The following is a 57671-nucleotide window of genomic DNA, read 5'->3' on the forward strand; positions in this document are numbered from 1 at the left end:
CCCCTCCCCCGCCCCGGTGCGTCAGGCTGCCTTCAGGACTCGTAGAAGCCCTTGTTGGCGCGCACCTTCTCCACCAGCAGCGGCGCGGGCGTGAAGCGCTCGCCGTACTTGTCCTGATAGTGCTCCAGCTTGCGCAGCAGGTTCGCCGGGCCCAGCGCGTCCGCGTACCGGAACGGGCCGCCCAGGAACGGCGGGAAGCCCAGGCCGAAGATGGCGCCCACGTCGCCGTCGCGCGCGCTGCGCAGGATGCCCTCGCCCAGGCAGCGGATGGCCTCGTTCACCATCTGCAGCGCCACGCGCTCGGCCATCTCCGAAGCGTCCAGGGACTTGCGGTCCTTGCCGTGCGGCAGGAGCAGGTAGACCTGCGGGTCCACCTCCTTCTTCTTCCCGTTCTCGTACAGGTAGAAGCCCTTGTTCGTCTTGCGGCCCAGGCGGCCGTCGGACACCACGCCCTCCAGCGCCTTGGGCGCCGCCATGCGCTTGCCGAACGCGGCCTCCATGATGGGCCCCACCTTCTGGGCCACGTCGATGCCCACCTCGTCCAGCAGCGTGATGGGCCCCACCGGGAAGCCGAAGTCCACCAGCGCCTTGTCCAGCTGGACGATGTCCGCGCCCTCCGCCAGCAGGTACGCCGCCTCGTTCATGTACGGCGCGAGGATGCGCGACGTGTAGAAGCCCGGCCCGTCGTTGACGACGATGACCGTCTTGCCCTGCTTCTTGCCCACGTCCACGCAGGTCGCCGTCACCCACTCCGCCGTGCCCGGGTGCGTGATGATCTCCAGCAGCGGCATTTTGTGCACCGGGCTGAAGTAGTGCATGCCAATCACCTGAGAGGGGCGCTTGCTGCCCTTCGCCAGCTCGCCAATGGGCAGGCTGGAGGTGTTGGACGCGAAGATGGTGTTCTCGCCGGTGACGGCCTCCACCTCCGCGATGACCTTGTGCTTGAGCTTGAGGTCCTCGAAGACGGCCTCGATGACCAGGTCCACCGACTTGAAGCCGCTGTAGTCCGTGCCCGCGGTGATGTTGGACAGCTTCGCGTTGGACTCCAGGCGCGTGAGCGAGCGGCGCTTCACGCGCTCGTCCATCACCGTCTGCACCTGCTTGAGCGCGCGGCCCGCGCCCGCGTCGTCCTTGTCCTTCACGCGCACGGGCACGCCCTGGAGCACGCCGGCCACGTAGGCGATGCCGCCGCCCATGAGGCCGCCGCCCAGCACGCCCACCTTCTTCACCTCGCGCGGCTTGAGGTTGGGGTTGGCGGTGCCGTTCTCCTTCTTCAGCGCCGTGGTGGCGAAGAAGATTTCGACGAGGCGCCGCGACACGTCCGTGAACACCAGCTCGCCGAAGGCCTTCGCTTCCGCCTCCAGGCCCGCCTTGCGGCCGGACTCCAGGCCCACGCGGATGACCTGCAGCGCCTTCTCCTGCGCGGGGTACTTGCCGCGCGTCTTCTTCAGCAGCTGCTTCTTCGCCTGGTCGAACATCACCTTGCGGCCGAGCGGGTTGTCCTCCAGCGCCGCCTCCGTCCACAGGTCCTTGTTGATGAGCCCCTGGAAGATGCCGGCGATGCCCTTCTTCTTGCCGCTCTGGGCCACGGCCTTGAAGCCCTGGTGCGAGCGCTCCACCTTGAGCGTGCCCGCCGCCAGCTCCGCCGCGCGCTTGAGGGCAATGTCCTTGAGCATGGGCACCGGCACCACTTCATCCACGATGCCCAGCTTCTTCGCCTTGGACGGCTTGACGTTCTTGCCGGTGAGGATGAGGTCCAGCGCGGCCTGCGCGCCAATCAGCGCGGGCAGCCGCTGCGTGCCGCCGGCGCCGGGGATGAGGCCCAGCTGCGTCTCCGGCAGGCCCACCACCGACTTGGGGCTGTCCGTGACGATGCGGTAGTGGCACGCGAGCACCCACTCCAGGCCGCCGCCCAGGCACGCGCCGTGGATGGCCGCGACCACCGGCTTGGAGAAGGACTCCAGCCGGTCGAACTGCTCGTGCGCGCCGCGGCTGATGGCCTCCACGTCCGCGGGCGACTTGAGGGTCTGGAGGAAGTCGATGTTCGCGCCAGCGACGAAGTTGTCCTTCTTGCCGGAGATGAAGACGACGGCCTTCACCTCCGGGTCCCGCTCCGCCTGGAGGAGCAGGTCGGAGAACGCGGTGCCCACTTCGGGGGACAGCGTGTTCACCGGCGCGCCCGGCTGGTCCACGGTGATGACCGCGACGCCGTCCGTGACGTCGTAGCTCAAGCCCTGCTTCGCTTCGACTGCCTCTTGCTTGGTCGCCATCACGCACGCTCCAGGATGACCGCGGCGCCCAGGCCGCCCGCGGCGCAGACGGTGCACAGCACCGTGTTCTTGTTCCGACGCTTCAGCTCGTTCAGGGCCTGCGTGATGATGCGCGCGCCCGTGGCACCGAACGGGTGGCCGATGGAGATGGAGCCGCCCGTCACGTTCAGCCGCGAGCGGTCCACCTCGCCCACCGGCGCGTTGAAGCCCGCCTTCTTCGCGAACTCCTTGGACGCCAGCGCCTGGAGGTTGCTCGCCACCTGCGCGGCGAAGGCTTCGTGCATCTCCACCAGGTCGATGTCCGCGAGCTTCATCCCCGCGCGCTTGAGCGCCACGGGGGCCGCGTACGCCGGGCCCTGGAGCAGCTGGTCGCCCGGGTCCGTGGCCGCGAACGCGTGCGAGCGCAGGAAGCCCAGCGGCTCGTAGCCCAGCGCCTTGGCCTTTTCCTCGCTCATGAGCAGCAGGGCCGCGGCGCCGTCCGTCAGCGGGGACGCGTTGCCGGCGGTGACGCTGCCATAGCGGCGGTCGAACACGGGCTTGAGCTTGGACAGCGCCTCCAGGCTGGTGTCCTCGCGCACGATGTTGTCCTTCGTGGCGGTCTGCTCGTACCTGGGCGGCACGGTGACGTGCATCACCTCGCCGTCGAACAGGCCTTCCTTCCAGGCGCGGGCCGCGTTCTGGTGCGAGTTGAACGCGATGAGGTCCTGCTCCTCGCGGGTGATGCCGTTCTCCTTGGCCATCTTCTCCGCGCTCTCGCCCATGGTCTCTCCGGTGGAGTACTCGGCGATGGCGGGCGGGACGGGGATGAGGTCCTTGGCCTTGAGCTTCTGGAAGGGCTTGAGCTTGTCCGGCAGGCTCTTGCCCTTGGACGACGCGGCCAGCGCGTGCGCCAGCGGGCGGCTGGTGAAGATGGGCGCGTCGGACAGGGACTCGGTGCCGCCGGTGATGACGACGTCCGCGTCACCCAGCGCGATGGCGTTGGCGCCGGCCACCATGGACTGGATGGACGTGGCGCAGGCGCGCGCCACCGTGAAGGCGTCAATGCGCTTGGGCAGGCCCGCCGCCAGCACCACTTCGCGCGCGATGGACGGCGCGGTCAGCGTGGGGATGACCTGTCCGAAGACGACCTGGTTGATTTCGTTGGGGTCCAGGTCGCTGCGCTGCACCAGCTCCTGGACCACCATGCGGCCCAGGTCCAGCGCCGTCAGGTTCGCGAAGACGGTGCCCGCCTTCGCGAACGGCGTCCGCAGTCCGCGAACGATGGCCACCCGCCGGTGGCCGTTGCGCTTCTCGCTTGCCATGTGTGCCTCACCCTCTGTGAAACGAGTGAGGCGCTTCTAACGGCGGGCAATGCACCGCGTCAACGTTGGATTGATTCTTGAGTCAACTGCTCGCCAGTCGGGCGGGCTGGGGATTGTTCAGTCGAGCGTGCCCTGGCGGAGGGCGGCGCCGTGCTTGTGGACCGCGTCCACGAGGAACTTCGCGGCGTCCGGGTCGGTGGGCGGGAGGATGCCGTGGCCCAGGTTGAAGATGTGCCCGGTGGGGCCGGCGCGGCGGAGGATGTCCTTCACGCGACCCTCCAGCTCCTCGCGGGGGAGGAAGAGGTGGAGCGGATCCAGGTTGCCCTGGGTGGCCACGTCCGGCCCGAGGATGCGGCGGCCCTCGTCCACGGGGCAGCGCCAGTCCAGGCCGATGACGTCCGCGCCGGTGCGCTTCAGGAGCGGCAGGTGCGGGGTCATGTTCACGCCGAAGAGGATGACGGGGACGCCGGTGGCCTTGAGCTCCGTCACCATGCGGGTGAGGTACGGGAGGCTGAAGCGTTCGAAGTCCCAGGGGGACAGCTCGCCGCCCCAGGAGTCGAAGATCTGCACAATCTTGGCGCCGGCCTCCACCTGCATCTTGAGGTACGGGATGAGGGTGTCGGTGAGCTTCTGGAAGAGGCGGTGGGCCACTTCGGGCTGCTCGAAGAGCAGGCGCTTGATCTGGATGTAGCTCTTGGAGCCGCCACCCTCGACCATGTACGCGGCCAGGGTGAAGGGCGCGCCCGCGAAGCCGATGACGGGCACGGAGTCGTTGAGGGCCTTGCGCGTGCGGCGGATGGCTTCCGCGACGAAGCCGGTGCCCTCGACGGGGTCGGGGACGCCGAGCTTGTCGATGTCCGCGGGCGTGCGCAGCGGGTTGGGGAAGTGGGGGCCCTTGTCGCCCAGCTCCAGGTGGATGCCCATGGCCTCCACGGGGATGAGGATGTCGGAGAAGATGATGGCCGCGTCCACGCCCAGGCGGGTGATGGGCTGGACGGTGACCTCGGCGGCGAGGTCCGGGTCCTTGCAGAGGTCCAGGAACGCGATGTTGCCGCGGATGGCGCGGTACTCGGGCAGGTAGCGGCCCGCCTGACGCATCAGCCACACAGGGGTGGTGTCGGTGGGCTGGCGGCGCGCCGTGCGCAGGAGTCGGTCGTTCACGTCGTCACCTTGGGGAGGCGGGTGGGAGTCACGGGCTTCACGGACCGGGGTGTACCCTATCTCCATGACCCGGTTGAACCGCTTCGTTCCAGGGCTGCTCGCGCTCGCATGCATGGCCTGTGCGGCGGGGCGGACGGCTGCTCCCGCCCGGCCTCAGTGGCCGCTGCCCCAGGAGTTGGTCCGCTGGGAGCCGGTTCCCGGCGTGAGCGTCGTGGCACCGCGCCCCCCACCTGGAAGCTCCAGGTCAACGACCGAGACCACCCGCGTCAACTGTGGGCCCCTGCCGGTCCGCGACCCCACCGAGTGGCCCATGGGCCACCACCGGTTGAATTGCTCGTGGGAGGACATGAAGTCCTCCAGACAGTTCCAACTGCATTGATACCCAGGCGCCTTCGAGGCTGGGAAGTCGCCAGAAGAAAACCTCAGGCGGCTTGAGCAGGATCTCGTCCAGCCCTTCGCACGCGACGAATACACGCGGTTGCCCGCCCCCTGGCTGGGCTGGGAATGGCGCGGCGTGGGTGAAGGAGAGCTGATCCGGGACCGATGGAGCGTCGTAGGAGACGGACTCCTCTTCCTTCAGGCGATCTCCGTCCAAGAAGATCCATACCCCGAGGCCGAAGCCTTCCTCGACTCACTGCGGGTCACTGACGTGAAGTGACGATTCAGCCGCCGTCGCGCCTACGTCACCTGAGCACCCGCGCCAGATAGGGCGCGGTGCGGCTCTCCTTCACCTTCGCCACCTGCGCCGGCGTGCCCTGTGCCACAACACGGCCGCCGGCGTTTCCAGCTCCGGGCCCCACGTCGATGACGTGGTCGCTGGCGGCGATGACGCGCAGGTCGTGCTCCACGACGATGACCGTGTTGCCCGCGTCCACCAGTCCCTCCAGCTGCGCCATCAGCTTGTCCACGTCCGCCGGGTGCAGGCCCGTGGTGGGTTCATCCAGCACGTAGAGCGTGTCGCCGTGCTGCGTGCGCTGGAGCTCCGTGGCCAGCTTGATGCGCTGGGCCTCGCCGCCGGACAGCTCCGTCGCGGGCTGTCCCAGGCGCAGGTAGCCCAGGCCCACGTCCCGCAGCACCTTGAGCGCGCGCTGGAGCGGCGGCTCCTCCGTGAAGAAGTCGAACGCGCCGTCCACCGTCATGCCCAGCACGTCCGCGATGTTCTTCTCGCGGTAGCGCACCTCCAGCGTCTTCGCGTTGTAGCGGGTGCCGTGGCACGTGGGGCACGGCGCGTACACGCTGGGCAGGAAGAGCAACTCCACGCTCACGAAGCCCTCGCCCTCGCACGTGTCGCAGCGGCCTCCCACCGTGTTGAAGGAGAAGCGCCCCGCGCCGTACTTGCGCGACTTCGACAGCGGCGTCGCCGCGAACAGCTTGCGCACGTGGTCGAAGAGGCCCGTGTACGTCGCCAGGTTGGAGCGCGGCGTGCGGCCAATGGGCTTCTGGTCCACCGTCACCAGCCGGCGGATGGACTCCATGCCCTCTTGGATGTGGCCCTCGCTCGCCACCACCGGCTCGCGGTCCAGCGGCTCGCCCTCCTCCTCTTCGGGCGCCAGCGTCTGGCCCAGCCTCGCCGCGACCAACTCCACCAGCGCCTGGCTCACCAGGCTGGACTTGCCGGAGCCGGACACGCCCGTCACCGTGGTGAAGACGCCCAGCGGGAAGTCCACTGCCAGCCCGCGCAGGTTGTTGCGCTTCACGCCCTCCAGACGCAGGCGTCCCGTGGGCTTGCGGGGCTCGCGGCGGCGCAGGGCCTCTTCCTCGAAGAGGTAGCGCCGCGTCCGGGACGCCTCCACCTTCGCCAGTCCCTCCGGCGTGCCGCTGTAGAGCACCTGCCCGCCGTGCTCACCGGCGGCGGGGCCCACGTCGACGATCCAATCCGCGTGGCGGATGACCTCCACCTCGTGCTCCACCACGAACAGCGAGTTGCCCGCCTTCTTCAGCCGGTCCAGCGCCGTGAGCAGCGACTCCGTGTCCGCGGGGTGCAGGCCGGCGGACGGTTCGTCCATCACGTACACCACGCCGAAGAGGTTGGAGCGCACCTGCGTGGCCAGCCGCAGCCGCTGCAATTCGCCCGGCGACAGCGTGGGCGTGCTGCGCTCCAGCGACAGGTAGCCCAGGCCCAGGTCCGTCAGCACCTGGATGCGCGCGAGCAGGTCCTTGGTGATGCGCTGGGCGACGATGAGCTTTTCGGGGTGCTCGCGGGCCATGACGTCCGCGTCCTTCCCCTTCCCTTCCGCCGTGGGCCGGATGAGTTCCGCGACCTGCTCCAGCGGCAGGCGGGACAGCTCGCCGATGTCGCGTCCCGCGAACGTCACCGACAGCGACTCGCGCTTGAGGCGCTTGCCCTCGCACAGCGAGCAGTCGCTGGCGACCATGTACCGGGCGACGCGCTTCTTCATCATCGCGCTCTGCGTCGTCGCGAAGGTGGTCATCACGTAGCGCTTCGCGCCCGTGAAGGTGCCCATGTAGCTGGGCGTCTCCTTGCGAGCCATGGCCCGCTTCACCTCCGCGGACGTGAAGCCCGCGTAGACCGGGACGGTGGGCTGCTCGTCCGTGAAGAGGATCCACTGGCGGTCCTTCTTCGGCAGGTCGCGCCAGGGCTTGTCGATGTCGTACCCGAGCGTCACCAGGATGTCGCGCAGGTTCTGGCCGTGCCACGCGGGCGGCCACGCGGCGACGGCGCGCTCGCGGATGCTCAGGGAGTCATCCGGCACCATGGAGCGCTCGGTGACTTCAAACACGCGGCCGATGCCGTGGCACTTGGGGCATGCGCCCGCGGGCGTGTTCGGAGAGAACGCGTCCGAGTCCAGCCGCTCCAGCTTCGGCGGGTACGTGCCCGCTCGCGAGTACAGCATGCGCACGGAGTTCGACAGCGTCGTCACGCTGCCCACCGACGAGCGCGATGTCGGCGCGCCCCGGTGCTGCTGGAGCGCCACCGCCGGAGGCAGCCCATCGATGGCGTCCACCTCCGGCACGCCGACCTGGTCAATCAGCCGCCGGGCGTACGGGGCCACGGATTCGAAGTAGCGCCGCTGCGCCTCCGCGTAGAGCGTCCCGAACGCCAGCGATGACTTGCCGGAGCCGGACACGCCGGTGAAGACCACCAGCGCGTCGCGCGGGATGTCCACGTCCACGTGCTTGAGGTTGTGCTCGCGAGCACCCCGGACGCGGACGAAGCCGGAGGGGTCGGAGGCCTTGGAGGTGCGCGGTGCTTTCGGAGGTGCCATGCCAGGGCGGACGTTGCCCACCCGACCGCGCGAGGTCATCCACGAAGCGAGGCCCCGCGTCGGAATCCCGATGCGCGCCGGCCCTCCTCCGTCTGGCAGAGGACAGGTCCGCTCAGCCGCCCGTCCCCGGCCGCTCCAGCCCGAGCGCCGCCGGCAGCACGTACTGCCCGAACAGGACCAGGGGGAACGCCGAGCCCGCATCATTATAGTGGCTGCCTGTGAAGGCCGCGGTGACGCCCAGCGAAGGCGCCACGAAGACGTACTGGCCTCCGTTGCCCCGCGCGAACGTCACCTCCGCCGGCGTGCCCTGGATGACGAAGCGGGCGCTCCACCACAAGAGGCCGTAGTTCACATCACCCAGCGGCCCCAGCGCCTTGCCGGACTCCGTGACCCACGCCTCGGAGACCTGGCGCTCGCCGTGCCATGCGCCGCCGTCGAGCATCAGCTGCCCCACCTTGAGGAAGTCGCGCGGGCGCAGGCGCAGGTGGCCGCCAGTGTCCGTGCCCGTCTTGCCCTCGGGCTGCCAGGTGACGTCCTGGACCTGCATCGGGGAGAACAGCCAATCGCGCGACAGGTCCGCGATGGAGCGGCCGCTGACGTGCTCCAGCACCGCGCCCAGCAGCACCACGCCGCCCGTGCAGTAGCGCGTCACGGTGCCGGGTTCGTCCCGCATGGGCACGTCCACGATGAAGCGGGCCCAGTCGTCCGTGCCGTACATCCGCTCTTCGTTGCCGGGCGACTCGGGGTCCCAGCCGTCCTCCACCGGGTCCGGCGGCGAGCCCGGCCCCGAGGGCAGCCGCTTGCCTCCGCAGCCCATGAGACACACCACGCACAGCAGCGCCATCCGCTGAAGCATCGCTTCACCCGTCTTCGCACCGGCCCTGGACGCGCGGCAGCGTATGTCACGGGTGGACGCCATCGCGACTAGCGGTTCTTCGCGCCCTGCTCGCGGATGCGCGCTTCCTGTGCTCGCAGCTCGGGGGTGAACTCCGCGCCGAAGTCGTCGTCCTCGAAGATCTGGCGCAGCTCCAGCTCCACGTTGCCGCCCGCGTCGATGGACGGCCAGCGCTTGAGCCACTCCAGGGCTTCTTCGCGCGACTTCACCTGGATGATCGTGAAGCCGGCGATGAGCTCCTTCGTCTCCGTGAAGGGCCCGTCAATGACCGCTGGCTTGCCGTTCGTGAACTTCAAGCGCAGGCCCCTGCTGCTGGGATGCAGGCCCTCGCCCTGGATCATCACGCCCGCCTTCACCATCTCCTCGTTGTACGCCCCCATGGCGGCCAGCAGCTTCTCGTCCGGCATCACGCCGGCCTCGGTGTCCTTGTCCGCCCTGCGGATGATCATGAATCGCACGGTCGTGTCTCCTGCCGCGCGCCCTGGGGGCCGCGGGGGGTGTTCTTCGTCCTGCTTTCAGTGAGGCAACGAATGGGCCCGGGGGAAATCGACACGGCCTTCTATTTTTCCGCCGCGTCCTCCAAGCCCTCGCAATCACGGAGCTTTCCATTTCGGGGGCTCGGGTGTGACAGTGCCCCCATGCGCGCGGGAACGACCTCCACCGGGCCCAGGCCCTTCCCGTCCAGCGGGCTGCTGCACCCCGGGGTGCTGGTGGCCGTGGTGCTGCTGGTGCTGAACGACCACGTGTTCAAGGCGCGCTGGCCGTCGTGGTGGACAGGGAAGCTCTCCGACGTGGCCGGGCTCGCGATGTTCCCGGTGCTCCTCCAGGCGCTGTGGGAGCAGGCGTTCCAGCGGCGTGCGCGGGACTTCCGTCCGTCGTTCGCGGTGATGGTGGGGGCCGTGGTGCTGACGGGGCTGTGCTTCGCCGCCACGAAGCTTTCACCCGCCGCCGGGGATGCGTGGCGCTGGGCGCTGGGTGCGCTGCAGTGGCCCTTCCTCGCGCTGCGCGCAGCGCTCTCGGGCGTGCGCATTCCCCCGGTCCGGGCCACGGCGCACACGGTGGACATCACGGATCTGCTCACGCTGCCGGCGCTGTTCATTCCCCTGTGGCTGGGATGGCGGCGCGCTCGTGAACACGTCGCGCGTATTCCCGCGCGCGAGGAGTCTTCGCTGCCTCCTTGATTGCTGCGAGCTGTGCGCGCCGCTTCGCGGCACGTGTCAGACCCCCTTTTACAGTCGGCCCCGTCACGCATTGAACCGACAGGGGTCGTCATGTCCGCGCGTTCTTCCCAATCCCATACATCCACGCCTTCGAACATCCTGGAGCAGGTGCGGCAGTGCGCCGCGTCCGTCACCCGCTATCCGCTCGACATCCTGACGGAGCACGCGCAGCTCGAGGATGACCTGGGCATCGACTCCGTGAAGCTCGCGGAGATCGCCGCGGTCATCGCTCGCGAGTTCCACCTGCCGCCGGACCGGCTGCCGCGAAACGGCAAGGCGCGCACGCTGGGCGCCATCGCCGGTGCGGTGACGGAGGCGCTGGGAACGGTGCCGGTGCCGGCGGTTCCTGTCGCCGTGCCCGCGGTCGTCGAAGCGAAGGGGGTTGTGCAGGCTCCGGACCTCCTGCCGCGTGTGCGCGCCGTGTTCGCACGCGTGACGCGCTATCCGGAGGAACTGCTCACGCCGCACGCGGACCTGGAGGACGAGCTGGGCATCGACTCCGTGAAGCAGGCGGAGGTCATGGCCGTGCTCGCGAAGGAGCTGGGGCTGGGCGAGGCGCCGAAGTTCTCGCAGCGCCTGCGCACGATGGCCGCCATCGCCGAAGCGGCGGGGGCGCTGCTGCCGGCCGCGCCGCCCGTCGTGGAGGCCCGGCCCCGTGCGCCCGTCCACGCGGCCCCCGCGCCGGTCGTGCCGCGTGCGGAGCTGCCGTTCGCGGGGAAGGTCGCGCTCGTCACCGGTTCAGGGAAGGGCATCGGCCGGGTCATCGCGACGCGGCTGGCTCGCGCGGGAGCGACGGTGGTCGTCAACTCGTTCCACTCCCGTGAGGACGGTGAGAAGACGGCGCGGGACATCGTGGACGCGGGGGGCCAGGCGGTCCACCTGTGGGGCTCCGTCGCGCAGGAGGAGCACCTGGAGCGGATGTTCACGGTGATCCGTGACGAATTGGGCGGGCTGGACCTGCTCGTGTGCAACGCGTCCAACGGGCTCATCGGTCCGTTCGACCGCATCGCGCCGCGCGATTGGGACAAGGCGTTCCGCACCTGCATCACCGGCACGTACGAGTGCGCGATGCGGGCTCGTCCGCTGATGGCCGCGCGAGGGGGCGGGAGCATCGTCACCATGTCCACGTCCATGTCGCAGCGGTACATGCACGACCTGGGTTGCCAGGGCGTGGTGAAGGCGGGGGTGGAATCCCTCACGCGCTATCTGGCCGCGGAGCTGGCGCCGGATGGCATCCGCACCAACTGCGTGTCCGCGGGCCCCGTGCACGGCGAGCTGCTGGGGATGTTCCCGGATGCGCCGGAGCGCGTCGCGCGGTGGGAGTCCGCGACGCCCGGCGGGCGGCTGTGCACCGCGGATGACGTCGCGGACGTGACCGAGTTGCTGTTGGGGCCCAAGACCCAGCGCGTGAACGGCGCCATCTGGGTGGTGGACGCCGGCCTCTCCGGGACGGTGGACGGCCTGCTGCCGGCTGCTCGCGCGTCCTGACCCTTCACCTTTCCGGGAGCCATCACCATGAACTTCTTCGCCGTCCCGTATGACATCCACTTCGACGACACGATGGCCTACGGGAGCCATCACTTCCTCACCAACTTCAAGTTCCAGTGCGCGGGCCGGGAGCACCTGCTCTTCAGCCCGCACGCCTTCGAGGAGCCCGACTTCCGGCGCGACTTCGATCAGGTGCTGCTGCTCACCTACGAGGGCTACTCGCGCAACCTCGCCCCGGCCGCGCTGGGCGACAGGCTGGTGGTGCTGACGACGCTGGAGGCGCGCGGTGAGGTGTCCCTGCGTTTCTGCTTCCGCACGTTGAAGAGCGACGGCACGCCGGTGGCGTGCGGCTATCAGACCGTGCTCTGCGCGGACCGTCAGGGAACGCTGCGGGCATTCCCGGAGTCCTTCCAGCGCAGCTTCGAAACGCTGGCGTCGATCCACGAGCCGGCGGGGGCGAAGAGCTTCCGCGACCTCGCGCTGCAGGGAGGCAATGGAGTCCAGGCCATCTTCCCGGAGGCCGTGCGCGAACTGGCGCGCAACCTGCTGGCGGACACGGCGCCGCGCGGTGTCTCGCGGACCGTGCACCTTCCGGATCCGGTGACGGTGCAGCATCCGGTGGCCGTGACGCCTCCGAGGATGACCCCGGTTTCCTCGACGGGGCGCGAAGCCACTTCCCAGACGGTGCGTCCGTCGGATCCGGTGCCGACTGGGTTCAGCTTGCCCACGGGTGCGACTGCGTTCCTCTTCGCCGGACAGGGCACGTTCGAGCCCGCGCTGTTCCTCCGGTTGAAGGCGCTCCAGCCGGAGCTGCGTGGGGAGCTGGCGGCGGTCCTGGAAGCCTGCCGTTCACAGGGCATCGACGTGGGTCCGCTGCTCGCGGCGGAGGACGTCGCGCAGGTGGGCCGGGCTCTGGACGCGGCGCCGCTGTTGGATCAGCTGGGCATCTTCCTGTGTGGCGTGCTGGGAGCCCGGTGGATGGAGCGCCAGGGGACGCGGCCGGACGTGTTCGTCGGTCACAGCTTCGGGGAGATCGCGGCGATGACCGCGGCCGGCGCGATGGACCTGCGCACGGGCGCGGAGGTGGTGTGCCGCCGCATCCGGGCGCTCCAGTCGGTGCCGGACGACCTGGGCACGCTCGCGGCGGTCGCGCTGCCGGAACCGGAGACCCTCCGGGCCGTGGCGGAGAGTGGGGCCAGGACCCTGGAGGTCGCGGGACGCAATCACTCGCGGCAGACCGTGGTCGCGGGGCCTCGTGCGGAGCTGGAGCGGCTTCGCGCGTTCCTGGAGCGGCAGGGCAAGGGCTTCACCTTCATCTCCAGCCGCTACCCGTTCCACCACCCGAGCCTGGCGCCCGCGGTCTCCGCGTTCCGCGCGAGCCTCGCGGACCTGGCCGTGCATCCGGCACTCGGGCCCATCTATTCGCCCATCGAACGGCGGGTGTACGGACGTGACGGATCCGAGCTGGCCCAGGCGCTCGCGTCCCATCTGGTGCGTCCCTTCGACTTTCCGGGCGCGGTGGAGACGCTGGTGAACGCGGGCTGCGCGCGGTTCGTGGACTGCGGCACGGGAGGACGGCTGACGCGCATCGTGCAGCGGATCCTCCCGGCGGACACGTCAATGACGCTGACGTCCGTGGACCGGGCCCTGCCCGTGGATGCGGCGCAGGGAGCCCCGGCCATCGCGGTGGTGTCCCTGGGCTGCATGCTGCCCGGCGGCGCGAAGGATCCGGAGTCGTACTGGCGGAACATCCAGCGTGGCATCAGCGGCATCGTCGACACGGGGCTGAGTCATCCGGACCAGGTGGTGGACTTCGTGGGCCCGGCGGTGACTCCGGACCGCACGTACACGCTGCTCACCGGGCGGGTCCTGGACAGCGACCTCGTGCCGCCCCCGGGCATCACGCCCGAGCGCTTCCAACGCTACGGCCGTGAGCAGCGCCTGCTGGCGATCGCGCTCACCCAGGCAATGGAGTCCTTGAGGTCCACCGCGCCGCGCGAGCCCGGACGCATCCAGTGCCTGCTCGGCTCCACGGCGGACGGTTCTCCCGAGTACGACGACGCGCTGTGCGTCGAGGCGGGAGAGGCCCTGCTGCGAGCGCGGGGAGAGACGGCGCGGGAGTTCTCCACGCTGCTGCGTGAAACCCTGGGTGTCACCGCCACGGCCTCCGAGCTGGCGCCGCACCCGACCCTTCACGCGGTGGTGACGGACGTGGTGGGTTCGGGCGTGTCCACGGTGCTGCTGGACGCGGCCTGTGCCTCCTCGCTCTACGCCATCGCGCTGGGGATGAAGGCGCTGGAGCGCGGCGAGGCCGACCTGGTGCTCGCGGGTGGCGTGTTCTCCCCGGGTCCGGGCAACAGCTGCCTGTTCTCCCAATTCAAGGGGCTCTCCGCGACGGGGAGCCGTCCGTTCGACGAGCGCGCGGATGGCGTCATCTTCGGCGAGGGCGCGGGCGTGGTTGGATTGATGCGCCTGGACGAGGCTGTCGCCTCGGGGCTGAAGGTGCACGCGGTCATCCGTGGCGCGGGGCTCTCCAGCGACGGGCGCAGCAGCTCCGCGAACGTTCCGCGAGCGGACGGACAGGTGGCCGCGATGCAAGCGTGCTACGCGGCGGCGGGCGTTGAACCGGAGTCCATCCAGTACATCGAGGCGCACGGCACGGCCACTCCGGCCGGAGACGCCACCGAGTTGCAGTCGATTGGCCGGGTCTTCGGAGGCAAGCGCAAGGGCCTCCAGCTCGCCAGCGTGAAGGCGCTGATTGGCCATGTCGGGTGGGCCGCGGGTGCGGCTTCGGTCATCAAGCTGTGCAAGGCGCTGGAGCACCGGAGCTTCCCGCCGCAGTCGAGCTTCGACCGTCCGGGTGCGGCGCTGCGGGCGCTCGGGCCGGACTTCGAGGTGGGCACGCGGGAGCAGCCGTGGCCGGAGAACGCGGACCATCCGCGCCGGGCGGCCACGAATGGCTTCGGCTTCGGCGGCACGAACGCGCACCTGCTGCTGGAGGAGTACCGGGGAGGCCCGCTCGCGCTTCAAGCCAGGGCCGGGGCCCCTGCCCGCGAAGAACTGGTGGTGGTGGCCGCGGAGGGGCTGTTCCCGGAGGCGCGCTTCGACGCCAAGGGGCTGCGGCTGCCCGACTCCGTGCGGCTGCTGCCGGACATCACGGAGGACATGGACCTCACGCAGCACCTGGGGCTCATCGTCGCGAGCGACGTCGTGAAGAAGCTCGGAGCCTTTGATTCGCTGCGGACGGGAACTGCCATCGTCCTGGGATTGGAGGGGAAGACGCGCCGGGGTGTGGAGGCCACGCAGCGCGTGCTGGCGGACTCCTTGCGGCGCAGGCTGCGCGAGCACATCCAGCGGTCACGGGACGCGGCGCGGCTCCTGCCGCTGGTGGACCGCCTCCACGCGGCGGTGGGCGCGCTGCGGCCCTCCGGGCCCTACACGCTCCAGGGGATGATGCCCAATGTCACGCCCGGTCGGGTGGCGGGGGTGCTCGACACCAAGGGGCCGAACTTCGTGGTGGACGCGGGTGCCGGCACGCTGGCCGCGTCGCTGCGGGCTTCACGGGCCCTGTTGGACAGCGGCTTCGACCTGGTGCTCGTGGGCAGTGCCCACGTGAAGCGACCGGGTGACGGGCTTGATGGGACCATGCCTGAAGAGGGCATGGCGATGCTGGCCGTGACCACGGTCGCGAAGGCGGAAGCGCGGGGCTTGAAGCCGCTGTGCCATCTGTCGATGTCCGAAGAAGCAGGCACCGGACCGGGCATCACGCTGCCGCCGCATTCCGCCAGGGAGGCCCGGGAGGTGCTGCGCGCGGTGAGGGCCGCCTCAGAAGGACAGGCCTCCACGCTGCGCTTCCACCCCGACGCCACGACCGGCGCGCGGCTGGTACTCCAGCTTCGCCAGCCGAGCAGCAAAAACCTGTCCGACAGTCGGACAGGTTTGGACAGCCCGGGCTGGAAGGCGCTCCCGCCTCAGGCGAGCCGCGAAAACCTGTCGAACAACCGGACAGGTTTGAACAGCCCCGGGCCTGAGAGCCGCCCGCCCCACCCAGGCTCCGGAAACCTGTCCGACAGTCGGACGGGTTCGGAGCACCGCGACGGGGCGGGGCTCCCGCCTAACCCGGACCGAGAAAACCTGTCCGACAGTCGGACAGGTTTGGAGCACCGTGATGGGGCGGGGCTCCCGCGGCAGTCGATCCATGGAAACCTGTCGGACAGTCGGACAGGTTTTGACCGCACCGGACGGGAGGAGGCGCCGCGTCAGCTGAGCCCCGGACGCCTGTCCGACAGTCGGACAGGCTTGAACAGCCCTGGCCCGGAGACGCCTGTCAGGCCTACCGGTGCCGTGCAGGCTCGGGAGGGGGCGGCTCGCGTGGAGGATGCGCGTCCACCGTCGACCTCGGCTCCTGTTCCGGAGGCCACTGACGGCTTCGACCACTCGGCGCCCATCCGCTACCACGCGCCGGTGCTCGTCGAGCGTCCCGCCCGGACGACCGGCACACTGTCCCTGCGTGGCAAGCGCGTGCTGTTCATCGCCCAGGACGAGGCCGTGGCCCGTGAGCTTTCCACCCAGGCCCACGACCTCTGCGGTCCTGAGTTCCGCATCCTGCACACAGGCGTCACCGATGCGGGCCCGCGGATCCATGGCATCGACCTCACCCGGGAGGAGACCGCGGAGGCCGGCCTGGATGCGCTCGGCTTCGAACCTCAGGTCATCGTCTCGGTGTGCCGGATGAACCCGGAAGAGAACGAGTCCTCCGTCGTCGCGGACACGGCCCTGCGTCACGAAGCGCTGGAACTGCTCTTCCTGTCCGCCCGTCGCGCCTACTCGGGCCTGTCCGCTGGCACCGTGTCACTGGCGAGCCTGTGCATCGGTGGCGTCGGTGCGCGCCGGACGCTGCATCCCGTCACCGGCCTCTTCGCCGGCATGCTCAAGTCCCTGGGCCGTGAGGTTCCGGCACGGAGCATCCGCGCCATCGCCACGGGCGTGCTTCCGCTCCGCACGGCGCTCGACCTCGTCGCGTCCGAGCTGGGCACCGGCGACGACACCGGTCCCGTCGAGGTCTGCTTCGATGGCTCCGTCCGCTGCGTCCGGCTGCTTCAGCCCACGGATGTCCCCGCACGGCCCGGCGTCACGCTCACCTCCCAATCCGTGGTCCTGCTCACGGGCGGAGGCCGCGGCGTGACGGCCGTCCTCGCAGGAGCGCTGCTCAAGCGCTACGGCTGCAAGGTCGTCCTCCTGGGACGCAGCGACCCGTCGGATGCCCCCGAGCGCGTGCTCCAGGCTCGCGACGAGGACCTGGGCGCCGTGGAGCGCGAGTTCTACGCGTCCGAGCTCGCCCGTGACAGCTCGGTGCGGATGCCCGCGCTGCGAGCACGCTTCGAGCGCCACCTGGCCGTGCGCGAGCTGCGCGCCACGCTCGATGGACTCATGCGGCTGCCCGGCCAGATGACCTACCGCGCCGCGGACGTCACCCGTCCCGAAGACGTGGACCGAGTGGTGGAGGAGCTGCTGCGCGAACACGGCCGGCTCGACCTGGTGGTCCACGGCGCGGGTACGCAGGTCTCCAAGAAGCTCCACCGGCGCCGGCTCGCGGAGCTGCGCGGCACGCTGGACACCAAGCTCTTGGGCCTGCGCAACCTGCGCGAGTCCTGCGCACGCCGCCTCCCCGCCCCCGTGCCCTTCCATGTCCTGACCTCCGCGTTCAGCTACATCGGCAATGACGGACAGGCGGACTACGGCGCGGCGAACGAGGCGCTGGACCGGCTCTGCGCCTGGGTCAGCGACGCGCGCCAGGACGTGCAGTGGTGCAGCGTGGGGTGGCTCGCCTGGGACGGCATCGGCATGACGCGCGGCTCGGAGTACCGCGTGCTCGGGGCCAGCCGCCGCCTGCGCGGCATCCGCGCCGGGGAGGGCGAAGCGCTCTTCCTCCAGCTGGTGGACGGCCAGCCTGTCCAACCCATCAACGTCCAGCTCACCGAAAGCGAGCGCGCCTTCTATGGCCTGGAGGTCATCGCCGCGCGTCCCACGCGCAGGGACCTCACCGTCGACGCGGCGAGCATCCCGTGCCTGGAGGACCACCTGGTCCGGGGCACGCCCACCCTTCCCGGCGCCTGGGCCCTGGACCTCATGTTCCAGGCCGCCCTGGACGACGCGCGCCCGGAGCTGCGCACCGTCACCATCGAGGACGTGCGCTTCTCCCGCTTCATCCGCGTGAAGCCCGGAGCCCGGCAGTCCCTGCGCGCCGAGTGCACGCCGCTCACCGACGACCCCGGCCAGCACAGCGTGCAGGTCAAGCTCACGGGAGACATCGTCCATGCGTCCGGCGTGGTGCTGGAGAAAGACCTCGTCTTCGCCGAGGCCCGCTTCACGCTGACGGCCGAGCCGCCCCGGACCTCCCCCAAGCTGGAGGCCGCTCGCGCCTCGGGCCACGGCGTGTCCGTGCACGACCCGCACTGCGCCGCGGGCTCCCCCATCGAGCTGCGCCGGATGTTCGACTGCCTGGAGGAGATCCGCCTGGAAGAGGATGCCCGCTTCGCGCGGCTCGGGCTGCCGGAGGCTTCCCGTCAGGCGGGCCAGGGCGTGCCGGCGCTGGTGCTGGACGCGGCCCTGCGCCTCAGCGCGATGCACGTGGAGGGCGTGTCGAACGACGTGTTCGCCCCCGTGGGCGTACAGCGGGCCACGTTCGACCGGGACCTGGTGGCGCATGACGCCAGGTCCCCTCGCCGCCTCACGCTGAAGTCGCTCGCCCCTCGCGTGGAGGGGGACCTGCTCCAGTGCGGCACCGTGGCGGCGCATGACGAAGCCGGCCGTCTGCGGATGCTCATCGAAGGCGGCATCGCCCGCCCCATGGCCTGAAACCCCTTCCTGCCTGAGGCAACCGCCATGAACGACCTCCCTTCTTCCCTTCCCTTCGTCCCGGATGACGCCAAGCGGCTCCGCTCAGAGCTGCGCCGAGTGCTGCCTCCGGAGGCCTTCGAACGGCAACCCCTGCGCGGCGTCGTCGCGCTGTGCCTGGTGCCGGTGGAGGCGGCGCTCATCTGGGTGCTCGGCACCTGGACGCTGCCCCACTGGGCCTGCCTGCTCATCGCCTTCGTGCTGGGCCAGCTCGTCACCGCCGTGGGGCTCGCCGCGCACGAGGCGCTGCACCACTCGGTGTTTCACAGCCGCAAGTGGGAGAACGTGCTGGGCTGGGCGGGCTTCGCGCCCTTCCTGGTGACGCCGGGCAACTGGAGGGCCTGGCACGTGCAGGCCCACCACAGCGCCGCCAACGTCATGGTGCGCGACCCGGACATCCTCCCGCGCAGGACGGACTGGTACACCCAGGGGTTCGCGAAGCTGTTCCACGCCATGTCCCCCGGCTCCGGACACTGGCTGAGCTTCATCAGCTTCAGCCTCTTCTTCACCGCGCAGGGCCAGGCCTTCCTCTGGCACCACTGCCGCCTGCCCGCGTTCCAGCACGTGCACATGCACCGCGTGCGCGAGCGGGTGCTCACGGTGCTCGTCACCGCGGGCTGGGTGGGCCTGGGGTGGGTGCTGGGGCCGAGGGCCGCGTTCTACGCGCTGGTGCTCCCGCTGCTCATCGGGAACGTGACGTTGATGATCTACATCGCCACCAACCACTGGATGCAGCCCGCGTCGGAGGAGACAGACAACCCGTTCGTAAACACCGCCAGCGTGGAGACGCACCCGGTGATGAACTGGCTGCACTTCAACTTCAGCTACCACCAGGAGCACCACATCTTCCCGGCGCAGAGCCCGAAGTACGCCCCGCTCCTGCGCAAGCACCTGCGGGAGCTGAGCCCCCAGGCGTCCATCGTCTATCCGCACCTGCGCGCCCTGCGCACGCTGTACCAGCGCCCGGCGCTCTACTCCGAGGATGGCCAGACGTTGATGGGCCGCGACGGCACGCCGGAGCTGACCACCACGGCGCTGCGCCAGCGGCTCGAAGCCTCATGAGCCAAGGGGCCCGGAACCCCACGCGGTTCCGGGCCCGCGGGCCTCTATCTACCCGGCCAGTCCAGCGCGCCCCGGCTGGTCACCGTGCCGGTGGGCACGCCCAGCACCTGCGCCACGTCCGCGGGCAGGGGGCTGCCGCTGAGGTACGCCGGGCTGGAGGCGCGCACGGCGTAGTTGCGGAGGGCCTGGTTGACGAAGAACGGATCCCCACCCGACGCGAGGTCGTGCCCATGGGACTCCCAGCCGTGGGTCGCGCGCATCGCGGCCAGCGACGTGTAGTTCACGCCGCCCGTGTCCACCCAGTTGATCAGCGACTTCCCGCTGCCACCGGAGCGGTAGTAGCTGTTGAAGTCCATGGCGGAGAAGAACGTGTTCGGCCCCGTGTTGGTGAAGTTGTTGTCCGAGCGCGAGGCCTTGAACGTGGTGATGTTCCCGCCCGACAGGATGTTGTTCACCACCTGCACGTTCACGGTGTCAGGCCCGATGTCCGAGCCGCGCCTGTCCTGCTCGTTGCGCGAATCGTCGTAGACCCACAGGTCGATGGCGGCGTTGTCCACCAGGGTGTTGTTGTAGATCTTCGTGTTCGCCGAGCACGTCTGGATGCCGGCGTACGTGTTGTCGTAGATGAGGTTGGACGCGATGATCCCCGTGTCCGACACCTCGTAGAAGATGCCGATCTTGTTGTTGCGGGAGATGTTGTGGACGATGACGCCGCCGCGGCAGTCCTCGTCACACCAGAAACCCGCGCCGCCCAGGTTGTTCTCGAAGACGTTGCGGCGCACCGTGAAGCCATTCATGTGGGCAATCTTCACGCCCGCCTGCGCGCACGAGCGCGAGCAGTTGGTGCCGAAGCGCTCCGTGTTGTTGGCGTTGACGATGTTCTCCTCCAGGAGCAGCCCGTCCGGGACGACCGTGGAGGAGTTGGTGGAGCCGTTGGAGCCCACGGCGGTGAAGCCGTTGTTCGCGAAGACGGAGCGGCGCACCACGCCGCCCTGGGGCTTGATGCTCAGCGAGCCCGCCGCCATCCGCGTGAAGACGCAGTTCTCCACCAGCGAGTTCGTCGCGCCGATGTACACGGCCGCGCTCGTGGTGCCGCTGTACTCGTTGGTCGCATAGCGCCGGAAGCCCAGGCCCTTGAGCGTATAGCCGGTGTTGCCCAGCACCAGGGCCACGGGGCGCGCGGCGACCTCCACCGTGTGGCCCGTGGGGTTCGTCGCGATGTAGATGCGGCGGTTCGTCCAGTCGTAGAAGAAGTTGCCCGGCGTGGCCTCCGCGAGCGTCTTCACCTCGTGCACGTAGGTCCCGTCGATGAAGACCATCTGCGGGTCGCCCGCGGCGGGGTTCGCCGGGTCGCCATACATGTCGAAGTGAGCGCACGGCCCGGTGTTCGTCGTCGGCTGGGCGTCGTACTTGTACTGGTAGTAGCCGCCGTTGCAGAAGCTGGGCGTGCTCCAGTCCATGTACCAGTGCCCCGCGCCGTCGGACGTCCACGCCGAGGCGGGCTTGACGTCCGTGCCGTCGAACCAGACCTGTTCGTGCGGGTACGCCTGGATGGTCATGGGCTTCGTCGCGACCCGGTAGTTTCCCGCGCCGTTGTTGAGCCAGTCGCGGTACGTGCCACCGCGCACGACGATGGTCCCGCCGGACGGCACCAGCGCGACAGCGCGGCTGATCGTGGCCACCGGCGCCGCCTGCGTCCCCGCGTTGCTGTCATTGCCATTCGTCGCCAGGAAGATGGCGCCCGAGGGGATGGCGTAGTTCGTGTCCGGAATCGTCGTGCCCGAGTTGTCCAGGCCGGTGAGGCCTGGGTTGCCCGCCGGGCCCTGGCCGTCCGGAAGCGCGTAGGTCACGGTCAGCTTCGGACGGTTGGCGAGCGTCGCGGCCTCCGACGAGTCCAGCTCCAGCCCGTCCATGTTCGTGTTGGCGTCCAGCACGAAGCCCTGGTTCGTGGCCGCGTTCGCGACCCAGCCCTGCACGGCCGCGATGCCCGCCGCGTTGAGGTCCACGCCGTAGCTGCCCGTCGCGCCCGGCAGCAGCGTGGCGAAGGAGACAGCGCCCCGGTCCGCCGCGCCGCTCGCGCCAGCCCCGCTCCACGGTGAGCCGGTGGCCGCGAGCGTCCAGGTGGCCTGCCCTTCCGTCCACGCACGGCCCGCGGCGTAGACGAAGTAGCCCTCTCCGGTGGTGGAGTTGCGCACGTTGAAGGACAACCGGACGGCTTGCACCGTCGCGTTCGCGGGGATGGCGCTCACGTCGAAGCGGAGCAGTCCGTTCGTCGTCTTCCCCGAACCCGTGGGGTAGTCACGGTCCAGGCGGATCAACCCGTCCGCCCCCGCGTTGAGGGTGGGGCTGTTCTCCGAGAGCGTGGCGTCCGAAGCGCCGGTGTACGCGGCCGACGGCGAGACCTGCTCCTGGAACGACACCGTCACGGACGCCTCCAGGGCGCTGTCCACGGTGGAGGGGGCGTCCGCGTCCGGCGGTGCCTCGCCGCATGCCACGGCCAGCAGCAGGAGGACCGGCGCGCGGCCCCTGGACATCAAGGAAGGGAGGAAGGACATCAAGAGGGGAACTCCGTTGGGGGATGAAGAACGGAATTCTCTTTAAATCCGCCAAATTGTTGCGCGGGCTTGATGGCGCCCGGGCGGAGGCACAACGTCCCCAGGTCCAATGCGGCCCGAGGCCGACCGCATGCCCGGATGCCGGACGTGAGGGCCCCGCGCCGACAGGCCAGGGCTCACTTTTCACGGAATCATCCGCACCTTGCCTCCCATCGGAGGCAATGGATGCTCACGGAGTCGGTCACAGGCGGTCCCCGCGTGGAAGTCTCTTCCCAGGCCCAGGCCCTTCATGAAGCGAAGGTGGAGGCCATTGCCCGGCAGCTGCGGCAGCGGAAGGGAAAGGGCCCCGCGTCCTTCAAGAAGAAGTCCCCGCCCCACAGCGTCCCCAAGCGGTTCGATGCGCGGCGCCGCGATGAGAAGGTGGACCTGAGCGACCTGGATCAGATCCTCGACATCGACACCGTGGGGATGACCTGCACGGCGGAGCCCGCGGTCACCTTCGACGAGGTGGTGCGCGCGACGCTGCCGCTCGGGCTCATTCCGTACATCGTCCCGGAGCACAAGACCATCACGCTCGGGGGCGCCATCGCGGGGTGCTCCATCGAGTCCATGTCCTTCCGCCAGGGCGGCTTCCACGACACCTGTCTGGAGTACGAGGTCATCACCGCGAAGGGTGAGGTGCTGCGCTGCACGCCCCGCGAGGACCCGCTCCTCTTCGAGATGATGCACGGCTCGTTCGGGACGCTGGGCATCCTGTCGAAGCTGCGCTTCAAGCTCGTGCGCTGCGCGCCCTTCGTCCGCGTGACGAACGAGACGCACGCCTCGCTGGAGTCCTTCCAGCAGGCCATCTGGCACCACTTCCAGGACACCGGCGCGGACTACCTGGACGGGCAGATCTTCTCCCCCACGAAGCACGTGCTGTGCGTGGGCCACTTCGTGGACAGGGCGCCGTACGTCCACCGCTACGACTGGCTCACCGCGTACTGCGAGAGCATCCCGCGCCGGGGCGAGGACTACCTGCCGACGTACGACTACCTCTTCCGCTACAACCGGGGCGTCACGCACGTCAAACCGAAGAACCTCCTGGCGCGGGCGCTGTTCGGAAAGCTCATCCACTCGGACAGCGTGCTGAGGACGGCCAACCGCTTCACCCAGCTGCTGCCGAAGAAGGACCCGCCGGTCATCGTGGACGTCTTCGTCCCCTTCTCGCGCACGGCCGGGTTCATGGACTGGTACCACCGCGAGATGAAGCACTACCCCGTGTGGTGCGTGCCCTTCCGGCGCACGCGCGACTACGAGTGGCTGACGCCGCGGTGGTGGTCCGGGATGAAGGACCCGCTGTTCCTGGACCTGGCCGTGTATGGGATGCCGCAGCCGCCGGGCCGCAACGTCTACAAGGAGCTGGAGGATGAGCTCCAGCGCGTCAACGGCACCAAGACGCTCATCTCGTACAACTACTACGACGAGGAGACGTTCTGGAGCATCTGGAACAGGGACACGTACCAGGCCGTGAAGCAGCGCACGGACCCGGACAACCTCTTCCGGGACCTGTACGTGAAGACGTGCAAGGCGGCGCTGGGCCTGGACTCACCCCAGGCCCACTGAGGCTTCAGCCAATCTCCGTGCGCAGGTTCAGCGGACCGGCGGGGACGCCCACGTCGTGGAGCGCGGGGTCGTCCTTCTCCGTCTGCCAGGCGTTGGCCTCCGTCACGGTCTTGCCGGTCGCCTCGTGGGTGATGGACATCTTGCCGTTGTGGCCCGCGGGGGAAATCTGGCTGGTGTCGAAGCCGCTCCAGCCCGTGCCGGAGTTGGCGAACGTCGCCTCGCCCCACGTCTGACCGGAGTTCGCGCCGGGCTTCGCCGTGCCGTCCTTCGACGCGGCCCACGCGACGCTGCTGTTGGTGTCGAACGCCACCACCTGCGACTGGCCGGGCTGGAGCGTGAAGGTCTTGGGCGTGCTCTTGTCGAAGTTCTGCCCGTCGTTCGGGTTGCCGTTCTCGCCCGTCTTGTTCCAGAGCGTGATGGTCTGCGGCTCGTTCGTCTTGTTGGTGAAGGTGTTCGTGTACTTGAACTGGCCCTTCTGGCCCTCGTCGATGAGCTGCATGTTGCTGTTGTAGGGCGACCCGACGTTGTTATTGGCCAGCCACGGCGCGTTCGCGGGGGCAGGCTCCGTGGAGCCGGCGGACGGAGGACCGAAGCCGGGGCCCGCGTCGCTGTTGTACGTGGGGTGTGAAGGAGCCGCGCCGCCCAGCTTGCTGGGGCCCTGCTCGAAGGAGTCCGCCATGAACATCTGGCGCAGGTCGTTCCGGGGCTGCTGCGCCGGGGAACCTTCCACCACGCCCTGCGCCGGAGCGGCCGCCGGCTTGAGCTGGGAGATGCTCGAGGAAGGCTGGAAGAAGGACGCGCGGTTGAGGGAGGAGATGGACATGCCGGGACCCAAGAGCACGGCACATGCCAGCCCCCGGGCTCCGTGAAATCAGTCACTTGGGCCTGGCGCTCCCCGCTCGTCGCGATGACGCCGATCATCACCTGATGTCTGGCGTCACCAGGCGGCTCAGCCGGCGTGGGCCGCGAACACGTCCCGCAGGCCCGCGATGAGCGCGTCGCCGGGGTACGGCTCGCCCAGCGGCCCCAGCGCGTCGCGCAGCGCTCCGAAGAGCGCGTGGACGTGCCGGGGCTTGTCGCCGTCCCAGTCCAGGTGCCGGGCGATTTGCTGGCTCTGCCCCCGGAACTTTTCCAGCGTCGCGTCATAGGGCGCCGCCGTGGGGATGTTGATGCGCAAGAGGAGCGCCAGCAGCGCGAGGACCTCCGCGAAGTCGTAGCGGTCCGCCTTCGCGTCGTAGAAGGACTCCAGGCGCACGGTCTCCGGCCTGAACCAGTACCCGACGAAGGCCGCCGCCTTCTCGCGGCTGCGCTCCACGTCCACCTGGAGCTGGGCGTGCAGCTCCGGATCCACGTGCGTCACCAGCGACCTGAGGACCGTGACCTTGCTCAAGGCCGTGCTGTCGAAGCGCCGCGTCGGCAGCGTGCGCAGCGGCGTGCCTTCGAAGGTGAGCACCTCCAGCTTCGGCAGCCGCGTGAGGACCTCCGGGAAGTCGAACATGAGCTGGACCTGCCGCCAGCTCCCGAAGGCCCGCCGGACGTCGGCGTACGGGTTGTTGATCAAGTTCACCCGCCGCAGCTCGACGCATCCGGCGAGCGACTCCGGCAACCGCCAGAGGCAGTTGGCCTCCAGGTCCAGGACCCGCAGCTTCTTGAGCTCGCCGATGGACTCCGGCAGTTCCAACAGGCCATTGCTCCGCAGGTCCAGCTCGCGCAGCTCCGTGAGCTGCCCCAGTTCTTCCGGGAGCACGCGGAGTTCGTTGCTGCGCAGGTTGAGCTTCTCCAGCTTGCGGAACAGGAAGAGTTCCTCTGGCAGGGACGTGAGCCCCTTGTCCTCCAGAGTGAGGCTCTTGACCTTGTCAGGCTCCGCCATCTTCTTCGCGACGAGCTGACGGAACGCCTCCCGGATGCTGGTGAACGTGTCGCGAGCGACGGGCTTGCCCGTCGCCAGCCGGGTCCGCAGCTTCTCCAGATCGACGCGGCCGTCCCTCACCACCGCCGGGACGAAGACGCCCTTGCCTTCATAGGGGTCCTTCACGTCCTCCACCCCGCCGGCCACCGCGAACACCTTCGAGTCCTGGCCCAGATAGCGGTGCGCATCGACCGCGCCCGCGACCTGGAAGGAGTAATGCGAGGCCAGGGTGCGGGCCTTGAGGTTGCCGCCCACGGAGACGCTGCCATGGTTGTAGACCGCCACCAGGTCTTCAGTCGTCAGGTCGCCGGAGACGTGAAGCCGGGCACCGCCGATCGCGATGCGCTTCGCGACGAGGTTGCCGTGCACCTGGAGGAACGGCCCGAAGTCGTTCTCCCAGTTGAGCACACAGCCTTCAACGGTGAGGTCACCTCGCACGATGAGGCCGGTGAACGGAGGCTCATCCTCGTCGTCCTGCGCGAAGATTCCCTGGCGGAAGTCCAGCCTCAGGTCGTAGGGCATGACGACCTTCCCGGTGAGGACGAGCACGCGGTCCGAGTCATCCTCGCGATTGCCAGGCGCCTTCACCTCGTCGCGAACCTGGGACCAGGTGAGGATTTCGAACGGCAGGTCGCGGGCGGGAGACGGGGATGCCTTCTTCATCATGGACCCGACCTCTACTCCATCAAAAGGCGGACTCGATGTGACAACGGCGGCCATGGCGAAGCACTGGGTGTCCGACCAGGCCTGCTCGTAGTGGACCGCTGCCTCCAGCTATTGGGCGGATACGGTTATATGACGGGATACCGTCCCAGTAGCCCCTCCCTTCTCACAAGGAGGCTCCCCGTGAGCCAGGAAGCATTCATCTTCGACGCCGTCCGTACCCCTCGCGGCAAGGGCAAGAAGGGCGCCCTGCACGGCACCAAGCCGGTGTCGCTGCTCGTCGGCCTGGTGGACGCGCTCAAGCAGCGCCACCCGAACCTGGACCCGAAGCTCATCGACGACGTGGTGCTGGGCGTGGTGTCCCCCGTGGGAGACCAGGGCGCGGACATCGCGCGCACGCTGGTGCTGGCCGCGGGCCTGCCGGAGACCACCGGCGGCGTGCAGCTCAACCGCTTCTGCGCCTCCGGCCTGACGGCGGTGAACATGGCCGCGCAGCAGGTGCGCTCCGGCTGGGAGCACCTGGTCATCGCGGGCGGCGTGGAGAGCATGTCCCGCGTCCCCATGGGCTCCGACGGCGGCGCGTGGGCCATGGACCCCGCCACCAACTACGACACCTACTTCGTGCCCCAGGGCATCTCCGCGGACCTCATCGCGACCCTGGAGGGCTTCACCCGCGAGGACGTGGACCGCTACGCCGTGCGCTCGCAGGAGCGCGCCGCCCACGCGTGGAAGAACGGCTACTTCCAGAAGTCCGTCGTCCCCGTGGTGGACCAGAACGGGCTCACCGTGCTGGCCCACGATGAGTACATGCGCCCGGACTCCACCGTGGCCTCGCTGGGCCAGCTGAACCCGGCCTTCTCCACCATGGGGGAGATGGGCGGCTTCGACGCGGTGGCGCTCCAGAAGTACCACGCGGTGGAGCGCATCCATCACGTGCACACGCCGGGCAACTCCTCCGGCATCGTGGACGGCGCGGCGCTGGTGCTGGTGGGTTCGGAGAAGGTGGGCAAGACGCTGGGGCTCAAGCCGCGCGCGCGCATCGCCGCCGTGGCCACCTCCGGCGCGGAGCCCACCATCATGCTCACCGGCCCGCTGCCGGCCACCCGCAAGCTGCTGGACATCGCGGGGCTGTCCGTGAAGGACATCGACCTCTTCGAGCTCAACGAGGCCTTCGCCTCCGTGGTGCTCAAGTACCAGAAGGACCTGGACATCCCGGACGACAAGCTCAACGTCAACGGCGGTGCCATCGCCATGGGGCACCCGCTGGGCGCCACCGGCGCCATGATTCTTGGAACCGTGGTGGATGAGCTGGAGCGGCGCAACGCGCGCCGCGCGGTCGTCACCCTGTGCGTCGGCGGCGGGATGGGTGTGGCCACCCTCGTCGAGCGCGTCTGACCCTTCCCTCCCCCTTTCAAAGACCTTCGAGCGAACACCATGAGCGAACAGAACACCCTGCGCTGGGAACAGGACGCGGACGGCATCGTCGTCTTGACGATGGACGACCCCTCCCAGTCCGCCAACACCATGAACGCCGCCTACGTGAAGTCCATGCGCGCGGCCGTGGACCGGCTGGTGAAGGAGAAGGCCTCCATCACCGGCGTCGTCATCACCTCCGCCAAGAAGACCTTCTTCGCGGGCGGCGACCTCAAAGACCTGCGCGATGTGAAGAAGGAAGCTGCGAAGCAGGTCTTCGACCTGGGCCAGGAGATCAAGGCGCAGCTGCGCACGCTGGAGACCTTCGGCAAGCCGGTGGTCGCGGCCATCAACGGCGCGGCGCTGGGCGGCGGGCTGGAGATCGCCCTCGCGTGCCACCGCCGCATCATCGCGGACGTGAAGGGCGCGCAGGTGGGCCTGCCCGAGGTGACGCTGGGCCTGTTGCCCGGTGGCGGCGGCGTGGTGCGCACGGTGCGCATGCTGGGCATCACGGACGCGCTGATGAAGGTGCTGCTCCAGGGCCAGAAGTACCGCCCGCAGGAGGCGAAGGAGCTGGGGCTGGTGCATGAGGTGGTGCCGTCCGTGGACGCGCTCCTCCCCGCGGCGAAGGCGTGGGTGAAGGCGAACCCGAACGCGCAGCAGCCGTGGGACCAGAAGGGCTACAAGATTCCCGGAGGCACGCCGTCCCACCCGGCGTTCGCGGCGAACCTGCCCGCCTTCCCCGCCAACCTGCGCAAGCAGCTCAAGGGCACGAACATGCCCGCGCCGCGCGCCATCATGGCGGTGGCGGTGGAGAGCACGCAGGTGGACGTGGACACGGCGTTCACCATCGAGTCGCGCTACTTCACGGAGCTCGTCGTCGGCCAGGTCGCGAAGAACATGATTCAGGCGTTCTTCTTCGACATGCAGCACATCAGCTCCGGCGGCGGCCGCCCCAAGGGCCATCCGCAGCACACCGCCAAGAAGGTGGGCGTGCTGGGCGCGGGCATGATGGGCGCGGGCATCGCGTACGTGTGCGCCAAGGCCGGCATCGACGTGGTGCTCAAGGACGTGAGCCTCGCCTCGGCGGAGAAGGGCAAGGGCTACTCCGTCAAGCTGGTGGAGAAGGCCGTCGCCAAGGGCTCCGTCACGAAGGAGAAGGGAGACGCGCTGCTGGCGCGCATCACCCCGGCGGAGGACCCGGCCGCGCTCGCGGGCTGCGACCTGGTCATCGAGGCCGTCTTCGAGGACGTGAAGCTCAAGCACAAGGTGTTCCAGGAGATTCAGGGCGTGGTGGCCCCGGACGCGGTGCTGGCGTCCAACACCTCCACCCTGCCCATCACCCTGCTCGCGGAGGGCGTGTCGCGGCCGCCGGACTTCGTCGGCATGCACTTCTTCTCCCCCGTGGACAAGATGCCGCTCCTGGAGCTCATCGCCGGGAAGCAGACGAGCGACGCGACGCTGGCGAAGGCCATCGACATCGCGGTGCAGATTGGCAAGACGCCCATCGTCGTCAATGACAGCCGGGGCTTCTTCACCAGCCGCGTCATCGGCACGTTCCTCAACGAGGCCATCGCCATGGTGGGCGAGGGCATCGCGCCCGCGTCCATCGAGCAGGCGGGACTCCAGGCGGGCTACCCCGCCGCCCCGCTCCAGCTGGTGGACGAATTGACGCTGACGCTGCCCCGGAAGATCCGCCAGGAGACGAAGGCGGCCATGGAGGCCGCGGGCCAGCCGTGGGTGGACCACGGCAGCTACGCGGTGATGGACGCGCTCATCGACCAGCACGGGCGCAAGGGCCGCTCCACCGGGGGCGGGTTCTACGACTACGCGGACGGCAAGCGCACGAACCTGTGGCCGGGGCTGACGCAGCACTTCACGAAGCCCGGCCACACCATCCCCTTCGAGGACATGAAGGAGCGGATGCTCTTCGCGGAGGCCATCGACACGGTGCGCTGCTTCGACGAGGGCGTGCTGCGCTCGGTGGCGGACGTGAACGTGGGCTCCATCCTGGGCATCGGCTTCCCGCCCTGGACGGGCGGCGTCGTGCAGTACATCAACGGCTACGAGGGCCCCACCGGCACCGGCCCGCGCGGCTTCGTCCAGCGCGCGCGCCAGCTGGCGGAGCGCTACGGCAAGCACTTCCTGCCGCCCGCGTCCCTGGTGGCGAAGGCGGAGCGCGGAGAGCGGCTCGAATAGCCCCGGTCGCCCCATGAGGATGCGGCGGGAGCATGACGTGGAGACACGGGTCGCAAGGCAGCGCACCTGTTTCGAAACCCGCGTCACGCTCCCGCCAGAGGCGGCTCCGGGAGGTTCAATACGCAGCGCGTTGGCCTGCCGGACTCGCGGTAGGGGCTCCGACCTGCCGGGTCCTTGCCTTGTCCCAGACGCCTGGCCGGTTTGACTGGCAAACATGAGCAGTCATTTGATTGATGCATGCTCAATCAAACCCCGGAGTACCAGTCCTGCATCCAGAGTTCCGAAAAGGTGTCCTGGCGAATTGATGAGCTGCTGCCCAAGGACACCGTGCTCGACTTCAGCCACCGCTTCCTGTCGGACGCGCTGACGGGGACGGAGGCCATCCCGTTCCTGAGCACGGAGGAGCGGCTGCTCCTCAATCAGATCCGCTCCAACAGCTACGCCCACCTGTTCCTGTTCCTGGAGGAGTACGCCGTCGCCCTGGCCGCGCAGCGCGCCGGGCTGGAGCTGCACGGGAACCCGACGCACATGCGTGCGCTGCTGCGCTTCACCGAGGAGGAGCTGAAGCACCAGCAGCTCTTCGCGCGCTTCACCGGCGCGTTCGCGAAGGGGTTCAAGGTCGCGCCGGCGCTGCTCGACAACCAGGTGGAGGTGGCGCGCGCCATCATGGCGAAGTCGAACCTGGGGGTGCTCATCTTCAACCTGCACATGGAGCTGATGACGCAGCAGCACTACCAGGAGACGGTCCGCTCCAACAAAGACGAGTCGTTGGACCCGCTGTTCTGCAACCTGCTCAAGCACCACTGGCTGGAGGAGGCGCAGCACACGCGGCTGGACTTCCTGGAGGCCCAGAAGATCCTCGCCGAATCGCCCGGGTCCCTGGACGCGGCGCTGGCGGAATACACGGAGCTGCTCCAGGCGCTGCGGGGGACGCTGAACGCCCAGCTCGCGCTGGATCTCCAGACGCTGGAGAAGGCGGTGGGGCGCACGTTCACGCCCGAGGAGCGCCAGCAGCTGCACGAATCGCAGGAGCGCTCCTACGTCTGGGGTTTCATCGGGATGGGGATGAAGGCGCCCCTCTTCCTCTCCCGCCTGCGCGCGCTCTCCCCTGTCGCCGAGCAGCGCGTGCTGGAGCTGGCCCCCACGTACTATTGCGCTTGAGCCGGGCCCGGCGGGGAGGGCCTTCTGCCCTCCCCGCGAGAAGGCTCAGAGCACGTTCGCCTTGGCCTGCTGCGCCTTGATGAAGACCTCGCGCAGGCGGGTGGCGACCTTGGGCATCACGTCCTCGAAGGCGAACTCGGCGGACTGCCGCAGGGCCTCCTGGCCCGCGGCGGCTCCGCCCAGCCACGCGGAGGCGCCCTTGCTCTTCTGGGACGCGCCCTCGAACAGGTCGCTCATCTGGACGGTGTCCTGGCCCCCCTTGGAGCGGACCGTCAGCTTCAGCTCCGACACGAAGCCGCCGGCGTGGACGTCGAAGAATTGGATCTCCGGGATGATGAGCACGTCCGCGTCGCCCAGGTCGTCCGGGCTGGAGGCCTCCTGGACGGACTGGAAGACGGTGCCCATCATCTGCGGGAAGCTGCGCGTGAGCGCTTCACCAATGGTGATGTTCCAGGTGTGCGCGGCCCCCAGCGCGAAGTAGCTGTCCGAGTCGATGCGCGCCTTCTGCTCCGGAGAGATGAAGTAGCGCGCACGGAGCGCCAGCGGCGTCCCGGCGTTGGACATGGGCGCGGGGCTCGGGCGCACCTGGTGGGTACAACCGACGCACGCGAGCAGCGCAAGCAAAGGCAGCACAAGGTTTTTGGGCATGGCGGCTTCTTAGCCCACCCGGCCCGGCCTCCCAATCCCACCTGGGGACGATACCCATGCGACGAGAAGGTATGTCCAGACCCAGGGGGCCTGGACACCCGTCACGCCGCCGTCACGCCTGCCATCGGAGGCTCTGCACGATGACAGACACCCGGGGTGAGCTGGCATTGAGGCGTGGAGGAAGGCCGATGGCGTTCCGACAAGAGCTGTTCGACTCCGCGCCCATCCGGGTGCGGGTGGTGGAGGGCGCCTCCGAAACGCGGCGCTTCGTGCCGCCGCACCTGGAGGCGGACGCGGACGTGTCCATCGCCGGAGTCCACGACGCGGGAGGCGCCGCCGTGGAGGCGCTGCGGCGCGAGCCCGCGGACATCCTCTTCCTGGACGTGGACCTGGAGGACCTGGACGGCTTCCAGGTCCTCCACGAAGCGGGCAGCGCTGGTGAAGACGCTGCCCGAGCCCTCCCCTGCCCCGCGCTACCTGGAGCGGCTGGTCATCCGCGAGGTGGGCCGGGTGACGCTGCTGCCCGTGGAGGACGTGGATTGGATTTCAGCGGAGGACAACTACGTCCAGGTGCACGTGGGCGGCCCCGGCCACCTGCTGCGTCAGCCGCTGCGCGAGCTGGAGGCCCGGTTGGATCCCGAGCGCTTCGTGCGCATCCACCGCTCCACGCTCGTCAACCTCCAGCGCGTCCAGGAGCTGCGCCCGCTGCTCCATGGCGAATACCAGGTCATCCTGCGCGACCGCACCACGCTGAAGCTCAGCCGCGGCTACCGCGAGCGCCTGGGCCCGCTGCTGGCGCAGGGGTGAAGGGGGCGACCTCCGCCGACGCGGCCTGGAGCCGGCATCGCGCCTCGGCGGCCCGCGCCTGCGCGGCCTCCGCGTGCCGCCCCAGCGACTGCATGAGGGACGCGGCGCGCGCGTAGTGCCCCGCCGCCAGCTCCGGAGGCAGCACCTGTTCGTCGGAGCGCGCGGACGCCAGCAGGTGCGGCAGCGCATGCTCCGTCCAGCCCGCCCCCAGCCAGTGGTGCGCCAGGAGGATGGAAGGCGCGCCGTCCTCCTCGAAAAGCGCGGCGAGCCGGGCGTGCAGCCCGCGCTCCTCGCCGGACCCCATCCCCGCCCGCACCGCCTCCATCACCAGGTCGTGGCTGAAGCGCTCGCCCAGCAGGACCTGCGCCGCCTCCAGCTCCGCCAGGGCCTCGTGCGCCTCCGCCGGTGTCACCTGGAGCCCCCGGGGCACCAGCGAGGCCCGGAAGAAGGCCCCGGCCAGCGCCGCGAGCCGCGCGCACTGGAGCGCCACCGGGGACAGCCCCTCCAGCCGCCACTGGATGAGCGGGCCCACGCGGCCGGGAGGCGGCAGCCGCTGGGGCCACTCGCGCTGGAGCGAGTCCGTCTCCAGCAGGTGCTTCAGCGTCTCCACCACGTACAGGGGATTGCCGCCCGTGTAGCGGGCCAGGGCCTCCACGTGCGCCTCCGCGCCCGGCAGCCCCATGGCGGCCACCATGCGCCGCACGTCCTCGTCCGTCAGCGCGTCCACCTCCACGATGCGCGCGAGCCCCGCGTCGACGAGCCGTGACACGTGCATCCGCGCCTCGGGCGACAGCTCGCCCCTGCGGTAGCAGTCGATGAAGCGCAGGCTCCGGCCGCCCGGAGGCGCCGTGTCCGCCAGCCGCTAGAACGCGAAGGTGAAGGCCCGGGCGCTGGCCGCGTCCCAGTACTGCACGTCATCCGCGACGCTGATGTCCTCGTGCTCGTGGAGCAGCTGGAGCGCCGCCACGATGGCGTCATAGAAGCGCAGCATGCCGGCCCCGGACGCCAGCGGCGGCAAGAGCCGCGGCTCTCCCAGCTCCGGGAGGATGCGCGACAGCTCCGTGCGCACCCAGTCCGGCAGCTTCACGTCCGGCCAGCGCCGCAGCTGCGTGCGGAAGGCGCGCCTGGGAAGCGAACGGCACGTCCCGGTCCCCGGCCCGCGCATCGATGCGTCCCCAGCGGCCCTGCGTGGCCGCGAACTCCTCCGCGAGCCGGGACTTGCCGCTGCCGGGCTCGCCGGAGATGAACAGCAATTGGCCCGCCTCCCAGCCCGCCTCCAGCTGCCGCCACGCGGCCTCCCGGCCCACCAGCACGGGAGGCCGCAGCACGGACAGCGGCAGCGCGAAGCGCGTGGCCAGAGCGGAGCGCGGGCGCGCCGGGGTCTGCTCCACCTCCCGCACCAGGGCGAGCGTCTCCGGCATGGGGGTGACGCCCAGCTCCCGGTCCAGCACGTCGCGCAGGTGCTCGAAGGTCGCGAGCGCCGCGCCCCGATCCCCCTGGAGGTACTGCAGCCGGATGAGGTGACGGCCGGCCTGCTCGGATTCGGGCTCCTGCCGCGCCCATGCCCGGGCCAGCCCCAGGGCCGCGCTCCAGTCCCCCGCGGCGGTGAGCTGCGTGATGCGGGCCTCGCGCGCCTCGCGCACCCACCCCGCGATGCCAGCGCGGGCGCCGTCCAGCCAGCGCGCCAGCTCCGGACAGTCATCGAAGCCGAAGCCGGCCAGGAGCGTGCTGTCCTCCGCGTCGACGCACGACAGGGCCTCCGTGTGGGCGCGGGCCTCGGAGGCGGCCTTGAGGCACGCGGCGTCCACCGTCGACGGTGCGCTCAGGGCCAGCCGTTCGGCGTCGCCCTCCACCAGCGACTCCTCCCCCGTGGCGAGCCGCAGCCGGCGCAGCAGCTGCCGCAGGTTGCCGCGCACGGTGGTGGGCGACGAGTCCGGCCACAGGAGGGAGGCGAGCGGGAACTTGGGCGAGGGCCCCTGCAATGCCAGCCACGCCAGCAGCGCCGCGGTGCGCCGCTCCAATCGCACCCGCTGCCCGTCAGGGCCGCACAGCCGCGCCAATCCCAGGACCTGCACCCGCCATTCCCTGCCATCCACCGGAAGTCGCCCAGGCGTCGCGTCGTCGTTCGAACGGCGCACTTTATATCGGCGGGCCAACGCCAGAGGCCCTTCATCCCCTCGCGGCGGCCATGGCGCCAGGAGGCACCATCTGTCGCCAGACGTGGGAGCAAGCCTCCGTCAGCCCATCCCGTCTGGAAATGGGCCACGGCCAGACGGGCGTTGGAGCGCTGGTGAAGGCCCCCGTGAAGCCTGGAGCCGCGCACGGCCCATGCGCATTCATTCCCCATGCTGGCCTTTCGACAGTGCGGCCTCACGTTGCTGTCGCTGTCCGTGGCCTGGCCGGTGTTCGCGGCCGGCCCCACGGCCTGGGGCGAAGGCATGATGGTGAAGGTCCGGCCGGACGACACCGCACCCGGCACCGCCACGGAGGTCCGGCTCACCGCCGCGCGCAACGAGTTCGTCTCCTTCCAGGTGGCGCTGCACGGCGGAGACACCGGCCTGAAGGGCGTGCACGCCCGCCTGCCCGCGCTGGAGGGCCCGGGCTCCAAGACGCTCACGGGGCCGGACGTGATGCTGTACCGGCAGACGTACCTCACCACGCGGCAGGCGTCCGTCCCCGGTCAGCCCGTGGGGCGTTGGCCGGACGGGCTGGTGCCGGAGACGGATGAGATTGCCCGCGAGGCGCGCAATGCCTTCCCCTTCGACGTGCCCGCGCGGGAGGCACGCGCCCTCTGGGTGGACGTGCACGTGCCCGCGGACGCGCCGCCCGGCGAGTACTCGGGCACGGTGACGGTGGAGGCGGACGGAGGCTTCCAGCGGCAGGTGACGGCGAGGCTGACGGTGGTGGACGCGCGGATGCCCGGCACGGCCTCGCTGGCCTCGGCGTTCCCGCTGTCGCCGGGGCAGGTGTGCCTCGCGCACCTGGGGCACGCGGACTGCTCGCACGCGGAACTGCAGCCGTTGCTCGTGCGCTACCAGCGGCTGGCGCTGGAGCACCGGCTCACGCTGCCCAAGCTCTTCGCCAGGATGTCCGGGCCCCAGGCGTGGAGCGAGTTCGACGCGACCTGGGGGCCCCTGCTGGACGGCACCGCGCCCACGCGGCTGTCCGGCGCGCGGATGACGAGCCTGGAGTACACCGGGCCCCTCACCGGCGCGGGGCTGGCGGACTTCACCACGCACCTGCGCGAGCGCGGCTGGTTGGACCGGGCCTATGCGCGCATCGGCGACGAGCCGCCCCACGGCTCCACCTTCGAGCAGGTGCAGGCCGCGGGGACGCTGGTGCGGCAGGCCGCGCCCGGCCTTCGCACCCTGCTGACGACGAACTCCATCAACCTGGAGGCCTACGCCCTGGGGCCCCTGGTGGACATCGTGGTGCCCCTGGTGAACCACCTGGAGGGCACGGAGCCGGGCTTCGTGGGAGACCAGACCGCGACCTACGGGAGCTTCCTCTCCCGTCCCGGAACCGAGTTGTGGACGTATCAGAGTTGCATGAGCCACGGCTGTGCGCCCGGCTTCCCCATGCCGGAGAACCAGCCGGGGGCGGGCTGGCCTTCGTACCTGGTGGACCGGCCCTCGGCGAAGGCCCGCGCCATGGAGTGGCTGACCTTCCTCTTCGGCGGCACGGGTGAGCTGTATTACGAGATGGCGTTGATGCTGCCCACGGCGTGGACGGACCAGTTCCACTTCAATGGCAACGGGGACGGGACGCTGTTCTACCCGGGCACGCCGGCTGTGATTGGCGGGACGACGGACGTGCCGCTGGCGTCACTGCGCCTGAAGCTCATCCGCCAGGGGATGCAGGACTACGAATGGCTCAAGGCGGTGAGCGACGCGGGAGACCCGGCCTTCGCGCACCAGGTGGCGCGGGAGCTGATTCCCACCGCGTGGCAGGTGCCGGACGACGGCGCCGCGTTCGATGCCGCGCGGCTGCGGCTCATCCAGCGCTACCAGGAGTTGACGCAAGGCAATCCGGCCGCGCCACGCATGGGCGCGGAGCCGGGGGATGCACCGGTGACGAAGAAGCCCGTGGCTCCGAACGTGCCAGGCGCCACGGGCGGCTGCGGTGCGGTTTCTGGCGCTCCGGTGGCGGGCCCCCTGCTGTGGGCGCTCTGGACGCTGGGCAGGAGACGCTCGTGCCGCCTCCCTACGCGGCCGAGCGCGAACGCCGGCGGCGCGTCATGCCCCAGGCGAACATCAGCAGCCCGCTCCAGCTGAGGCCCGCGGAGGTGCTCGCGCCACAGCCGAAACCTCCGGCAGGGGACGGTTCGTCGGGAGGCTGGACGCGCGCGGTGACACGCACCGGGAAGGTGCACGTGGCGCTGTTGCCCGAGGCATCCGTCGCGGTGGCCGTCACCAGCGTCGTTCCCACGGGGAACACCGCGCCGGACGCGTGGCTGTAGCTCAGCGTGGGGACGGAGACCGCGTCCTGCGCGATGGCCGCCGGGTAGTCCACGGCCAGGCCCTCTGGAGGCGCATCCTCCTTCTGCACCAGCGAGGGACAGGTGACCACCGGCTCGGTGGTGTCCTGGACGGTGATGGTGAAGGCGCAGGACGCCGAGTTGCCCGCGTCATCCGTGGCGGAGAGGACGACCTCGGTCGTGCCTGGCGGGAAGAGGCTCCCGGTGGGATGGCTCAGCGACACGCTGGGAGACACCGTCACCGTGTCGTGCGGGGTGGCCACGAAGAAGTCGACCCGGGTGCCCATGGCGTCCCGGGCCTCGACGGCCCTCGGAGCCGGGCAACCCACCTTTGGTGGCGTGGTGTCGCGCACCGTGACGGTGAAGGCGCATTGGCTGGTGTTGCCCGCCGCGTCCGTCGCCGTCGCGGTGACACGGGTGATGCCTGGCGGGAAGAGCGACCCGGGCGCATGGCTGACCACGAGCTCCGGCGTGGGCGTGACCGCATCCACGGCCGAGGGGGCCACGAAGTCCACGATGGCACCGGTGGGCCCCGTCGCCTCGGCGACGACGTTCGCGCCACACGTCAGGACCGGAGCCGTCCTGTCGAGCACCACCACGAAGAAGGCACAGCCGGAGGTGTTGCCGGCCTCGTCCGTCGCGGTGGCGACCACGCGCGTGGAGCCGACGGGGAAGACAGCGCCGCTGGCATGGCTCAACTCCACCTGGAGCGGGGCCGTGACCGCGTCCGTGGCCGTGGGGGTCGCGAACGTGACCGTGGCGCCGGAGGGGCCCGTCGCCTCGACCACCACCTCCGGGCCGCACGTCACGGACGGCGCCTGCGTGTCGCGCACGGTGACGAAGAAGGAACAGGTGTCCGTGCGGCCCAGCCCGTCCGTGACGGTGGCGCTCACGGACGTCGAGCCCAGCGGGAACTCCGTCCCGGAGACCTGGCTGTACGTCACGGAGAGCGGCCCGCGTCCAGCGGGCGTCGCGGCCGGGTACACGACGGAGGCGCCCCGGGCGCTGGTGGCCTCCGCCAGGACCGGCGAGGGACAGGTGACCTTTGGAGGAGGCGGCAGGGACACGGTCACGGTGAACGTGCACGAAGCACTGTTGCCCGCGCCGTCGGTCGCACGGACCCGCACCTGCGTGTCGCCCACGCCGAAGTGCGAGCCCGACGCGGCGCTGTACTCCACCGTGACGTCCGACACCGGATCCGAAGCGCTCGCGGCCGCGTAGGTGACATTGGCGCCCTGGAGGCTCGTGGCCTCCACCGCGAGGTCCGCCGGACAGGACAGCGAGGGCGGCGTCGTGTCCCGCACGGTGACAGGGATGGCACACGAGGCGGAGTTGCCCGCCGCGTCCTTCGCCGTGGCCATCACTTGCGTGGTGCCCACGGGGAACGTGCTGCCGCGCTCGTGGCTCAACGTCAGCGCGGGCGCCGACGTGACGGCATCCGTGACCGTGGGGGCCGGGAAGTCCACCGGGGCCCCGGTGCGGCCCACGGCCTCCACCACCACCTCACCCGGGCACGTGAGCACCGGCGCGGTGGTGTCGCGCACGGTGATGGAGAAGCCACAGGAGGCAGAGCGCCCGGCACCATCCAACAGCGAGGCGGTGACAGCGGTGCCTCCCAGCGCGAACACGCTCCCGGACGCCTGGCTGTACGTCACCGCGAGCGGAGGCTGGCCCGTGGCACTCGCGGCCGGGTAGCTGACAGGCACGCCCGAAGCGCTGGTGGCCTCGGCGACCACGTCCCCCGGGCAGGTGAGGGTCGCGGGCGGATAGGTGCAGGTGCCGCTCCCGCACGTTCCGCCCACGCACGCGCTCGAACAGCAGACGCCCTCCACGCAGAAGCGGCTGGTGCAGTCCGGATTGCTGCCGCACTTCGCCCCGTTCGCGGGGTCGTACACCAGCCGGAACCTCACCCGGAACTGGCCCGGCATCCAGTCATGGGGTTCGTACACCGCGAGGAAGCGCCCACGGCCCCAGGAGGCCAGCGAGAGCGGCGTCGTGTTCACCACGGTCAGGTCCAGCGGGGTCATGTTGGACAGGAAGAACCGCGACGCGTCGACCTGGGACAGGTCGGGCGCCAGCCGTCCACCCATGAGCTGGAGACTGGTCGGCGTGACCTCCCGCCAGACGAGCAGATAGACATTGCCGTCGAAGGCCACCGCGGGCACCTCCTTGGAGATGCTGGTGTTCGCGAAGAACGACCGGCCCCCGTTGTCCAGGACCGCGCCGTCCTGGGCCCGGACCCGCGCGCCGTAGACCTCGGACCGGGCGCCGCTCTTCTGGTCGGTCCACACCGTCAGGAAGTGGCTTCCATCGAAGGCCACGGCGGGGGTCCGCTGCGCTTCGGCGCGGGTCGTGATGGGAAGGCTCGGGCTGTCCACCACGATGCCGTCCGAGGCGCGCACCCGTGCGCCATGGATGTCTGGATTGGTGCTGCCATTGCGCTCATCCGTCCAGGCCACCAGGAAATAGCCCGCGCCAAAGGCAGTCGCGGGACTGCTTTCGTTGAAGCTCCCCGTCGCCACCGCGATGCCGTCGGCGTCCAGCACGGCGCCGTCCGACGCCCGGATCCGCGCGCCATATACGTCGGTCCCGGTCCCGTTCCGGGAATCCTCCCACGTCACGAAGAAGAGCCCGTCCCCAGAAGCCACCTTCGGGTTCCCCTGGGGCTGGGCCGCGGCGCTGATGATGAGGTCGGGCGCGTCCAGCACCGCGCCATCCGACTCGCGGATGCGCACGCCGTGGATGTCCCCGTCCGGGCTGCCCAGCGCGCTGGCCCTCCACGTCACCAGGAACCGCCCTTCCGCGAAGGCGACGGAGGGCGTGCTCCGGCTGCGGCTCCCCGTGCCGAGGCGAACGGGTTTCGGGTGGAGCAGCGCGCCGTCCGTTGCCCGCAGGCGCATCCCGTAGATGCTGGAGACGCCAGAGAGGTCCCGGTCATCGCTCCAGACCACGAGGTAGCTCTGCGTGCCCGCGGCCACCACGGCATCGACCTCCGCGTTGTTCGCGGCGGAGAGCAACAGCGAAGGGGTGTCGAGCACCACGAAGTCCGACGCCCGCACCCGCACGCCGTAGATGTCCTGGAGCACTTCGGTCCTGTGCTCCCAGACCACCAGGAAGCGGGTCCCATCGAAGAGGACGGAGGGAGACTGCTTGTCCAGGGAGACGGACGTGGACAGCAGGACGCCCCCTGGATCCAGCAGCGCGCCATCCGCCTGCACCCGCCGGCCCAGGATGTCGGCCTGCTTGCGCCACACGACCAGGAAGCGGCTTCCGTCCGAGGCCACGGCGCTCGACTCCTGCGCCGTCGTGCCGCCCGTGGCGATGGCCAGCCCCTGCGGATCCAGCACCACGCCGTCCGAGCCCCTGACCCGCGCGCCGAAGGTGCCCGTCACACCGTCCCGGGCGTCATCCCAGGTCACGAGGAAGGTCCCGGCCATGGAGGCGATGGAGGGATGGGATTGTCCGCCCGCCGCCGTGGAGATGGGGATGCCCGCCGGATCCAGCACCGTTCCCGCGGCATCGACGCGGGCGCCATAGAGGTCGTCCGACATTGGGTCGTTCCGGGAATCACTCCAGGCCACCAGGAAGCGGCTGCCATCGAAGCTCACGGCGGGCGAGCCCTGGGCGCCGGGCCCGGTGCCAATGGGAATGCCGGCCGGATCGAGGACCACGCCATCCGACGCCCTCACCCGCGTGCCGTAGACGTCGCCGGGGGTCCCGTTCCGGGAGTCGTTCCAGACCACGAGGTACTGGGTCCCGTCGAAGGCCATCGCCGACGAGGACTGCCCCCCGGCGGCGGTGGAGAGGGAGAAGACGGAGCCCAGGCGCGAGCCGCTGGAGATTTCGTACCGCGCGCCCTTCACGGAACCGCTTTCATCCCAGGTCACCAGGAAGTTGCGTCCATCGGTGGCCACGGAGGGATGGGACTGGTTGTTGGGACCCGTCGCCAGGCGAATGCCCTTCGGGTCCAACACCGTCCCGGTCAGCGTGGTCACGCGGGTCCCGATGACATCCTGGTTGCCGCCGTTGTCGACCGTCCAGATCACCAGGTAGGTGCCGCTGCTGGAGCTCACGGCGATCACCGGCTCGGACTCCGCGTTCCGGGTGGGCGCGGGCACCGGATAATCAATGGTCGTCTCGGATGAGGAGTCGATCGCGCCCAGCGCGGCTTGCGCCACCTGCTCGGAGCGGAGGGACTGGTTCACGCGGCGGATGACCGCCTGGAAGTCGATGGGAGGCGAGCCCTCCACCGGAGCACTCGCGGCGGGTTCCTCGGGCATCTGCGTGGGCGTGCAGCCGGTGAAGAGCAACACCAGACCGGCCACGAGCACGGACTTCAAACGGAGAGGATGGCGGGAGGCCATGAGGACTTCCAGGTTGGGAAGAGAGGTGTCAGTCCACGCACGACAGTGCGGCACGCTGACAAGGCCAGACACTACTCCACGTCCGGGGGTAGATTGCAGCGCATGAAGATGCATCTCGCACTGCGAATCACCGCGCTGTCGCTGCTCTGCGGCTGCGCGACAATTGACACCTCGAGTCTCACGCCGTCCTGCCGCGACCAGTACGACGCGTGTCTCAACAGCTGCGCGAAGTCTTCCCCGCCCCCTTCGCGCCAGCCGCCGGACTCCGTGCAGGGCCACGCGGAGCGCCTGACGCCCGACACCCAGACGCCTGGCTGCGTCGACAGCTGCAACCAGCAGGCGAAGACCTGCACCTGAGCCCATGGCCCCGGAGCGCTACGAGACGCTGGATGGCTCCACGCCGGACGTCACCCCGCTGGCGGCGGAGGTCGGGCTCAAGCAGCCGTTGAGCGCCTTCACCCTGCTGGAAGGCGGTGACGTCTTCGAATCACGCGCAGGCCGTCCTCCCGCGGAAGGCCCCGCGAAGGCCCGCGCCTATGTGAGCGCGAAGCTGGAGCTCAAGCCGTACGGCGCACCGGCGGCGCAGGTGAAGCGGGTGCAGGAGGAGATTGCACGGCAGCTCTCCGGCAACCTCCAGCTCATCGCCCGCATGGAGGCGGCGCGGCCCCTGACGCTGGAGCTGATTCCGCCCGGGCACACACTCGTGAAGTACGGCTATCCCCGGGCCGTGTCGCCCCAGGCCGCGGGCCTGTTCTGGGACCACCCGGACTGGCCCCGGGCCCGCATCGCGCTGAGACAGGACCGGCTGGAATCGGAGCAGTACCTGGTGTTTCACGAGATGGCGCACGCCATCCAGGGACTGGCCTTCACCCAGAAGGAGAGCGAGCTCATCTACCGCACGATGCTCCGCACATACCGCAGCCGCGCGGCGGTGGACGAGGTCTTCGCCATCTACAGCGAGCGCGAGTTCGTCACCGGCGTCTCCGAGCGGGACCTGCGCGCACCCGGCGTGTACGGCATGGCCCGCCAGCGGTGGAACGAGGAGCACGTGTTCACCCGCTTCGTGCGCAACCTCTACTTCCCCTACAAGCCCCTGGCGGGCGGCACCGCGGGAATGACTTCGTCCAGCTTCGGTTGAGACGGCTTCCGGGCGCATGGTAGGAGGAGGCGGGCCGGTCGCCTCGGCGGAACATCATGGACTCCCCCGGTGCTGGACGGCCTCGTCGTCGGTTGACGCGAATCATCGCGAGCGCGGGCCTGATCCTCCTCGCGACGTTCGTCCTCCTGCTCATCGCGGTCGTGACCGCGTTGCACCACCTGGATCACCCCTGGCTGAAGTCGCGCGTCGTCGCGCAGGTGGAAGCCGCCACGAACGTGCGGCTGGACTACCGGACGGCGCGCATCGACGTGCTCTCCGGGCTGCGCATGGAAGGCCTGGTGGTGCGCACCCCGCCGCCGTTCCAGGACGTCGAGCCGGACCTCCTGCGTGTCGGCGCGCTGGAGGTCGCGTGGTCGTTTGGGGCGCTCGTGAACGGACCGGTCCGGGTGGAGCGGGTGTCGGTGCGCGACGCGACCGTCATCCTGGTGGCGGATGACCAGGGAACCACGTCCCTCACGAACCTGACCGGACCGCCGGAGCCCGAACCGCTGGACGAAGCCGCCCCCGGCACGTCCCAGCAGGTCGCGGAAATCTTCGCCGCCCCCTTCCCCGTCTCCAGCATCGCCCTGGCCAACGTGTCGCTGACCTACGTCCGCGTCCAGGGCCGCACGGTGGTGGACCGCTGGTCGCTGCGCGGGCTGGAGGCCGGCATCGAAGCGAAGCCCCAGGACAAGGCCTGGAAGCTCCTGGTGGACCTGGGGCGGACGGGAAAGCCCCTGGCCCTCACGCTGAACCGAGAGGCGCCCGCCGTCCCCGGAGCCGAGGCCCTGCTGGAGCTGGCCCTGTCCGCGGAGGTGAACGCGGACGCCGCTCGCGTGAAGATGGACCTGGATGTCGCGCGGCAGACCTTCGACCCGCGCTTCACGCTCCGCTCGCTGCTGCACGGCGCGGTGACGGCGAAGTTCGATACGGAGAAGCAGCTCACCACCGTCGACCTGGACCGCACGCGGCTGACCGACAGCGCGGAGGTGGAGGCCCGGGTGGTGCTGCCGGACTCGGCGGAGGTGCCGCCCGTGCTGACGCGGGCCCTGGCGAACGTGGACCTGGGGCGCCTGTTTCAAGGGCTCCCCGCGGACCTGCGCCCCTTCTCCGTGGAGAGCGGCAAGGTGCACCTGGAGGCCCAGGAGGTCACGCTCAGCGACATGCCCCAGCTGGGGGCGCAGGGACGGGTCGGGTTGGATGTCGACGTGGCGAAGCTCCTCTTCGCGCAGGAGGGCCAGCGGGTGGAGCTGGGCGATGGACGCCTCTCCCTGAACGCGACCCCGGATGCATCGCAGGGACTGGCCGCGAGGCTCACGTTCGCGCTCCAGGGGCTCGACGTCGGGGGCGCCACGCCGCTGCGCATTCCGAAGGCCTCCGGTGAGCTGACGGGGAAGCAGCTGCGGCCCGACCTCTCCTCGCCATTGCGGGTCGCCGGAGACGCGGCCCTGTCCGCCAGGGTGGACGCGCTGGACCTGCGCGCGTCCGGGCACCGCGTGACGGCGGAGCGGATGGGCTTGAAGCTCCAGGCGCCGCTGACTGCGAAGCCTCCCTTCGCGCTGAAGGCGGACCTGCCCGTGGAGGCACTGCGGATCATCACCCCGGAAGGCCGCGAGGTGCTGAAGGGCCCCGCGCGCGTCCAGCTGAACGTGACGGAGGCCTTCCCCACGATGGAGGACCCGCGGCGGAGCAGGGCCCGCGCACGGGTGGAGCTGGACGTGGGCACGCTGCACGCGTCGCTGGACGCCACCAAGGGCACCGACGACGTGGCGTACGCGCTGGACGTCCAGACGCCGGACCTCGTCGCCGCGCGGCCGTACCTTCCGGAGGACGTCGCCGCGCGACTCTCCTGGAAGCAGCTGGCCGTCACGCTGACCTCCAAGGGCAAGCTGACGGCCCTCTTCGAGCCCTCGCCGCGCGTGGACCACCAGACGGAGCTGCGCCTGCAACGGCTGGGATGGGACGACGTGTCGGCCGCCACCGCCGCGCTCGTGCTGAAATCCCAGGGCGACGCGTGGAAGCACAAGGGCGACCTGGACCTGAAGGTCGAAGGGCTGCGCATCGCAGAGACCGACGCGGGCACGCAACACCAGACGCTGTCGTTCGACATCGACCGCCGCAAGCTCGCGCTCCGGCTGGGGCTCAACGGCCGTGAGGGGCTGAAGGTCGCCGCCGACGCTGCGCTGGCATACGACCGGAAGGCCCGCGCGCTCCGCGTGGACGTGAAGGGGGACTTCCCGCCCCTGGGGCCCCTGTCGCCGCTGCTGGCGAAGGCGCGCGTGCCCCCGGAAGTCGACCCGTCGAAGCTCGCGATGACCGGCGAGCTGCACGGCACCCTGACCGGCCTCATCACGCACCTGGGCTCCGACGGCAGCTTCCGCCTGGCGCCCATGCCTCCGCGCGCCGCCAGCTTCGAGGGCAAGGCGCAGGTGGACCTGCGCGGCGTGCGCTGGAAGCAGGCGGACCAGACCATCAACGTCCCCGCCCTGCGCTGGCAGGGGGAATCCCACGCGGAAGGCCCCAAGCGGACCGTCCGCACGACGCTCGCGGTGGAGAAGCTCACCGTCAGCATGAACGAGCGCCGGCTGACGTTCGCGGACCTCTCCAGCGACAGCACCGCCACCTTCACCGACCAGTGGGAGAAGGGGGACATCGAGCTGAGGCAGCGGGTGAAGGTCCGCTCGCTGGAGCAGAAGCCGGCGCTGCCCTACCCCGTCCAGGACGTGGAGGCGTCGTTCTCCGTCCAGCGCAAGCCCACCGGCGTCATCCGCATCCCGGACCTGCGCCTGTCCAACGGCGGCACCCAGACGCAGCTGAAGGTCCAGGGCCGGCTCGACCTGAGCAACGAGCAGCAGCGCATGGGGCTCCGGGGCTCGCTGGAGCAGGACCTGGCCCACCTCGCGCGGGCCGGGCAGCTGGAGAGCAGCGGCAAGGCCACGGTGAACTTCCGGGTGGCGTCTCCGGACCTGACGGTGTTCCGCACCACCTCCAACCTCAAGCTGGAGAACGTGAACGTGCGGATGCCTCAGTCCGGCATCGTCGTGGAGGCGCTCAACGGCGACGTGCCGCTGACGGAGAACGTGGAGGTCTCCCCGGATGGGGTGCGGCTGCTCAACGACCTGGACGTCAATCCGTACTCGATGCTGCGCTTCGCGGATCAACACCCGCTGCTCACGCGCAGCGGCTTCATGTCCGCGGACCGCATCACCACGCCGTGGGTGACCATCGCGCCGCTGGCGGGCAACCTGGCCATCAACCAGAACGTGTTCTCCATGAGCCAGCTGGAGATGGGCGTGCGCGGCGGGCGCATCACCGGTCAGTGCATGCTGGACTACCAGGGCAGGAACTCCACGATGGAGGCCCACGTGCGCGCCACGGGCGTGAAGTCCTCCCGGGGCGAGCCCTTCGACGGCAACGCCGCCATGGTCATCTCCGCCCGGGATCGCAGCATCAACGGCCGCGCGGAGATATTGCGCATCGGCAACCGCCACCTGTTGGACCTGCTCGACCTGGAGGACCCGCACCACACCGACCCCGCCACCAACCGCGTCCGCTACGCGTTGAGCCTGGGCTATCCGGAGCACGTGCGCGTGAGTTTCAAGCAGGGCTTCGGCAGCCTGCTCATCACCATGGGCGGGCTGGCCCGGCTGGTCAGCATCGATGAAATCCGCGGCATCCCCCTGGGCCCCATCGTCGACCGAATGATGACTTCCATGACCCCTCCGGAGGCGCTGCCATGAAACACCGTGGGTTGCTGCTGGTGGCCGCCCTCACCGCTCCCGGGTGCATCCGCGCCCCGGAGATCGTCATGGTGGACCGGGCGACGGCGCTCGAGGAGCAGGCCGCGGGCTCGTACAAGGACGTGGAGCAGCGGCTCGCCAGAGCGGGCATGAACCCCACGCCGGTGCCGCTGACGCCCAACCAGCTGGAGGACCTGGGCATCCAGCCTCCGCCGCTGGTGGAGAACCTGGGCAAGACGCAGGCGGACCGCGTGGACGACCTGGTGCGGCGCCACTGCGTGGGCGAGGGCAAGGACGGCCTGCTGGTGCTCACCCGGAAGCAGTGCACGGCCGGGCGCGTGTCCGCGGACGACGCCGCCCTCGTCGAGCGCGTGAACCGGGCCCGGCGCCAGCTGTGGCAGTGGATGAAGACGGTGCGCCCCGGCGTGCCGGAGGCCACGCTGCGTGAGAACTGGCGCCAGGCGCACGCGGAGGGCGTCGTCTGCGGCGGCTGGATGGAGGCCGAGGACGGCACCTGGGGAGAGAAGAAGTGCTGACCCTCCGGGCCCCCTGGTTCCTGGCCCTGGCCGTGCTCCTCGCGAGCGACGCCCGGGCCCAGGACGACGAGAACGACGGAGGCATGGTCCTGCCCGAGCGGCTCACCGTGGGCATGGGGGACCAGTTCCTGGGACAGCTGGCGCCCGACGAGAACCAGCTGCTGTTCGTGTCCAACCGGGACATCGCCACGGAGATCTTCAGCCAGGACCTGGAGAAGGGCCGCGAGCGCCGCCTCTTCGACGAAGGCGCGGACGTGACGTGGCCGCGCATCAGCCCCAATGGCAAGCAGCTGCTCTACATCTCCTTCCGCACCCAGGCCGGCGGCCAGCTGTGCGTGAGGGACCTGCCGGAGGCGAAGGAGCGCCACTGCCTGGAGGAGGAGACCAGCGCGCTGCAGGCGGAGTGGATTGACGACACGCACATCGCGCTGGTGAGCCGCGCGACCATCCAGGGAGACCTGCGGCTGTCGAAGGTCGCGCTGGAGGCCCGGTGGCAGGTGACGCCGCTGCTGGAGCGCAACCTGACCAGCCCCGCGGTCTCCCCGGACGGACGCTGGCTGGTGTACGTCCCCGTGCAGCGCTCCGCGCAGGAGGTGGGGCCGGGCTTCGCGGCGCGAGCGGCACCGCACCTGGAGGCCGTCCGGCTGGATGTCCCGGGCGCGGCCCCCGTCCCGCTGACGCTGGACATCCCGGGCAAGACGGGCCAGCCGGTGTTCGCGCGCGACGGACGCTCGCTGTACGTGGTGCAGTTCTTCACCGACTCCAACGGGGACGGGGTGATTGACGCGAGCGACAGCGGGGTGCTGTTCCGCGTGCCCTTCCCTTCCGAGCGCGACGACGCACCCGCGCAGGCCTCCGCCTCCAGCCCGGATCAGCTGACCAGCCAGGCATGGAACTGCGAGTACCCCTCCCCCACCGCCGCGTCGGTCATCACGACCTGCTCCCGGGGCCTGTCGCTGGACGTGTACCGGCTGCCGCTGGGCGGGCAGGTGCCCACGCAATGGGACGTGGCCCGCCTCAACGAGGAGCTGGGCATGGTGGGCCGGCGCGCGGATCAGCTCATCCTCTACCGCCAGCGGATGCTGCTGGAGAAGCGGCCCAAGCTCCGCCGGCTGTTGCTGATGCGCCTGAGCCAGCTGCACCTGGCCAACGGCGACTTCGACGCCGCGGAGTACTACGCCCGGCACATGTCCACGGTGGAGGATCCCCCCACCGCCGGACTGTCGGAGCCCCTGCGGCTGCTCATCGCCCACCGCAAGGCCCTGAAGGAACGCGACCGGGGCCGCATGGTGGACGAGCTGCAGGAGGCCGAGCGCCAACGCATGGCGGCGTTGGATCCCGCCGCCGCGCCCAGCCCACCCTCCGCCGTCTACCGGCGCGTCATTCGCAGCGAGCTGGCGCAGTCCTCCGGCGACTTCACGCTCGCGAAGCAGGAGCTGGAGGCGGCCTGGCTCACGGACACCACGCCGCGCGCGGTGCTGGAGGCCTGGCACGAACAGGCGGACGCGCTGTACCGCGAGCTGGACGACCGGCAGGCGCTGGTCGCCGCGGGACGCCAGCTGTCCCAGAACAAGGTCTTCAAGGCGGATGATCAGCTCGACTTCGCGCGCGCCGCCGTCCGGGCGCTGTACCGGGGACGGCCCTACGCGGAAGCGGACGCCGCCATGGCCCAGGCGCTCGCGGCGGAGAGCCCGGGGACGCCGTATGCGTTCGCCCTGGAGCTGGGCCGCCACGTCAACGCACTGAACGTGGAGCGCCCTCCCCGCCCCGTCCGGGACGCGCTGGTCGCCTTCTACAAGCAGCAGCAGGACCCGCTCCGCCGCCGCATGGTGGTGCAGGACACCGCCGAGCGCGCGGCGAGCCTGGGCGCCGACGGCGTGATGGAGGACCTGGCCACGCTCTACGTCGACGACACCCCGGCCGGCACCGAGGAGCGCCGCCGGGCGGAGCGGCTGTTCCGCCGCGCGCTGATGGGCCGCGCCTACCGCCGCATGGCGAGGGACAGGATGGACGAGGCCCGCGCGGACTTCGACCTGGTGACGCGGCGGACCGCGTCGCTGGAGAGCGCCGTCGAGTCCATGAGCCTGCGTCTGCGCGCGGGCGTCCCTCCGGAGCAGATCATCCAGGAGGTCACCACGGACGTCCCGGGCAAGGCGAAGTCGCTCTCGCACTTCGTCAAGGCCTACGTGACGACGCGCCGGCTTTCCAAGCTGGACGACGAAGCCCACGCCCAGGCGGTGAAGACCGGCCTCGCGGAGCTGCGCGCGGCGTGGCAGGAGCTCAAGAACCAGCGCGAGGTGCAGGCCCTCATGGGGGCCATCCACCACGAGGACTTCCTGCGCGGCCACAACCCCGCCGCCGCCGAGCGCGCCAACCGCCACTACCTGGTCGCCCTGGACCTGGTGCGCAACAACGCGCGCTACAAGGCGATGCTGCTGGGCGCGCTGGGCCTCCTGCACACGCAGGTGGGCAACTACCACATCGCCCTGGGCTACCTGGACGAGCGGGACAAGCTGCCCTACACGGACAACGGCGCGGGCCTGTCGGTGGCCCTGGCGCGAGCCCGGGCGCTCCTGCACGTCAACCGCGAGGCGGAGGCCGCGCAGGCGGCGGACAAGGCCCTGGCCACCGTGGAGGCCGCGCCGAAGCTGGCCCGGTTCATCCCGCTGGTGATGGACCGGGCGGCCCTCTACAACCTGGCCGCGGGCCGCTTCGAGCGGGCCCTGGCGCTCTACGACCGCGCGCTGCCCCCCATCGAGGCCGGCCCTCGCGACGAGGAGGGCCTGCGCAACCGGCTGGTGCTGCGGCTGGCCCGTGGTGGCGCGGCGCTGGGCGCGGACCAGGCCCAGCGGGCGCTGGACGACCTGGACCAGGTGGACCGGGAGCTGTCGACGCCCGCCGTGCAGGCCACGCTGAAGCAGGCCCACGCCACGCCCAAGTACGTGCAGCGCGCGTATCGCCTCATCGCCGCGGGGCTGCGCGCCAACGCGGAGACGCGGCTCGGGCGCAGGGACGCCGCCGCCCGAGCGCTGGAGCGGCGGCGCGCGCTCTTCCTGGAACAGTTCGACGAGCTGGACCGCGACGAGGACATCCGCGCGGTGACGCTGGCGGAGCTGCGGCTGGCGGAGAACGCCGTGGACCGCCGCGAACCCGCGCAGGCGGCTCGATGGCTGGGCAAGGCGCTGGAGCACGCGGACTCGCTGATGGCGCGCACCCACGCGCCGGTCGATGCGGGCCAGCTGGACGTGCTCTGGTTCGCGGCGCAGCTGCAATCCGAGGCGGGGACGCCCATGCCCTTCAACGTGCCCCAGCGGATGGAGCAGGCGCGGCGCACGCTGCTGGAGCAGCGCGACCCGGCGTGGCGCGCCTATCTGGCGTGGTTCAACATCTACCTGGCGCTCGACGGCGCCGGGCAAAAGCCAGTGCCTGCGCAGGAAGCCCGGAGCGCGGCCGAGTAGCGCGTCTGTCTTTTCGTCGACGTCTCGGACAGCCCCCCGGTCCTTTCATTGTCTCCCTCCCTGGCAATCCCTTGCGTGACGGGCGTATGCTTTTCCCCACGAGAGTGGGCCCGGGGGGGCTGGCAACTCCTGTTCATACCGTGCGGTCCGGTCGGAGCCTCCATGGGGGAGGTGGCTCCCACCCTCGATTGGCGCTTGCCGCGAAACGAGGCTGCCTGTGACTGTGAAACGCATCATTGGAGTGTTTGTCTGCTGCGGATGCACCGTGCTGGTGGGCTGCGGGACGCCAAGGCCTGCCCGGATCGGGCGCTCCCTGGCGCTGCCCAACGGAGAGCCCCGGACGCCATGCGAGAGTGAGGACTGGTACGACCTCGCGCCGGCCCGTATCGAGGCAAGGGCCCAGAGCGGCCTCGGGAACTACCAGGTCCATTACTTCAAGGACTACGAGGGCATCGGCGTCTTCAAGGTGGGCAAGGACCAACCCGAGCCGCTCGAAGGCTTGTGGGCCAGGCTGGGCGAACCCGAGCTCCAGCGCAGACATGAAGAGCGCCTCGAGCCCGTGAAAGCCGCGCAACGGCACAGCCTGTACTGGAGCCTGGGGAGCCTGGGGGGAATCGCCGCGGGGCTCGGGACGGCCGTCGCGCTCGTGGACAAGAATGATACCGCCGCCTCCGTGGCTGGCGTCACCGGACTCGTCGCGGGCGTGGTGGGACTCGTGGGGGCCCTCGTCTCCGCCCCCACGGCCCGGGACGTCCTGGATGCGAACGCGCGGGCCAGCCTGCTCATGCCCGGGGAGGACGACGTGTTCGCGGGAAGGCGCGGGGTCAACACCCTCAACAGCGTGCGCAGGCTCCAGTGCGGCGGGCGGCCCGTGGCCTTCACGGAGGAACGTCCGGCGGATTCGCGCGTCGCGGAAGAAGCCGTCCCCGCGTCGAAACCCCACGTCGCGGAAGAGGCCGTCCCCGCGTCACAGCCACGGGATGCGCAGCAGCCCGCCACTCCGGTGAAGGCGCGCGGCGAGCCGCAGAAGCCCATCACCGTCTGGCCGCCGCCCTCCAGCCCCTGAGGGCCCGCGGACGGCCGCTGTCCATGATGGCGGCTGAAAAAGCGAAGGGCCCGGAACCTTTCGATTCCGGGCCCTTCTAGTGGCGAGGAGTACGGGACTTGAACCCGTGGCCTCCGGCGTGACAGGCCGGCGTTCTAACCAACTGAACTAACTCCCCACAAAAATCTATATGGGCGGAACAGGGATTGAACCTGTGACCATCGCCTTGTAAGGGCGCCGCTCTACCGCTGAGCTATCCGCCCTGCGCGGCCCCGCCGTGATTCAGTGAGGCGGCTTGTACCGTCCCCATCCGCCCCCGTCAAGCATCTGTTTTCGGGGCACCTGAATCGCGCTCTGCCCCCTCGGCGGGGGGCGGATCCGACGACCGCGGATCCGCCTGCTAGGCCCGGACCTTCCACCGGCGCACGCGGCGGCGGGAACGGGGAATCATCACCACGGCGCCCACCAGCAGGGCCACCGGCACGAACACCAACATCGTCTGCATCATCGCCTCCATGCCCTACAACATACGGAGGCCGTCTGACATCCTGACGGGGAGTTCGTGACTTTCAGGAAACGACATTCCAACCCGCCGGGCTTCCGGCTGCCCTGGCGGGCAGGGGGCCGGACTGGCGGTGGGCGGGGCCGCTACCGCGTGACGTCGACGGTGTAGACGCCGTCACCGGACGTGGCGGTGCCCGTCACGTGGGTGCTGCCCGGCGTGCGGCGGACCTGGCCGGTGCCGTCGTCCTCGATTTCACCCGTGAGGGTGAGGTCCAGGGTGCCGCTGCCCTCCAGGTCCCCGGTCATCTGGAAGGGCCCCTTGAGCGTCCCGGTGAACGTGCCGCCCGGGATGTCGCGCAGCTGGAGGGTGAGCTCCGGCTGCGCCGCCGTGTCCGTGCTGGAAGCGTAGGTGATGTTCACCGGGTCCTCGTCCCCACCCAGGGCAATCTCGCCATCGGAGTACCCGGTCATGCCAATGCGCAGGCGCATGCCCTTGTTGGCCGAGCTGCCCTGGTCCACCTGCCCGGTGACCACCAGCGTCCCGGAGGCGGCGCCCGCCGTGGACTGGGCCGGGATGTTCGCGCTGGACGCGGCGTTGAAGCCGGCGAAGCCCAGCTGCAGGGCCTTGCTCACGGACGGGTCCAGCCCGAGGTACGCGCGGCGGGCCTGCTCGTCGGAGCTGATGTCGTCATCACCGCAAGCCGTGAGGCCCAGGGACAGGATGAGGGAACACGCGACAGCGGTCACGGAACGCGAAAGGGGTCTGAGCATGATGGGAATCTCCTGTCACCCAAAGCCAGGAGACCCCGGCCGGTGACGACCGGCCACGCGCCTCAATCCCAGACGCATCAATCGACCGTCACCAGCACGAACTTGTTGTTGATGTCCCGGTCCACGGGCGTCACCACCTGGTCCGGCCGCGGCGAAGAGCGGCCCTCCATGCCCGGGCGCGAGGACTGCCAGCCCAGGAAGCCGGCCACCGCCAGGAACGCCAGCCCCAGCAGCGCCTCCGCGGACACCTGCGCCCGCGACGCCACCGCGCCCAGCGTGGCCGCGCCGGACAGCAGCAGCAGCGACACCGCGCGGGCGCCCGGTGACGCCTTCTGCTTCGCGCGCGGAGCAAACGCGTCGAACGCGAGGTACGCGCCGCAGGCCAGCAGCACCAGCGTCACCAGGTCCCCCCTCCACAGCGGGCGCGCGGCGAAAGAAGAAGTGCGCGCCTTCCCAGAAGGGGTACACGTAGTCGCGGCGCTCGATCATCATCCGAGCCACCTCGCCGTAGTGCGTCTCCCAGGTACGGCAGGAACAGGAGGGCCGCGAAGCTGGCGGTGGCCACCACGACGCGCGTACTGACGGGCAGCTGAAGCCACCCCTTCATCCCATTCGCGGAGAGGGTCCCCTTGCCGAGAATGGCCTCGGTGAAGGTCTGCTCCGGCTGCTGTTCGCCTTCGCTCGCCACGGGCTGGGGCTCCTTGAGTCGGTTCGGGCGGATGCCCCGTGCACACCGGCACGGGCCTCGGCTTTCTATCCCCGCCGCCTCCGCTGCGCTCCGGCATGTGCCGCATCCTGGGCGTGCGGCTCGCGCCGCGCGAGCGCCAGACCCTGGAGCTGCTCCTGCTGGGACTCGGCGACAGCACGGGCTTCGTGGTACGGCTGCCAGCATCATGAGCCGCCGTTCCCGACGCCTTTTGACGACTGTCCTTGGAGCGTTCCTCCTGTGCTGCGTCTCGTTGCCGTCATGGGGCCAGACGCCGCCCACGCGCACCGCCCTGCGCGCCGCCCGGCTCTTCGACGGGAAGAGCGACCGGCTCCTTCCGGACGCGGTCGTGCTCATCGAAGGCACGACCATCCAGGCCGTGGGCAGCGGCCTCTCCATCCCCCCGGGGACACGGGTCATCGACCTGGGCGACGTCACGCTGCTGCCCGGGCTGATCGACGCGCACTCCCACCTGCTGCTGGACGTCGACCCGTCGAACGAAGGAGGCGGCCTCCTCACCCCTGTCGCCCAGAGCAGCACCGCCGAGCGCGCGCTCCTGGGCGCGAAGCTGGGCCGCGAGATGCTCGAGGCCGGTGTCACCACGGTGCGCGACGTGGGCAACTCCGGGGTCAACGGCGATGTGGCGCTGCGCAACGCCATCCAGCGGGGCTGGGTGCAGGGCCCGCGCATCTCCGCCTGCACCCGCGCGCTCGCGCCCCAGGGCGGGCAGTTCCCCACGCTCCAGCCTCCGGCCCAACCCCTCATCGAGCAGGAGTACGTCACCGTCTCCGGCGTGGAGGAGGCCCGGCGCGCCGTGCGGCAGGCGCTGGTGGACGGCGCGGACTGCATCAAGGTCATCGTCGACAACGGGCACAACCTCCTCTCGTTGGAGGAGCTGAAGGTCATCGTCGAGGAGGCCCACCGCATGAAGCGTCCGGTGGCGGCGCACACCACCACCGACGCGAGCATCCGCATCGCGGTCCAGGCGGGCGCCGACTCCATCGAGCATGGGTACTCCCTCCCCGATGACGTGCTGGCCCCCATGGTCCGCAAGCGCATCTTCCTGGTGCCGACGGATGGCCCGATGGACGCATGTGACTTCTTCGATACCCAGACCGGCGACGCGGAGCGCCGGCGCCAGATGAAGGAGCGCTGCAGGAAGAACATGGCCAGGGCCCAGGAGCGCCTTCGCCGCGCGGTGGCCGCGGGTGTCCGGATCGCCGCGGGCTCGGACATGTACACCGTGATGCCAGGAATGACGCGAGGCCAGGCCAGCGTGAAGTGGTTCGTCGCCTATACAGAAGCGGGGCTCAAACCCGTGGACATCCTGCGCGCCGCGACCGTGAACGCCGCGGAGCTGCTGCGCATGCAGGACCAGGTGGGCTCGCTCGCTCCGGACAAGCGCGCGGACCTGCTCGCGGTGGAGGGGGATCCGCTCAAGGACCTCCAGGCACTGATGCAGGTCCGCTTCGTGATGAAGGACGGACAGGTGGTCCTGGACGCGCGTCCTACGAGGTCGCCTTGAAGTCAGCGGCGGACAGGCCGTGCCGCTTGAGCAGGTCGTAGAAGTCGCTCCGGTTGCGCCCGGCCATCCGCGCCGCGGCGCTGACGCTGCCGTTGCTGCGGCGCATGGCCTCCGCGAGGTAGGCGCGCTCGAAGGCGTCGCGGGCCTCGCGCAGCGAGGGCAGGTCCCCGGTCCCGACGGGGACGCCAGGCAGCTGCGTGCTCTCCACGGGGGCTCGCTCCAGCGCCTGCCCCAGCCGGGGCACATGCCGCGGTTGCAGCTCGTCCGCGCCGGCCAGGAGCACCGCGGCCTCCATCTCGTGGATGAGCTCCCGGACGTTGCCGGGCCAGCCATAGCGCTGCAGCAGCTCCACCGTCGCGGGCGCCAGGCGCGGCGGGCGCAGGCCATAGCGGTTCGCCGTGCGCTCCAGGAAGAGCTGCGCGAGCAGCGGGATGTCCTCAACCCGCTCGCGCAGGGGCGGCAGCTCGATGGGCACCACGTGCAGCCGGAAGTAGAGGTCCTGCCGGAAGCGCTTCGCGGCCACCTCCTCCGACAGGTCCCGGTTGGTGGCGGCGACCACCCGCACGTCCACGGGCTCCTCCACGTCCGCGCCCACGCGCGTGAGCCGCTGCTCCTGCAGCACGCGCAGGAGCTTCACCTGCACGGACGGGGACGCCTCGCCAATCTCATCCAGGAACAGCGTGCCGCCGTTGGCCGCGCCGAACAGGCCCTCGCGCTCGCGCACGGCCCCGGAGAACGCGCCCTTCACGTGACCGAACAGCTCGCTCTCCAGCAGCTCCGGAGGAAGTGCGCCGCAGTTGACGGCGACGAAGCGCTCCGCGTTGCGGCGTGAGAGCACGTGGAGCATCCGCGCCGCCAGCTCCTTGCCGGTGCCACTCTCGCCGGTGAGCAGGACGGTGGCGTCCGTGGGGGCGATGCGGGCAAGCACCTCGCGTACGCGGGAGATGGCCTCGCTGACGCCCAGGAGCAGGGGCTCACCGTCCTCGCCCATGCGCCGCCGCAGCTCGGCCACCTCGCGGCGCAAGAGCGAGCGCTCGAGCGCGTGCGTGAGCTTCTGCATCAGCTCGTGGTCGTGGAACGGCTTGGTGAGAAAGCCGTAGGCGCCCTCCTGCATGGCCTGCACCGCGGTCTCGATGGAGCCGTGCGCGGTGAGCATGATGACGGACAGCTCGGGGGCCCGCTGCCGCACGGCCCGCAGGACGTCCATGCCGTCCATGTCCTCCAGGCGCAGGTCGAGCACCATCGCGTCCACGCGCTCCTGCGACAGCCTGCGCAGGGCGGCCTTGCCCTCGCCCTCCACCGTCACGCGGTAGCCGCGGGAGGTCATCCGCATGGACATGAGCTCCGCCAACTGGAGGTCATCGTCCACCAGGAGCACGTGGGGCTGCGGGCCGGTGGGTTCAGGCGTCAAGGCGGGCTCCAGGGGACGCGGGGTCCTCGAGGGGAATCCAGAAGATGAAGGTGGCTCCAGGCCCGGAGGTCTCCGCGAGCGACAGCTCGCCTCCGTGCGCGGTGATCATCTCACGCGCGATGGTCAGGCCCAGCCCCGTGCTGCGGCGCCCGCCGACCTCCAGGCTCGCGAAGGGGCGGAAGATCCACTCGCGCGCGTGCGCGGGCACGCCCGGGCCCTCGTCCGAAACGGACAGCTGGACCGCCGGCACGGAGCTGGCGGCGCCCGGGCGCTTGCGGCCCACCAGCTCACACGAGATGCGCACCGTCTTGCCCGCGCTGGAGACGGAGATGGCGTTGCTCACCAGGTTGGACAGGGCGCGTTCAACGAGCGCGGTATCCATGGGCGCGCGCACGGGCTTCGCGGCGGGTTCGTACACCAGCTGGACCTTGCGCTCGTCCGCTTCGAAGGCGAGGTCCTGGAGGACGTTCTGGACGATCTGCTCCACCGAGGCCCCGGCATTGCGCTGCAGCGGCTGGCCGGACTGCACGCGCGACAGGTCCAGCACGGACGTCACCATGCGGATCTCACGCTCGCACGCCGCCTGGGCGAGCTTCACCACGCGCGCCTGCTGCGTCGTCAGGGGCCCCGTGCTGCCATCCCCCAGCAGCGACAGCGCCTCGCGCACCCGGGCCAGCGGCGTGCGCAGGTCATGGGACACCGACGCCACGAAAGCGCTCTTGAGCTGATCCAGCTCCGCCAGGCGGCCGCGCATGCGGTCCAGGTCCAGCGAGAGCGCGCGCAACTCCTCGGGGCCGCGCAATGGAGGCAGCGGGCTGAAGTCCCCCTGGCCGATGCGGCGCGCATGCGTGGAGAGCAGCGCCACCGAGTTGGACACCGCGCGCGCCTGCGACAGCGCGAGCACTCCCGCGGCGAGGATGCCCAGCAGGCCGAAGAGCCCACCGGAGCGCAGCGCCGCCGAGCCGATGGAGCGCGCATGGTCCTCCTTCGCCTGGATGGCCAGGCGCATGTCCCGCGTGCGCTCGGACCACACCGTGGTCAGGACCTCGTCCAGGTGCAGCCGCCGCTCCCTCAGGGGGAATGACAGCATCGACTCACAGGTGCCGGCCTGCTCCAGCTGCAGGGCGTACTGCACGTAGTCCTGGGCGCTCGCGCGAAAGCCCGCCTCCAGCTGCTCCGTGCCGGCGCCGAGCGCGGTCTGGAGGTCCTGGCGTGCGCTGGCGACAGCGCGGTGCACGGAGGCCGCGCTGTCCTCGTGCTGCTCGCAGGCCACCACGCCCCGCCGCACCGCCAGCTCGAGCGCCCAGGCCGCGACGTACACGCGCTGCTCGCGCTCGAAGGCCGCGAGTTCCTCGTGCCCCACGCTCGCCACCACCTCGTGGGTGTGCATGAGGCCCACGGCCATCTGTGAGAACGCCGCCACCAGCAGCGCGGTCACCACCGCGTAGGACAACAGGAGCCGGGCGCGCAGTCGAAGCACCAACATGGCGCGCAATCTAGCGCGCGCCCGAGGGC

Annotated in this window: 37 protein-coding genes and 2 tRNA genes; 18 read left to right on the forward strand and 21 right to left on the reverse strand. The window is 70.3% G+C overall.

Annotated elements, in window-relative coordinates:
- Nucleotides 1-32: 32 nt before the first annotated feature.
- The 6 genes from fadJ to D7X55_RS00360 form a co-directional block, all read right to left on the reverse strand.
- On the reverse strand, nt 33-2270 hold the full coding sequence (gene fadJ / locus D7X55_RS00330; RefSeq protein WP_120546165.1) for a fatty acid oxidation complex subunit alpha FadJ: 2238 nt from the start codon (nt 2268-2270) through the stop codon (nt 33-35).
- On the reverse strand, nt 2270-3571 hold the full coding sequence (gene fadI / locus D7X55_RS00335; protein ID WP_120546166.1) for an acetyl-CoA C-acyltransferase FadI: 1302 nt from the start codon (nt 3569-3571) through the stop codon (nt 2270-2272). Before fadI ends, fadJ begins: the two co-directional genes overlap by 1 nt.
- Nucleotides 3572-3688: 117 nt before the next feature.
- A complete protein-coding gene (gene hemE / locus D7X55_RS00340; protein ID WP_120546167.1) occupies nt 3689-4732 on the reverse strand; it encodes a uroporphyrinogen decarboxylase in 1044 nt (347 codons plus the stop codon).
- A 683-nt stretch (nt 4733-5415) separates the two neighbouring features.
- The gene (gene uvrA, locus D7X55_RS00350) at nt 5416-7959 is read right to left on the reverse strand and encodes an excinuclease ABC subunit UvrA (RefSeq protein ID WP_121721870.1); all 2544 of its coding nucleotides are present in this window, start codon (nt 7957-7959) and stop codon (nt 5416-5418) included.
- Between the two features lie 112 nt (nt 7960-8071).
- Nucleotides 8072-8815: a serine hydrolase gene (locus D7X55_RS00355; RefSeq protein ID WP_120546170.1), complete on the reverse strand. Its 744-nt coding sequence runs from the start codon at nt 8813-8815 to the stop codon at nt 8072-8074.
- Between the two features lie 68 nt (nt 8816-8883).
- A complete protein-coding gene (locus D7X55_RS00360) occupies nt 8884-9312 on the reverse strand; it encodes a YciI family protein (protein ID WP_120546171.1) in 429 nt (142 codons plus the stop codon).
- Nucleotides 9313-9492: 180 nt separating this feature from the next.
- On the opposite strand from D7X55_RS00360, the gene D7X55_RS00365 reads away from it, so the two are divergent.
- The 4 genes from D7X55_RS00365 (at nt 9493) to D7X55_RS00380 (ending at nt 19521) form a co-directional block, all read left to right on the forward strand.
- Complete coding sequence (locus D7X55_RS00365) at nt 9493-10035, forward strand: hypothetical protein (RefSeq protein ID WP_121721848.1); 543 nt, start codon at nt 9493-9495, stop codon at nt 10033-10035.
- Nucleotides 10036-10125: 90 nt separating this feature from the next.
- Nucleotides 10126-11562: an SDR family oxidoreductase gene (locus D7X55_RS00370; RefSeq protein ID WP_121721849.1), complete on the forward strand. Its 1437-nt coding sequence runs from the start codon at nt 10126-10128 to the stop codon at nt 11560-11562.
- Nucleotides 11563-11589: 27 nt separating this feature from the next.
- Entirely contained in the window at nt 11590-18420 is a 6831-nt protein-coding gene (locus D7X55_RS00375) for a type I polyketide synthase (RefSeq protein ID WP_121721850.1), read from the forward strand.
- A gap of 27 nt (nt 18421-18447) precedes the next feature.
- A complete protein-coding gene (locus tag D7X55_RS00380) occupies nt 18448-19521 on the forward strand; it encodes a fatty acid desaturase (RefSeq protein WP_121721851.1) in 1074 nt (357 codons plus the stop codon).
- 44 nt (nt 19522-19565) lie between these two features.
- Here D7X55_RS00380 and D7X55_RS00385 read toward each other — a convergent pair whose 3' ends face one another.
- The gene (locus D7X55_RS00385) at nt 19566-22076 is read right to left on the reverse strand and encodes a DNRLRE domain-containing protein (protein WP_121721852.1); all 2511 of its coding nucleotides are present in this window, start codon (nt 22074-22076) and stop codon (nt 19566-19568) included.
- Nucleotides 22077-22334: 258 nt separating this feature from the next.
- Between D7X55_RS00385 and D7X55_RS00390 the strand changes: the two genes are divergently transcribed.
- Entirely contained in the window at nt 22335-23681 is a 1347-nt protein-coding gene (locus D7X55_RS00390) for an FAD-binding oxidoreductase (RefSeq protein ID WP_233609419.1), read from the forward strand.
- Nucleotides 23682-23685: 4 nt separating this feature from the next.
- Here the strand turns inward: D7X55_RS00390 and D7X55_RS00395 are convergent, their stop codons facing one another.
- Both D7X55_RS00395 and D7X55_RS00400 read right to left on the reverse strand, forming a co-directional pair.
- The gene (locus D7X55_RS00395) at nt 23686-24504 is read right to left on the reverse strand and encodes a hypothetical protein (RefSeq protein ID WP_121721871.1); all 819 of its coding nucleotides are present in this window, start codon (nt 24502-24504) and stop codon (nt 23686-23688) included.
- Nucleotides 24505-24630: 126 nt separating this feature from the next.
- The gene (locus tag D7X55_RS00400) at nt 24631-26256 is read right to left on the reverse strand and encodes a leucine-rich repeat domain-containing protein (protein WP_121721854.1); all 1626 of its coding nucleotides are present in this window, start codon (nt 26254-26256) and stop codon (nt 24631-24633) included.
- 180 nt (nt 26257-26436) lie between these two features.
- Between D7X55_RS00400 and D7X55_RS00410 the strand changes: the two genes are divergently transcribed.
- From D7X55_RS00410 to D7X55_RS00420, 3 genes are all read left to right on the forward strand, one after another.
- Entirely contained in the window at nt 26437-27648 is a 1212-nt protein-coding gene (locus D7X55_RS00410; protein ID WP_120546254.1) for an acetyl-CoA C-acetyltransferase, read from the forward strand.
- Nucleotides 27649-27687: 39 nt separating this feature from the next.
- A complete protein-coding gene (locus D7X55_RS00415; RefSeq protein WP_121721855.1) occupies nt 27688-29865 on the forward strand; it encodes a 3-hydroxyacyl-CoA dehydrogenase NAD-binding domain-containing protein in 2178 nt (725 codons plus the stop codon).
- Nucleotides 29866-30102: 237 nt separating this feature from the next.
- Nucleotides 30103-31026 carry a diiron oxygenase gene (locus tag D7X55_RS00420; RefSeq protein ID WP_120546181.1) on the forward strand — a complete coding sequence of 308 codons (924 nt, stop codon included), beginning with the start codon at nt 30103-30105 and terminating at the stop codon, nt 31024-31026.
- A 45-nt stretch (nt 31027-31071) separates the two neighbouring features.
- On the opposite strand, the gene D7X55_RS00425 is transcribed toward D7X55_RS00420, so the two are convergent.
- Together D7X55_RS00425 and D7X55_RS44040 are read right to left on the reverse strand one after the other, a co-directional pair.
- Complete coding sequence (locus tag D7X55_RS00425; protein WP_147442595.1) at nt 31072-31674, reverse strand: hypothetical protein; 603 nt, start codon at nt 31672-31674, stop codon at nt 31072-31074.
- A gap of 112 nt (nt 31675-31786) precedes the next feature.
- A complete protein-coding gene (locus D7X55_RS44040) occupies nt 31787-32044 on the reverse strand; it encodes a hypothetical protein (protein WP_199746818.1) in 258 nt (85 codons plus the stop codon).
- A gap of 68 nt (nt 32045-32112) precedes the next feature.
- Here D7X55_RS44040 and D7X55_RS00430 point away from each other — a divergent pair, with 68 nt between their 5' ends.
- Entirely contained in the window at nt 32113-32481 is a 369-nt protein-coding gene (locus tag D7X55_RS00430; RefSeq protein WP_233609420.1) for a LytTR family DNA-binding domain-containing protein, read from the forward strand.
- On the opposite strand, the gene D7X55_RS44400 is transcribed toward D7X55_RS00430, so the two are convergent.
- From D7X55_RS44400 to D7X55_RS44405, 3 genes are all read right to left on the reverse strand, one after another.
- A complete protein-coding gene (locus tag D7X55_RS44400; RefSeq protein ID WP_233609421.1) occupies nt 32432-33250 on the reverse strand; it encodes a hypothetical protein in 819 nt (272 codons plus the stop codon). The genes D7X55_RS00430 and D7X55_RS44400 overlap by 50 nt on opposite strands.
- Before the next feature lie 93 nt (nt 33251-33343).
- Nucleotides 33344-33472 carry a hypothetical protein gene (locus tag D7X55_RS45275; RefSeq protein WP_255424937.1) on the reverse strand — a complete coding sequence of 43 codons (129 nt, stop codon included), beginning with the start codon at nt 33470-33472 and terminating at the stop codon, nt 33344-33346.
- Nucleotides 33456-34577 carry a BTAD domain-containing putative transcriptional regulator gene (locus tag D7X55_RS44405; protein ID WP_233609422.1) on the reverse strand — a complete coding sequence of 374 codons (1122 nt, stop codon included), beginning with the start codon at nt 34575-34577 and terminating at the stop codon, nt 33456-33458. Before D7X55_RS44405 ends, D7X55_RS45275 begins: the two co-directional genes overlap by 17 nt.
- Before the next feature lie 249 nt (nt 34578-34826).
- Here D7X55_RS44405 and D7X55_RS00440 point away from each other — a divergent pair, with 249 nt between their 5' ends.
- Nucleotides 34827-36755, forward strand: coding sequence for a DUF4091 domain-containing protein (locus tag D7X55_RS00440; RefSeq protein ID WP_121721856.1), 1929 nt, complete (start codon nt 34827-34829; stop codon nt 36753-36755).
- Here the strand turns inward: D7X55_RS00440 and D7X55_RS00445 are convergent.
- Nucleotides 36685-41322 carry an HYR domain-containing protein gene (locus D7X55_RS00445; protein ID WP_158626291.1) on the reverse strand — a complete coding sequence of 1546 codons (4638 nt, stop codon included), beginning with the start codon at nt 41320-41322 and terminating at the stop codon, nt 36685-36687. The two genes, D7X55_RS00440 and D7X55_RS00445, sit on opposite strands and share 71 nt — an antisense overlap.
- A gap of 102 nt (nt 41323-41424) precedes the next feature.
- Here D7X55_RS00445 and D7X55_RS43180 point away from each other — a divergent pair, with 102 nt between their 5' ends.
- The 6 genes from D7X55_RS43180 to D7X55_RS00470 all read left to right on the forward strand — a co-directional run bounded on the left by D7X55_RS43180 (nt 41425) and on the right by D7X55_RS00470 (nt 51260).
- Nucleotides 41425-41679: a hypothetical protein gene (locus D7X55_RS43180; protein WP_158616114.1), complete on the forward strand. Its 255-nt coding sequence runs from the start codon at nt 41425-41427 to the stop codon at nt 41677-41679.
- 4 nt (nt 41680-41683) lie between these two features.
- Nucleotides 41684-42460 (forward strand): hypothetical protein, encoded by a 777-nt coding sequence (locus tag D7X55_RS00450; protein ID WP_121721858.1) that lies wholly within the window; start codon nt 41684-41686, stop codon nt 42458-42460.
- A 92-nt stretch (nt 42461-42552) separates the two neighbouring features.
- Nucleotides 42553-46200 carry a hypothetical protein gene (locus D7X55_RS00455; protein WP_306437694.1) on the forward strand — a complete coding sequence of 1216 codons (3648 nt, stop codon included), beginning with the start codon at nt 42553-42555 and terminating at the stop codon, nt 46198-46200.
- The gene (locus D7X55_RS00460) at nt 46197-46736 is read left to right on the forward strand and encodes a DUF1318 domain-containing protein (protein ID WP_120546187.1); all 540 of its coding nucleotides are present in this window, start codon (nt 46197-46199) and stop codon (nt 46734-46736) included. The genes D7X55_RS00455 and D7X55_RS00460 overlap by 4 nt, the downstream gene beginning before the upstream one ends.
- Nucleotides 46730-50194, forward strand: a complete 3465-nt coding sequence (locus tag D7X55_RS00465) for a PD40 domain-containing protein (RefSeq protein ID WP_121721860.1) — start codon at nt 46730-46732, stop codon at nt 50192-50194. Before D7X55_RS00460 ends, D7X55_RS00465 begins: the two co-directional genes overlap by 7 nt.
- A gap of 265 nt (nt 50195-50459) precedes the next feature.
- Nucleotides 50460-51260, forward strand: a complete 801-nt coding sequence (locus D7X55_RS00470) for a hypothetical protein (protein ID WP_121721861.1) — start codon at nt 50460-50462, stop codon at nt 51258-51260.
- Between the two features lie 80 nt (nt 51261-51340).
- Here D7X55_RS00470 and D7X55_RS00475 read toward each other — a convergent pair.
- From D7X55_RS00475 to D7X55_RS43185, 4 genes are all read right to left on the reverse strand, one after another.
- Nucleotides 51341-51417: transfer RNA gene (locus tag D7X55_RS00475), tRNA-Asp, on the reverse strand.
- Between the two features lie 13 nt (nt 51418-51430).
- A tRNA-Val gene (locus tag D7X55_RS00480) sits at nt 51431-51502 on the reverse strand.
- Nucleotides 51503-51887: 385 nt separating this feature from the next.
- Nucleotides 51888-52514, reverse strand: a complete 627-nt coding sequence (locus D7X55_RS00485; RefSeq protein ID WP_147469994.1) for a hypothetical protein — start codon at nt 52512-52514, stop codon at nt 51888-51890.
- Nucleotides 52515-52591: 77 nt separating this feature from the next.
- Entirely contained in the window at nt 52592-52915 is a 324-nt protein-coding gene (locus tag D7X55_RS43185) for a hypothetical protein (RefSeq protein WP_158616115.1), read from the reverse strand.
- A gap of 325 nt (nt 52916-53240) precedes the next feature.
- On the opposite strand from D7X55_RS43185, the gene D7X55_RS43190 reads away from it, so the two are divergent.
- Together D7X55_RS43190 and D7X55_RS00495 are read left to right on the forward strand one after the other, a co-directional pair.
- Nucleotides 53241-53411, forward strand: a complete 171-nt coding sequence (locus D7X55_RS43190; RefSeq protein ID WP_158616116.1) for a hypothetical protein — start codon at nt 53241-53243, stop codon at nt 53409-53411.
- A 62-nt stretch (nt 53412-53473) separates the two neighbouring features.
- Nucleotides 53474-54745, forward strand: a complete 1272-nt coding sequence (locus tag D7X55_RS00495) for an amidohydrolase family protein (protein WP_233609423.1) — start codon at nt 53474-53476, stop codon at nt 54743-54745.
- Here the strand turns inward: D7X55_RS00495 and D7X55_RS00500 are convergent.
- Nucleotides 54729-56156 (reverse strand): sigma-54 dependent transcriptional regulator, encoded by a 1428-nt coding sequence (locus D7X55_RS00500; protein WP_120546192.1) that lies wholly within the window; start codon nt 56154-56156, stop codon nt 54729-54731. The two genes, D7X55_RS00495 and D7X55_RS00500, sit on opposite strands and share 17 nt — an antisense overlap.
- Entirely contained in the window at nt 56146-57642 is a 1497-nt protein-coding gene (locus D7X55_RS00505; RefSeq protein WP_120546193.1) for a HAMP domain-containing sensor histidine kinase, read from the reverse strand. Before D7X55_RS00505 ends, D7X55_RS00500 begins: the two co-directional genes overlap by 11 nt.
- Nucleotides 57643-57671 lie beyond the last annotated feature (29 nt).

The sequence above is a fragment of the Corallococcus sp. AB049A genome (genome assembly GCF_003668885.1).
Classification (GTDB): Bacteria; Myxococcota; Myxococcia; order Myxococcales; family Myxococcaceae; genus Corallococcus; species Corallococcus interemptor.

Coding starts and splice junctions, on each gene's coding strand:
- fadJ (WP_120546165.1), bottom strand. CDS start 2,270: ATGGCGACCAAGCAAGAGGCAGTCGAAGCGAAGCAGGGCTTGAGCTAC.
- fadI (WP_120546166.1), bottom strand. CDS start 3,571: ATGGCAAGCGAGAAGCGCAACGGCCACCGGCGGGTGGCCATCGTTCGC.
- uvrA (WP_121721870.1), bottom strand. CDS start 7,959: ATGGCACCTCCGAAAGCACCGCGCACCTCCAAGGCCTCCGACCCCTCC.
- D7X55_RS00355 (WP_120546170.1), bottom strand. CDS start 8,815: ATGCTTCAGCGGATGGCGCTGCTGTGCGTGGTGTGTCTCATGGGCTGC.
- D7X55_RS00365 (WP_121721848.1), top strand. CDS start 9,493: ATGCGCGCGGGAACGACCTCCACCGGGCCCAGGCCCTTCCCGTCCAGC.
- D7X55_RS00370 (WP_121721849.1), top strand. CDS start 10,126: ATGTCCGCGCGTTCTTCCCAATCCCATACATCCACGCCTTCGAACATC.
- D7X55_RS00375 (WP_121721850.1), top strand. CDS start 11,590: ATGAACTTCTTCGCCGTCCCGTATGACATCCACTTCGACGACACGATG.
- D7X55_RS00380 (WP_121721851.1), top strand. CDS start 18,448: ATGAACGACCTCCCTTCTTCCCTTCCCTTCGTCCCGGATGACGCCAAG.
- D7X55_RS00385 (WP_121721852.1), bottom strand. CDS start 22,076: ATGTCCTTCCTCCCTTCCTTGATGTCCAGGGGCCGCGCGCCGGTCCTC.
- D7X55_RS00395 (WP_121721871.1), bottom strand. CDS start 24,504: ATGTCCATCTCCTCCCTCAACCGCGCGTCCTTCTTCCAGCCTTCCTCG.
- D7X55_RS00400 (WP_121721854.1), bottom strand. CDS start 26,256: ATGATGAAGAAGGCATCCCCGTCTCCCGCCCGCGACCTGCCGTTCGAA.
- D7X55_RS00415 (WP_121721855.1), top strand. CDS start 27,688: ATGAGCGAACAGAACACCCTGCGCTGGGAACAGGACGCGGACGGCATC.
- D7X55_RS00420 (WP_120546181.1), top strand. CDS start 30,103: ATGCTCAATCAAACCCCGGAGTACCAGTCCTGCATCCAGAGTTCCGAA.
- D7X55_RS00425 (WP_147442595.1), bottom strand. CDS start 31,674: ATGCCCAAAAACCTTGTGCTGCCTTTGCTTGCGCTGCTCGCGTGCGTC.
- D7X55_RS44040 (WP_199746818.1), bottom strand. CDS start 32,044: ATGTCCGCGGGCTCGCGCCGCAGCGCCTCCACGGCGGCGCCTCCCGCG.
- D7X55_RS45275 (WP_255424937.1), bottom strand. CDS start 33,472: ATGCTGCGCTTCTATGACGCCATCGTGGCGGCGCTCCAGCTGCTCCAC.
- D7X55_RS00440 (WP_121721856.1), top strand. CDS start 34,827: ATGCTGGCCTTTCGACAGTGCGGCCTCACGTTGCTGTCGCTGTCCGTG.
- D7X55_RS00445 (WP_158626291.1), bottom strand. CDS start 41,322: ATGGCCTCCCGCCATCCTCTCCGTTTGAAGTCCGTGCTCGTGGCCGGT.
- D7X55_RS43180 (WP_158616114.1), top strand. CDS start 41,425: ATGAAGATGCATCTCGCACTGCGAATCACCGCGCTGTCGCTGCTCTGC.
- D7X55_RS00450 (WP_121721858.1), top strand. CDS start 41,684: ATGGCCCCGGAGCGCTACGAGACGCTGGATGGCTCCACGCCGGACGTC.
- D7X55_RS00460 (WP_120546187.1), top strand. CDS start 46,197: ATGAAACACCGTGGGTTGCTGCTGGTGGCCGCCCTCACCGCTCCCGGG.
- D7X55_RS00485 (WP_147469994.1), bottom strand. CDS start 52,514: ATGCTCAGACCCCTTTCGCGTTCCGTGACCGCTGTCGCGTGTTCCCTC.
- D7X55_RS00505 (WP_120546193.1), bottom strand. CDS start 57,642: ATGTTGGTGCTTCGACTGCGCGCCCGGCTCCTGTTGTCCTACGCGGTG.